Raw genomic sequence first — 57,128 nt, forward strand, 5'->3', positions numbered from 1 at the left:
GTTGACCTTATTTTCAGTTACATCTAAATACGCTTCGTCAATAGATACTGGTTCAATCACATCTGTATAGCGGCGAAAAATTTCACGGATTTCTTGAGAAATTTCACTATATTTCTGATAATTACCTGGCTTAAAAATGGCACTTGGACATAGTTCATACGCCTTTTGAGCACTCATAGCCGAGTGAATACCGTACTGTCGAGCAATATAATTCGCTGTGGTCACCACTCCTTTGCCCCCAGTATCACTTGGATGGCGCGCAATAACTAACGGATGTCCTACTAGCTCTGGATGATCTCGTTCTTCAACTGAAGCAAAAAACGCGTCCATATCTATATGTATAATTTTTCTCGACGTATCTTTTTTTAAGGGAAAACGTAATTCGCTCATCATTTTGATTCGCCTCCTCCCTCCATTATATACGAACGTCCGTTCTTTTTCAAATTGAAACTTCTTTATTTCAACCAGAAAAAGCTGAAAATCCGTGAAGTTATAAACACAGATTTCCAGCTTTTTAATTAAACAACCAATTGTTTTTGTTGATTATAGTAGCCTTTATAGGCAAGATAAGTTGCAATCACTGAACCAATACTTGTTGCTGATAGCAACATAAAAGTCACCATAATCTGATATTTTATCGCATGGACCGGATCAACGCCCGCAAAAATCAAGCCTGACATCATCCCAGGCAAACTAACAATTCCGACAGTTTTGGCAGAATCAATCGTCGGCGCCATCCCGGTTTTCACACTTTGTTGGATGATTGGTAAAGAGGCGAGTTTGATAGTTGCACCTAATGCTAGTTTCTCCATTACCGCTTGCCGTTGGTTTTGAAAAAGAGTATCTAAATTGCGATAGCATAAGCCAATTGCCACCATCGAATTGCTGGCAATCATCCCACTGATAGGAATGATTTGAGAAGGAATAAATTTAATAGAACCAGAAAAAATCAAAATACCAATGGTAATTCCTGTACTACAACCAATCGCAATGAAAGAAATCAAAAAGCCCTTTTGTAATTGCTGACTACGTTTTTTTGCATTAAAGGCTGCGTTGGAAACAATCACCAAAACCATGATGAGCGTTAAAATCAGGTTATTGACTTGAAAAACATATTTTAATAAATAGCCGACTGCGACTAATTGAATGACTGCTCGAATCACACTAATAATAATATCTTTGGTAAAACCTAATTTTTCTTTAGTACTAATAATTAATGCGACCACCACTAGCATGGCTGAAAAAAATAAGGACAAATTATTAACTGCTAAATCCATCTGTCGGCGCCACCTTTCTTGCTACAATACGAATCACTTGCTGTGCTTGCTGAATTTCTTCGGTATCATGCGTGACACGAACCAGCGTGACTCCTTGCTCTTTGTTTAATTGGTTTAACAATTGATTGACAATCTGTTTGCTTTCTTCATCTAATCCCGTTGTAACTTCGTCTAATAATAAAACATCTGGTACAAAAATAATGTTTCGTAGCAAAGCAACCCGTTGTCGCTCACCACCAGAGAGTTCGGCTATTTTCTTTTCAAGATAAGCAGCGGGCAATTTCACTTGTTGGAGTAATGCCACGACTTTTTCCTGATTAAACGCTTCTTGTCTGACGGTAAATGGAAATAACAAATTATCATACACGGTTTCACCAAATAAAGTTGGCTGCTGAAAACAATAAGAAACCTTTTGGCGGTATGTTTCGATTGACATTGTAGTAATTGGCGCTTCTTGATAAAAAATTTCGCCTTCTGTAGGACTTAATAATGAAGATAAAATTTTTAAAAATGTACTTTTCCCGCTACCTGAAGGACCAACAATTGTTGTATTGCTGCCTGTTTCAAATGACAAATCAATATCAGAAAGAATGCTACGACCATTTACTTGATAAGACACGCCTTCTGCTCGCAATAAATTACTCATGTTTCTCTCCTTTTTTAAATGGAATGATATTCTTTATATACTTCTTGTTTTTTTACATTTCTCAATTTGGCCACTTCTTTGATTGCCTCTTTGGAACTCCGTCCCTCTTCCTCCATTAAAACTTGCACATGTTCCTTGAGGGAAATAGCTGGCATTGCTGCTATTGTCTCTTTCTCACCAGTAAATCCGCTAACTAATAAACAACACTCGCCTTTTAGCGTATTTTCTGCTAAATATTCTGTTAGTTCTCCTAAGGTACCACGCAAATACTCTTCATGAAGTTTCGTTAATTCTCGACAAATCACAGCGGGGCGTTCTTGACCATAGACTTCAGCAAACGTTGCGACCGTTTTAGCAATCCGATAGGGGGACTCATAAAAAATCTGTGTCGGCCGCTCTTCTTTTAATGCTGATAACACGTCTTTCTGTTCTTTTTTCTTTCTTGGTAAAAAACCATAAAACGTAAATGGCTGTGGTAAAAGACCCGAGGCAATCAAGGCGGTCATTCCTGCCGTAGGTCCTGGCAAGGCAATCACTGCCAGTTCTTCTTCAAGACATGCTGTAACCAATTCATGACCAGGATCACTAATTGAAGGCATACCTGCATCGCTAACTTGGGCAATCGTTTCACCACTCAGCAATCGTGTAATCAGTTGAGGAATTCGCTCTTTGTAATTATGTTCGTGTAAACTAATTTGTGGTGTTGTAATCTCAAAATGATTTAGCAATTTTTGTGTGTTTCTTGTGTCCTCACTAGCAATCACCGTTGCTTCTTTCAATATGTTTAAACAACGAATACTCATATCTTCTAAATTGCCGATCGGTGTTGGGACAAGATACAATTTTCCTTTTGTTGTTTGCTTATCAAAACTTTTCTGTTTTTGCATAGCGCATCCCTCATTTTCCTTTTTCGTTCTATAAATAGATAAAGGTTTGATTTGACAATCGATTGACTGTCAAACCAAACCTTTCCTTTTTATTTGCAGTGTCCACTAGACTTAACGCGTACGTTCCCCATAAATAACATCAAGACAAAAGGCACATTCTTCATCATTTTCACGTCTTGAACCATATAAAATATTGCAGACATGGAAGCCCTCTTCATAAAGTTTTTCCAAATTCATACGTGATTTTGATAGCTCTTGTTTTTCAGTTTCAGTTGTATTTCCTGCTAACTTATTCAGTTCTTGGAGATGCTCCCGTAAGCGTTGGTTTTCGATTTCCAACGTGGTATTTTTTTCTACCAACTCATGGAGTGCTGCTTTAATTTCTCTTAATTGTGTCACTGAACTGTCTAAATCAGTTTCCAACGAATTTAATCCATCATAGAGCGAACGTTTATCCATTTTGATCACCTTTTTCAGCAGCAACTTTCGCAGTAGCTTCTTTGATTTCTTCGTAATCATAATCCGCTGCGATTTCACGACCATGCAGACGAACTTTGACAATCCGACTTAATAGATTCAACCCGACGACTTTGCCTTTGCCATCTGGTGTTATTACTTCTTTTCCATAATCTGGTAATTCTTTTTTAGCGGCTTCATATTCGTCGTTTTCGTATTTCAAACAACACATTAAGCGGCCACATAATCCCGAAATTTTGACAGGATTTAAAGATAACCCTTGATCTTTAGCCATTTTGATTGAAACTGGCATAAAATCTCCTAGAAATGTTGAGCAACACAGTTGTCTGCCACAAGGGCCAATGCCACCTAATATTTTCGCTTCATCTCGGACACCAATTTGACGTAACTCAATTCGCGTCCGGAAAATAGCCGCTAAGTCTTTGACTAATTCACGAAAATCAATTCGCCCATCTGCCGTAAAGTAAAAAATCATTTTGCTACGATCGAAGGTATATTCTACTCGCACTAATTTCATTTTTAAGTCATGAGCTCGAATTTTTTCATTGGCAATGCTTTTGGCAGCTTCTGCATCAGCCAAATTTTTTTGTTCTTTTTCTAAATCATTGGCTGTTGCTTTATTTAAAATGGGTTTTAGGTCCTCTGGTAAATCGTCTGAATCGACTGTTTTTTTAGGAATAGCAACAGTAGCTAATTGTTTTGACTGTTGAGATTCAACGAGTACTTTCTCATTATAAATATACTCAGATTTTCCAGGAGCAAAATAATAGATATGACCGGCTTCACGGAAGCGAACTCCTACTACTTCTACCATTTTATTCCTCCTAATCTAGTTCAAGTGAACGTCGCTTCAATCGGTTAAGGAACTTGCTGAAACAACTAAGTTCCTACTATATTATGAAACTGAATGCCACTTGGCACTTTTTTCCTTTATGATTTAGGGTGAATCATTTGGATAACTAATTGTTCACAAACATTTTGCCAACTAACATTGGCAGTCCATTTTTGGCGTGCTTTCAAAATTAGCGCCAACCGTTCCGCCTGCTCTTCCGTTACTTTTTTGGCTTGCTGTGTCGCAACACTTTCTTCCAATAATTGACGGTAATAAACCATGAGCAAGTCAAAGCTAAGCGCTTGTTGTTCTTTTTCCTTAAATACTTTGACCATTTTCTTCTGAACGTAGATAAATGCCTGTAAATCATTACTTTTTAGATAATTAAACCATTGCAAAATGATTTCCCTAGCTTCATTAAACCATTCATCTTGAGAGATTTCAACTGCTTTCTCAAAACTATTTGTCAGCTCAGCTAAAAGGGTTGCAGTCTTTTCACCAATCCCCTGTTTGATTAAGCGATCAATTAATGTTTTTTTGACTAATGGTTGAAAATGTAAGGTTTGGCATCGTGATTGAATCGTTGGTAAAATTCGAGAAAGCGAAGTGGTTTCTAAAATAGCTAAAATTTGTCCTTCTGGTTCTTCTAAAAATTTTAAGAGACTATTGGCTGCGCCGGTACTCATTTTATCTGCTTCTTGAATTAAGAAAACTTTTTTAGCAGTCTCAACCCCACTTTTAGAAAACTCCGCTTTTAATTCACGGATTTGGTTCACTTTGATGGTTTGCCCATCTGGCGCAATTCTTAAAACATCTGGATGTTCATTTTCATTAATCCGCACACAATTATGGCATTCGTTACAAGGCTGTTGATTTACTAAATTCGTACAAAAGACATGTTTCGCCATCCATAAGCCAAATTCTTGTTTTCCAGTTCCTGTATCTCCTTCAAAAAGATAAGCATGGGCAAGACGACCATGCTCAAAACTTTTTTGGAGTTGCTTGTACAGCAAAGGTTGCATTTGCTGTAGCTGTTGTGCTTCATTCATCTTAATATTGATGGAATCCTTCAACTGGTAAGACGAAGCAAGTAGCGCCGCCTACTTCAACTTCCACAGGATAAGGAATTTGGCCATCCATTGTGATATCTAAAGTCACAGGTGTTGAAACATATTGTTTTCTTGATTGACATGTTTCTTTAATTAAAGCTAATGTTTCGTCGACACGTTCATCATCAATCCCAATAATAAATGTGCTGTTTCCCGCTTTTAAGAACCCACCTGTTGAGGATAATTTTGTAGCACGAATATTGGCATCAATAAATTCGTTGGCTAATCGGTTACTATCTTTGTCTTGTACAATGGCTAAAATAATCTTCATGGTCTACACCTTCCTATAATTAAAAGTTTTCTGGATAACGTTCAATAATCGCCTGATACGTTGCTTCTACGACAAGTTCTAAACTCATCCGTGCATCAATCTTTTTGATACGTTGTGGATTTTCTTCTGCTAATTTCAAATATTCATGACGAACACGTTGATGAAATTCTAATCCTTCTGAATCTAAGCGATCAATTTGCTGTGTTCGATTTTCTTGAATCCGCCGTAAGCCAGTATCTGAGTCAACGTCTAAATAAATTGTAAAATCTGGTGAGACACCTTCTGTCGCAAACGCATTAATTGAAGCAATGGGGGCAATCCCAATTCTACGCCCAGCGCCTTGGTAGGCTAATGAGCTGTCAACAAAACGATCACATAGGACTAAATGACCTGCTTCCAAAGCTGGCAAGATTTTTTCCACTAAATGTTGACGACGAGCAGCTGCGTAAAGTAAAGCTTCTGTTCGCTCATCCATTCTGTCATTTCTTGGATCTAAAATAACTGTTCGAATCTTTTCGGCAATCGGTATGCCGCCTGGTTCTCTTGTAGTGACAATTTTTCGTTTTGACTCTTTAGCTAATCTTTCAGAAACTTCCTTCAAAACACTGGTTTTACCAGCACCATCTGGACCTTCAAATGTGATAAAAATACCCTGCACGTGCGAAAACTCCAATCAATTTTTACTTGTATCTATTATACTTCATCTTGCTCTATCAGTCTAATTGAAATCCTTATGTCCTATTTAAAGTGATGCATCCGCTGAAAAAAAGAAACTGAAAAAGAAGTACGGAAAAGCTTGAACTGCGACATTTTCTCACAGAAACGACCTACTTCGATTTCAACTTCTTTTTCCAACGATGTTTCTTTTAAATTTCTCGACGCCCTTCGACTGCTTTTAGCAAGGTTATTTCATCTGCATATTCAATATCGCTGCCGACAGACAAGCCGTGTGCCAAACGAGTAACGGTGATTCCAGCTGGTTTAATGAGCCGTGATAAATACATCGCCGTCGCTTCTCCTTCAGTGGTAGCGTTGGTTGCTATAATGACCTCTTTCACTTCATCATCGTGCAATCGTTTGATCAAAGAGGCAATATTAATATCTTCTGGTCCTGTTCCTTCCATCGGTGAAAGCACCCCGTGAAGTACGTGATACAAGCCTTGATATTCACGCATTTTTTCCATTGCCATAACGTCTTTTGGTTCTTCCACTACTAAAATAATACTACGGTCACGATTTTTATCTTGGCAAATTTCACAAGGATCTTCTTCAGTAATATTTCCGCAAATACTACAGAAATGGAGATCTCTCTTGACACTAATTAGCGCTTTTGCAAAAGCATTAGCATCTTCTTCTTTCATATCAATTGTATAAAAAGCAAGCCGTGTCGCTGTTTTTTGACCAATTCCTGGTAATTTCATATAACTTTCAATCAATTTTGCAATCGGTTCTGGATAATTCATGAGGCTTCTACAGTCCTTTCTTAGCAAGGCGTTTCTGTTATTACTGAGCGAGTTACAACAGATTTTGCGTCACTGAATATCTTATCACGCCCTGTCAAAAAAGCAACTGACAATTACTGCTTTCTAATACAAAAACAAGTCGTTAGTTACGAGCACTAAACGACTTGCTTTTGTATTAACCAATCCAGGTTTCGTGTGTATAGGCCATTTCCCAAAAAGCGTATTCCATCTCACTGCTGATAACAAAAGCGGTGATCATAGCTGCTTGTTCTTGTGGTGAACTTTCTTCATATAATTGGTCTAACAGTTGGCGTTCCTCTTGGACGTGTTGGTACGCTTCCTCCCCAGCATAGGTTTCAATCCAACGTTGGTACAGTGGCTCTGGTGAGTGTTGTTTGACTAACTGTGCACCAATTTCTTGATAGAGCCAAGAACAAGGCAACATACTTGCTGCGGCCGTCTTAGGCGTTCCTTCAATAAGTTGGCGATACATATGAGAAACATAGTGATACGCGGTTGGTGCAATCGGTGTCGCTGCAACTTCTTCTTCCGTAATCGCTAGTTCTTCAAAAAAAGTTTCACGAATAGCTAATTCGCCCAACGCGAGATTTTCCGCATTTGTTAAGAGTAATTTTTTCAATCGAGGTTGTTGCGTTTGTGCCGCAATCAAGCGATAAAGTTGACTAAAATGTTTTAAATAGTAATGATCTTGAATTAAATAGTAGCGAAAAATCATTGGACTCAAGGTTCCTTCATGTAACTCTGTGATAAAAGGATGCTGAAAACTCCCTTGCCAAGAAGCTTGAGCTTGTTCTTTGGCTTGTTCTGTAAATGTCATAGGTTTCTCCTTTACGTTAGAAAAATAAACAAATTTGTAAAAATGATGATCAAAATAGCAAGCCCAAGACTGACTTTTGCTGACACAAAATGCTCTTTTCGACTTCTGGTGGCTCCTTCTTCATAGCCATGGGCAGACATTGCTTCCGTATATTTATCTCGCCAAGAAACAGCAACGAGCAGTGTTTTAACATAAAGCATCGGCGACCAAAAATGAAACGTTTTGCCACGGAGTAGGCTTGCTTCTTTTAAATCATTAATTTCTCTTTTCACTTCCGGTAAGGCGTGAACCACCACTAAAATTCCATAAACAAAGTTTGGTGCTAGCCCCTTTTGTTCCAATAACAACAATAATTCTTCAAAATCAACTCCTACAGCAAAAGCTAGTCCTAAACCGGCAAAGGCATACGTTCGACTAAACAAAAGCCAGGCTTGTTGACTACTCGTACCATGCAAATAAATAGACCAAAACGTCCCGATTGCTGGTAAAAGTGGCAAGAAAAATAACCAAAGCAGTAAGCGGGATTTTCGCTGGCCTATTAAAAAAATGATACAACCCATAAAAACCGCCAAATTTGCCAAAATTGACTGAGAAAAAGATAATTCAAAGGTCAAAATAAGAATCAAAGAAGCATAAATTGCTGCATTTGTTTGCTTTATTTGCATGTGGTTCCCTCCTGCCAGATAATCAGTTGTTGCTGCAGCAATTCTATTCGATAATTGCTCACGCCAGAGAGAGGTTCTAGCCGATGCGTGACGATTAGAAAATCTTGTTGCGCACTTTTTTCTTTGATCCATTCAACAAAATAATTGCATGCTCGCTCATCTAATCCAGCAAAAGGTTCATCTAAAAGTAAACAGTCCAAATCTAAGCTCAGCAAACTAATTAATTGCACCATCTTTTTTTGCCCTTCACTTAGTTGAAAAACACTGTGCTCTAGTTTTTCTTTTAAACCTAAAAAAGTTAAGGCTTCCTCTTGTTTTCTTCTTTTTTCTGCTGTCATGTTCTGACCAAACAAAAGCTCTTCTCGTAAAGTCAACGTGACAAACTGACGATTGGCTTGTTGCACCGCTAATGTCATGTGTTGATACAATTTTTTTGAAGCCCGCAAGCGGCGGCCTGCCAAGAACATTTTCCCTTGATATTTTTGTCTCTGAACGATGGCTTTTAATAAGGTGGATTTTCCCGCCCCATTTGGCCCCGTCAACGTGGTAATTCCTTTAAACAAAAGCGCTTCTTTTTCTTCAAGTAGCACTCGTTTTCCCTGAGACAAACGAAAATTTTTCAATTGGAGCATTGGTTGTTTTACCACAGAAGTTGTAAGCTGAAATGTCTGCGGTTTTGTTTTGATAAACGTCAACGGTTGTTTTTCAAACTGGCCGTTTTTCAACGTGACGACTTGGTCCACAACATCAGCGTAATCGTTGAAATCGTGGTCGCACACCAAAATCGTTTTGCCTGCTTGATGGAGTCTTGCTAAAATTTGAATAAATTGTTTTCGAGAGGTTGGATCAATACTTGCAAAAGGTTCATCTAATAAAAGAATATCTGGGTTCATTGCTAGCAGAACTGTCAACGCCGCTTTTTGTTTTTCACCACCAGATAACGTCGCTAATTCTCGTGTGAATAAGGTTTGAGTCTGAACAAGTTGAAGCGCTGTTTGGATTTTTCGGTTCATTTCTTCAGGCGAGATTCCTAAATTTTCTAAAGCAAAAATCAGTTCTCGTTCCAAGGTTTTCATTGTAAATTGTTGACTGGGGTTTTGAAACAGCATGCCAATTTTTTGCGCCTTTTCACGAGTTGATAATTGTCGGCGTTCCATTCCTTCAATCAAAATTTCTCCTTGGTAATCAAGCGGAGCAAATCCGGCAATCAATCGTAAGAGCGTTGATTTTCCACTACCACTATCGCCAATTAATAAGGAAAACGTTCCTTGAGGAATTGCTAAATTTGTCTTTTCAAACAAGGGTTGTTCTCGTGAAAAGGACACAGCTTTTAATTGGATACTATTCATTTTGCCTTCACAGCTAACCCTTGCGCAGACTGATACATTCGTAAAATAACTTTCGTTAAGAAAATACCAAAGAAACAAATAGAAACGAATCGAACGCTAATTAAAGCAATGTTCATCCCTAGACCGTAATTGCCATAACCAAACTTAAAGTATTCATACACATAACTAAAAATAGTCGTCCCAATCGCACTATAAAATAACGTTAGTGTATCGTACCGTTTGTAGCGTGTCACAAAAAAGCCACTTTCACTACCTAGACCTTGAATCACACCAGAAATTAATACACTAGGTCCGAAATACGAACCATAAAGCATTTCTGCCAAAGCGGCTAAAACTTCCGCCAAAACAGCACTTCCCGCTCGTGGAATCAGCATCGCTGCAATTGGTGCCACCATGGTCCACATTCCAAATAAAAGCTCATTGGCAAATGGACTCAGGCCTAATGGTAACAGCGCAGCATTCAATAACGCATAGAGGAACCCTGCCCCCATAAAAACACCGCCAAACAAAAAGGCTAAAAAAGCGAGTAAGACGACTTGTTGCAATGACCATTTTTTCAATAAAAAAACTCCTTTCTCTTAACAAAAAGCAAAAGGAGTGACTTAAATAAACCCTGATAAAAGAAAACACACTCATCCTAGGACAGAATGAGTGCGTGAAAAATCAAAGTAAATCGGCATTTCCCTGCGACAGTACTAACTGCATCAGGTTCAATGGGTATCATCTCAGCCATAACAGCACCCCAAATGTTTTTTATTAAAATGTACTTTTACTATAGCATAGAATAATTATAAAAACTAGTCTTGGCACTTTTTTCTTTCATCAAAAGCTGAAGAAATCAAACAATTTTGTAAGATAACTGTTAGGCAAATAAATGGTTGGTTTTTCTGGACTTTGTTATATTGTTCTTTATGAAAGAGAGGCGTTTATACTATGGGTAAAACATTAACTGGCTTTCACTTGAAAGTCATTGGGGTTATTTCAATGGTCTTTGACCATCTATTGCAATTTTTTAGTTTTTTAGGCGTGCCTGGTTGGTTCGGATGGATTGGACGAATTGCTGCACCTATTTTCTTATTTGAAAGTTCTGAAGGCTTCATTCACACAAGCAATCGGCGAAACTACATGTTCCGGTTATTGTTAGGCTTCTGGATTATGGGGATTCTGAACGGCATTTTAAATGCGTATTTTTCAACAGGTGGCTTAATTATCAATAATATTTTTGGGACGTTATTTTTAGGTACGGTCTACATGCAGTCTATGGACTATTTTAAACAAAAACAAATTGGTAAAGGGCTTCTTTGGTTTATTGTGCCTTTATTAATCAGTGCTCTACCTCTCGTTGTTTTTAGTTCTCCAGACATATTAAGCAACCCTGCTATCTTAATTGGTTTCCAAATTTTCAATCTGATTGTGCCATCACTAATGGTGACAGAAGGTGGGTTTTTATTTGTTCTCTTGGCCGTGGCTTTTTATTTATTCCATGGCAAAAAGTGGTTACAAATTTCAGCAATTGGCGTTGTTGCGTTGATTTCAGCAGCCAGCTATAATTTCCAAGAACTATTCGGGGTGAACCACCAATGGATGATGATTTTAGCAGCGATTCCAATTGTTCTTTATAATGGTGAAAAAGGCCGTGGCATGCGGAATTTCTTTTATATTTTCTATCCAGCTCACATTGCTATTTTTGCAATTATTAGTTTCTTCATGCAACGTTAATTATTTTCTGCTTGACGATTGCCTAAAAACTGTTTACAATGCAACATGTAAACAAATCGTACAGATAACACGCAAGTTGCGTGTCGAGAGAGAGGCGGTTTCTATTCTTATAGAAACTGCTTCTATTTTTTTACGAAAAAATGAAAACTATAGAGGTGATTAAATGGAACAAAAAAACGTACGATTATTCCCTGCCGTTTTAGCGACAGGAATTATGTCTTTTGCTGGCGTATTAATTGAAACAGCAATGAATGTAACCTTTCCGACATTAACAAAGGAATTTGGTGTTTCCACCGGTACCGTGCAGTGGGTGACAACGATTTATTTATTAGTTATTTCTATCATGGTGCCCTTATCCAATTATTTATTAAAAACCTATTCGTTAAGACGCTTATTTATTGTTGCGAATCTTTTCTTTTTGATTGGTTTAGCGATTGATGTCTATTCGCCATCTTTCAGTATCTTGTTATTAGGCCGACTCTTCCAAGGGGCTAGCACTGGGATTGCTTTGCCACTGATGTTTCATATTATTTTGAACTTTACCCCGCTGGAAAAACGAGGAACGATGATGGGGGTAGGCACATTGACCACTTCAATTGCTCCAGCCATTGGTCCAACGTATGGTGGAATCTTAACATCTTCCCTGTCTTGGCACGCCATCTTTTTATTCTTAATTCCTATTTTACTGCTTTCTTTGTTTATGGGCTTATCTGCTATTCCAGAAATACCTGTTAAAAAAACCACCACTCTTGATTTGGTTAGTTTAATTGGTATTGCCCTGTTATTTAGTGGTTTGTTGATGTTTTTAAGTAAAATTGGCACATTGTTTGGCTGGCTTTCACTTCTGGCAGCCGTTATTGGCTTTGTTATTTTTTATAAACGAGCAACGACCGCTGAACAGCCACTAGTACGTTTGACAATTTTAAAAAATCCCGCTTTTGTTTTATTTTTATGTGGCTTTTTAGTTTGTCAATTCTTATTGTTAGGTATTTCCTTTGTCTTACCAAACTTTGTTCAAATCGTCCTTGGAAAAAATGCGTTTGTAGCTGGGCTAGTCATGCTGCCAGGTGCTACAGTTGGGGCCATTTTGGCACCACTTTCTGGACGAGTGTTGGATCAATACGGCGCTAAAAAACCTATATTATTTGGCTTAAGTTTGGCGACAATCGGTTGGCTAGCTTTAACAATTTTACTAGAGATGCCTGTTTTATTAGGATTCGTCGCTGGACATGTTACCTATATGATTGGTCTAGGTTTTGCATACAGTAATATGATGACGACTGGTATGAGCTTGTTAGAGGAGAAAGATTTTGGCGACGGCAATACGTTATTTAATACACTTCAACAATTTTCTGGCGCTATTGCGACGGCCATTGTAGCGACGATTATTAATATCGCTCAAGACCACGCAGATAATTTTGCTCAGGGGACAACGATGGGCTCCCTCATTTCTCTGATTTTCTTGTTAACCTTATTAGTAATTGTTTTAATTGCTTGCTGGAATTATTTCCGCAAAAAAGCTTAAAAAAAAGCAGCTGGTCAGTTCCATAGTAACCAGCTGCTTTTTTTAGTTTTCTAAAGATAGTTGTTTTTTTGTTCTTCTTGCTTCCGAATATAAAGTACGAACAAGACAGCAATTAGTACGATAAAACCACCAAAAATCGGTGTATATGTTACTGATAAATGATCTGTGACCACCCCACCTGTCATTGAGCCAACGGTAATCCCAATATTAAAGGCTGCAATATTAAAAGCTGAGGCCAAAGTGATATCTTTTGGAACATACTTTTCCGCTAATTCTACAACATATAGTTGTAAACCAGGTACATTCATAAAGGCAAATAGACCCAACATCAAACTTGCTAATAAGCCTAGAAGACTGTTATCCATTAAAACAGTAATGAATAAAAAGACTAAGGACAGAATTAATAAGCTAAACATTTTTACTAACGAATCTAAAGGTTTTTTATTTGCCCAGTGACCACCTACTGTATTGCCAATTGCGACCATTACGCCATAAACAACTAAAATAATCACTACCGCGTTGGCTGAAAAGCCTAAATTTTCCAATAACGGTGACAAGTACGTATATGCAGCAAACGTTCCACCATAACCAAAAGCAGTAATTAGAAAAGAGAAAACGAGGGGTTTGTTCGTAAAAATCCGCGTGATTCCTTTTAAGTCAACCTTCCCTGGTATCGGTAAATTTTTGGGAACTAAAAAATAACTAGCAATCAGTCCCACCAAGCCAATACTGGCTATAAAAAGAAAGGACATATGCCAAGCTGTTTGTTGCCCAATAAACGTCCCTAAAGGTACACCAGTCACTGTTGCAACCGTTAAGCCCGTAAACATAATAGCAATGGCGCTGGCACGACGTGATGGCGGCACAACATCTGCGGCGATGACAGTCGAAACAGACATGAAAATGCCATGCGCCAATGCAGAAAGTATCCGCCCTGCCAATAAAATAATAAACGTTGGCGCAAACGCAGCAATTAAATTCCCACTAATGAAAAGAAGCATAATCCCCAGCATTAATGAGCGACGATTCCATTTTCCTGTCAAAATTGTTAATAACGGCGCCCCAATCGTCACACCTAAAGCGTACAAAGAAACAGTCAAACCTGCTTGGGAAAGACTAATATGAAAACTTTTAACAATCATTGGTAATAAACCCACACTAATAAATTCTGTTGAACCGATTGCGAAAGCATTGATAGCTAATGCAAAGAGCGTTAAATTTGGTGAAATTTTCTTTTCCATTCTCTTCCTCCTAAAAAACATTTGAATTTCAACAAAAATTACTATATACTAAGATTGAATTTTTGATAAGTACCTACTTTTTTGTATCATAGGTACCTTTTAGTAACTTTTGTTTATTATCAATCTATTAAGGAGGAATGTTTTTTGGAAACTCGTACATATGCGATTGGTGTCGAAGCAACGATGGATGTTATTGGCGGTAAATGGAAACCAATTATTCTGTGTAATTTACGGCACGGTGCCATGCGCCCCAGCGATTTAAAACGCGGCATTACTGGCATTAGTCAAAAAATGCTGACACAACAATTACGGGAACTCGAAGAAGACAACATTATCGAGCGGAAAGTTTACAACCAAGTTCCACCAAAAGTCGAATATTATTTAAGCGATTATGGTCAAAGCCTCTCTGCTGTCTTAGATAACTTATGTAATTGGGGAGAATCCCACGTGGCTCATTTGCAAGAACAAGGCCAAGAAATTTATTTAAAATGTGAAGATTAGTGAACAAAACGTTTATAAACTATATCAAAAAAGAGCTTTAAGCTATTTAAGAGCCTGGGGAAAAATCTAAAATGATTTTTCCCCAGGCTCTTCTTATGCTTTAATAACTTGAATATCTTGCGTTAATTGGGCCCAATGATTAGTAGGTCCATGACCATGTCCAACAGAAATTGCTTGGCTAATGGCCCCTTGTATAAACTGTTTGCCAATCACAATCGCCGCTTCTAACGGCGTACCTTTTGCTAATTCGGCTGCGATACACGCTGAAAAAGTATCTCCTGTTCCATGAGTATTTTTCGTTACAATTCGTGGTGCACTTAGCCAAAAGCTCGAACCGTCTTCCATTAACACATAATCAGCCGCTTGTTGATTTGTGCTATGTCCGCCTTTCATAATAATATTTTTTGTGCCCAATTGCTGTAATTTTTTTGCTGCGGTCTGCATTTCTTGTTCTGTCTTGATGGTCGTCTCTAGTAAAACTTCCGCTTCTGGTAAATTAGGTGTCACGACCGTTGCTAATGGCAACAGTTGCTCTTTAATTGTTTGAACTGCCTCGGCTTCTAACAAATGATGTCCACCTTTAGCCACCATTACAGGATCGACAATCAACGGACCAAAATCAACTTTCTGCAAATTGCGAACAACAGCTTCGACACGCTCACTATCTGCTAACATCCCCGTTTTCGCTGCCCCAATTTTAAAATCAGCCGCCAGTGATTGGAATTGTTCATCAATAAATGAACTAGGAATCGGTAAGCTATCTTGCACGCCATACGTATTTTGTGCCGTCAATGCAATGACAATATTTAAACCAAATGCCTGCCGCGCTTGAAATGTTTTTAAATCTGCTTGCATGCCAGCTCCCCCACCAGAATCAGAACCAGCAATCGTGACTACTTGTGGGGTCAAATTATATTCGGTCATTTTCTCGCCTCCAACATTCGCTCCGTTACACGCATCAACCCTTGAACTTTCTCGGCTATCTGTTCAGCCAGCATAATTTCACTGACCAGTGAAACACCAGCCACTCCCGTTCCCATAAGTTGTTCTATATTTTCTTCTTTGATCCCACCAATCGCCACAACAGGAATCGTGACTGCTGCAGCAATTTCAGAAAGTGTCTGCAAAGAAGTTAACGGACTGTCCTTAGTCGTTGTGGGGAAAATTGCGCCCACGCCTAAATAATCGGCGCCCTCGTTTTCCGCTTCAACTCCTCGTGCCACCGTTTTGGCTGAAACACCTACGATTTTTGTGGACCCAACCAGTTTTCGCACAAGAGCAACCGGTAATTCATCATCCCCTATATGCACACCTGCCGCATCCACTGCCAAGCAAATATCGACACGATCATTAATAATCAACGGAATCTGATACGCATCTGTTACCGCTTTAACTTTCACTGCTAATTCGTAAAAGCGCCGTGTTGACACTTCCTTTTCGCGCAGTTGGACCAATGTCACTCCACTGCGACAAGCAGTTTCAATTCGTTTTAAAAATTCAGTATCACTAAAATCATACCGTCCTGTCACCAAATAAACTTTCAATTGCTCTCTCATAGCACTCGTCCTTTCACCGCCTCAAACCAATCCTTCTCCTTCATTAAAAGAGATAACTGATTTAACGTATTTTGGCGAAAATCGGCCAGCCCTTGGCTCTTAGTCTTGGCTTTTTCTCCGCAAAGATTAAAATAGCTCACTGCGGCTACTGCCGCAGTCATTGGCGCGTTGCCTTCACCTAATAAAGCGGCAACTAATGCGCCGACTAAATCGCCCGTGCCAGTGAAACAATCCAACTCAGGAACACCATTTTGTAAGACAATCACTTGCTCTTGGCTAACCAAGACATCTTGAATCCCTGTTGCTAAAAATACCGTCTGGGGAAACTTTTGCGTTTGTTGACGTAAAGCCTGAATCAGTTCCTCAATTGCTTCTTCACTTTGATCCAAAGGGCTGCCATCCACTCCTCGGCCATGACTCACCAACTGGCAAAAAGTCCGCATTTCTGAAAGATTCCCTTTCACAACGGTTGGCTGATTGTGCACCAGCTTTTCCCCGACTTCATTTCGAATATCACTGGCGCCATAACCGACTAAATCGACTACGGTCGGTTTATTCACTTGCCGAGCATAATCACTAGCTGCTAACAAGCTTTGCTCTCGTTCTTGTGATAAATGGCCTAAATTCAAAACCAAAGCACTGGTTTGCTGAAACAACTGCGGAAATTCCCGGGGATCATCTGCCATAATGGGCTTAGCATCAATATAAAGTAATGCATTCGCCATAGACTCACACGTAATTTCATTCGTAATGCACTGAATTAATGGTGCCGTTGTCAGTGGAAAAATCGTTTCAAACTTAACGCTTGTTTTCATAAAAGTACCCTCCCAAAAATAATTCCTGTGTTTGTTTAAATACCCGAGTTTCTTTCAGTTTTACTAAGACAAGCCAAGCAATCACTGAACCAATCAGTGTGGCACCAATAAATCGTGGTGTATAAATGAACCAATAAAAATTCTGCTTACTGCCAGTAAACCAAACCATTACAGGATAGGACAATAACGAGCCAATGATGCCTGTACCAAAAATTTCTCCTAGCATCGACCAGCCTAATTTTTGTCCCCATTGATAAAATAAACCAGCAAAAAACGCGCCAAAGACGGCACCTGTTAACGCTAATGGCGGAATACCTAAGAACGTCATACGGATTAAGCCGCAGACAAGTGCCATGAGCGTTCCGTAAAGAGGACCTAATAAAACTCCGGCAATAATGTTCATGACACTGGACATAGGGGCCATTCCCTCAATTCGCATTAACGGCGATAATACGACGTCCATCGCAATCATTAAAGCTAGTAACGTAACTCTGTGGATTCGATTTTTTTCCACGTAAAAAAACTCCTTTCTGCGAGAAGCAAAAGGAGGCGCGACTGAAAAAGACAGAAAAACCCAACCACAAATAAACGTAGTTGGGTGCAATAATCGGTCAAAATTTCAAGACATTTCCCTGCGCCAGTCCTAACTGTTTCAGGTTCCATGGGTATAATCTCAGCTAATAGCACCCCAAATGTTTCTCTTCAATTGGCTTTAGTATAGCATAGTTTTTTGGAAGCGACTACTAAAATTGCCAAAGAGTTTTCCCACAAAAACAGAAAAAACGTCATGCCCAAAAAGTTCGATTTTTTTGGCATGACGTTTTTCATACTTTCGTTTGTCTTATTTTTTAGAATCCTGGCATTCCTTTGGTATATTTGCCTAAAGTCGCTTCAGTTTCTTTTTCAATTTTTACTAACGCATCGTTGACAGCCATAATGACTAAATCTTGTAACATCTCAACGTCTTCAGGATCAACCACGTCTTCTTTAATGGTCAAATCTTTCATTGTGCGATCACCAGTAAAGGTCGCTGTCACAAGTTGATTGGTGGCTTCGCCGATAAATTCTTTTTCATTTAGCGCTTCTTGCGCTTTGGCCATTTCTTTTTGCATTTTTTGTACTTGTTTCATCATGCCTTGCATGTTGCCCATTCCTCGCATCATAATTCCTCTACTCCTTCGTATTAATCATCTAGTACTTCGACAAGCTCTTCACCAAACATAGCGATTGCTTCATCTACTACTGGATTTTCTTGTGAATGTTCATTTGTTACAGGCGGTTCGTCCGCTAGACGAGCCATTTCATTTTCAGGTTCAGAATGATTCAAACTGCCCTGATTTTGGTTAATAAAACTTTGTCTTAGTTTTGGCCAGCTTTCTCTAGTAATGCAGACCATCTCTGGTGTATAGTCCATCAAACGGCTTAAATTATTATTGAAAGCTAACTGCATCTCTTCATCGTCTGTTGCACGAGCACAAACAATCTCATAGTCAAATGCCACCACGATGCCCTTAGGACTCGCTGCGACAGGTTCACTAGCTTTGAGCATCGCTCGTTGAGTCACAGATAATGTTTGCAGTAAGTCTTCCCAGACATTTTTTACATTCATTAAATGTGTTCTAGTCGCTTCGTTTAGGACTTGATATACGCGTTCTGTGGGTACGCGGAACGAACTTTTTGACGCTTGTGGTCGTGCTTGTTGACGTGGCGCATCTGCTTCTTTAGCAGCTACACCGTGTTTCTTTAATTCAGCCAGTTCTTTCTTCAGTTGCCCGATTTGATTTTGTAAATCTGCTAATTCTGGGTTTCCCTCTGCACTACCATCTTGATTAGCTGTTTCTGGCGTGTTGTGTTTATTGGGTTGCACCGTTTTAGCTAATTTGACAGTGGCTACTTCCAGATAGATATTCGCATTGTTGGTAAAGCGGATCTCATTTTGTGTGTCACTTAAAATTTGGATTAGTTGGTAGATTTTTTCAGCAGGTGTTTGTGTAGCTAGTTCCTTAAATGCTTCTGTCAAAGTTCCTGCTTTTTCTGCTAATAACTTCGGTGCTTGCTGATACATCAGCAAATCTCGACAATATAATAACAAATCTTCTAAGAAACGGCGCGCTTCTTTGCCTTCGCCTAAAATACTTTCCAAGCCTTCTAATGCTCGTTCAACATCACCGGCGACACAACACTGAATATAATGATCCATCATTTCATAGGTTAGGCTGCCTGTCACTTGCATTGCATCTTCCAGTGTTACTTTTTCATCACTAAAGGAAATCGTTTGATCCAAGATACTCAAGGCATCTCGCATCCCACCTTCCGCAGCACGCCCAATCACATAAAGGGCTTGTTCCTCATAATCGAGAGCCATTTCCTGCATGATATGGGCCATATGATCGACGATATCTTGCGTACTAATTCGCTTAAAATCAAAGCGTTGCGTCCGTGAGATAATCGTTAACGGAATCTTGTGTGGTTCAGTCGTTGCTAAGATAAAAATAACATTTTGTGGCGGTTCTTCCAAAGTTTTTAAAAGTGCATTGAACGCGCCTGTTGATAGCATATGAACTTCATCAATAATATAAACTTTGTACTCGGCTTGTGTCGGTGCATACTTTGCTTTATCACGAATATCACGGATTTCTTCCACGCCATTATTACTCGCCGCATCAATTTCAATGACATCATTTAAACGACCTTCCGTAATGGCTACACAGGTTTCACAAACATTACAAGGTTCACCATCTTGACTATGTTTACAGTTAATCGCTTTAGCGAAAATTTTTGCGGCACTGGTTTTACCTGTACCACGAGGGCCAGTAAATAAATAGGCATGAGATGTTTTCTTTTGCACTATCGCATTTTTCAGTGTCTGAGTAATTGCTTTTTGTCCTACTACGTCATCGAAACGTTGTGAACGCCAGACCCGATAAAGTGCTTGATAAGCCATTTTTTACCCTCCCTTATTTTTCATTCTTATCTATTATACGTGATTTTTAGTCATTCGGCATCTTTTTTCTTTTAATGAGTCACTGGCGCAACCATTGCTAAAAAAGCCGCTTTTCCTTCACTTGTTTCTGCAAACGCACTGGCTTCTTTTAGTCGCTGTTGATACGCTGAAGCGACAGTTTCAAGCGCCTGCGTTTTCTGATTGCTCCAAGTCGTTAAACCTTGGACTTCCGCTAACGTTAACGAAGGCTTTGCTTGAGGTCGACTAAAAATTAAGTCCATGACATATAAAAGTTCTTTTCGTCGGGCAACGATTTGTATCTCATCCGTGGGCAGTTTCAGAATTTGCCATTGCTCAAAAATATCATTTGCGGCTTGGGCAACTTCTGACGCATTCGGTCCCTCTAGGCGAAATGTCGCAACTGGCCAATTCACCATTCCTGCGTTGATTAAAGGATAGTTAGCTAACTCAACATATTCTGAAATGCTCGCTTCGGCTAATGGAAATTGTTGCAAACCCGTTTGATAATAGACATGCTCATTTTGTTCAAAGTCAGCATCAATCCCAGCAAAATAATGAGGAAAGACCTCAACAATTTTCAACAATTGCTGAAAAGTCTTAATTGAACGTTTCGCTGACTGATGTTTTTCAAACGCAATCACACCTTGTTGCTGATATTGTGCCTGTTTTACAAAGGAAAACCCCCAGCTTTCGCCATCTAAGTTCATTCGAATCACTCGATGGTTCGTAGTCGCAGGAAATTGCTGACTTCCCTGGTAGCCTTCTGTTGCCATGCACCATTCACAGCGGGGATAGCTTTGTGCAGAGAGCGTTGCTTTTGGCGCCTCACTGTGGACCTTATTTGCTAAAAAATCACCATAGACTGTTGAAAAAACAACAGGTTCTTCCTGTTCAATGACCGTACCGTTTTTTTGACAAAGTTGGTAAAAGTACTCGGTAGCCTCTTGTGGCTCTTTGGCATAATGTTGTGCAAAAAAAGCATTAACCACAGAAGGTGGCGGTGTCAACAAATCCATCAATTGCACCATGAACTGTTCTTTTTGTTGCTCTGTTTTTACAAGTTGGTTGGCACTCGCAATTTGACACAATTGTTCCGCCAAATCAGCGGCGGGTGTTGCCACAGGCCGTATGTCTACTTCGCCTAATTCTTGTTCACCAATCATTGATAATAAACGGTTCTGAAGATATAAGCGATCCAACTCCATCCAACCACCTGCTTGAATAGCAAGTGTGGTAAAATCGGCAATCATTTGACTCGTGGTCATCGATTCATTCCTCCTATTACTTTTCTTGATATCCATGTGGATGAGCTTGGTGCCATTGCCAAGCGGTGGCGATAATGTCCTTGACCTCAGTTACTTCTGGTTGCCAGCCTAAAACTCGTTTGGCTTTTTCACTAGAAGCAATTAACGTACTAGGATCCCCTGCTCGGCGTGGCGCGATTGTCGCAGGGATTTCTTGACCTGTCACTTCGCGAGCAGCATCTAACATTTCTTTAACAGAATAGCCGTTGTTGCTACCCAGGTTAAAGACGTCACTTTCGCCGCCATTTTTCAAGTATTCTAAAGCCAAAATATGTGCTGCAATCAAGTCTTCAATATAAACATAATCTCGAATGCACGTGCCATCTGGTGTATCATAATCATCCCCAAAAATACTTAGCTCTGCTCGTTGGCCTAATGCCACTTGTAAAATAATTGGCACAATATGCGTTTCTGGCGTGTGATCCTCACCAATTGAGGCATCTTTTTTTGCTCCTGCAACATTAAAATAACGCAAAGCAACATATTTCATTCCATAAGCGTTGTCGCACCATTTCATGATTTTTTCCATCATTAATTTACTTTCCCCATACGGGTTTTTAGGATTCGTTGGGGTTTCTTCTGTAATAGGCATTGCTTTTGGTTCGCCATAAGTGGCCGCTGTGGAAGAAAAAACAATATGTTTCACTCCGAATTCTTGCATGACTTCCAAGGCAATTTGAGTGCCGTGAACATTGTTATTGAAATACATTAACGGTTTCTCCACGGATTCTCCTACTAAAGAATTGGCCGCAAAGTGCAACACCCCTTCAATTGATTCTTTTTCAAAGACACTACGTAAAAAAGCTTTATCACGAATATCGCCTTCATAGAAAGTCGCTTGTTCATGAACTGCTGAACGATGCCCTGTTAATAAATTATCAACAACCACAACGGTATAGCCTTTTGAAATTAATTGATCGACGGCATGTGAGCCGATGTAGCCTGCGCCACCTAATACTAAAATAGACATAAATACGCTCCCTTTTCTCTCTAATTTCTTTTTCTATTGTACCATTAAATAAGGTTTACTTCTGAATTATTTCATTTTGTAAACAGGATTTAATTTGGCCATTTCTCCTTATTCATTTTTCCTATAAAAATACAGAAAAGACTTGGTAAATTTTAACAAATCTCTAAATTAGTCGTAGAGTTTATGAAAAATCATTGTAACTATTGGATTTTTTTGCTTTTTTCCGTCATAATAGAAACAAATACAATTTGAAAGAAGGAATGAACGATGAAAAAATTTGTATCAGGTATGTTAGTCGGTACTGCTATCACAGTTGCTGCTTTAGCCAGTGTGGCTACAACTATTAAAAAAACAGTCATTGATCCAATTGAAGAAAAAGAAGATATGATTGAAGAAAACCGTAAAAAAGCGATGCGTAAACGTATTGCACGTTAAAAAATAGCTGTGACGTTGAGATAAAAAATCTAACGCCAAGAAATCAACAGGAGCGCTTCTGGCTCTGTTGATTCTCTTAAGCATAACAAGTGGTCATCCATCGCTTTGATGGATGACCACTTGTTATGCTTTCTTTTTTACCAAAGGAGCTGACTATTTTTCTTAACTATTAAAAATAGTAGCAGCAATCCGATCCATATCGCGCATATTCCAAGGATCCACACCAGGACGAGCTGCAGCGGCTGTTAACCAATGAATCCCTTCTGTTGGAATACCACAACTAAAAAGGCCTGTCGCCACCTGTCCATCTTTTGTGATGACTTGATTCGTGGCAGGCACAATCAAGAGTGCACCTGTTTTGACTATTTGACCATCGGCTAATGCTAGTTGATGGAGCGTAGCTAGCTTATCGGCTAATAACTGCCTTGTTAAAGGATTCAAACTTTTTTCATTATTGACTTTGGGAATGCGTGCTTCAATTAAAAAGTGACTATTATACCGATTTTCCGGAAACAAATTAGCATAAGTAATAAATTGACCCGCTTTCATTTCGACACGCATTTCTGGCCCCAGAATCGTGACTAATCCCAGTTCAACTAACGCCTGTAGCTCTTCTGTTCTTTCAACAGAAGGTCCCACCGACAAAAAGGTATTCAACGGGGTAAACCAGTGCCACAACCACTTCTGACTCTCGTCATTCGTTAATAACCCTTCATCCAAAACAAAGCGAATCTGATCTCTTAAATCTTTTAAACTGTCTAAAGCAGTGGTCAAAGGACCGCTAAGATTGCCTTTCTCTGCTTCTTGAATATCCCATTTTAAATACTCTAGTAAAAACGAACGAAAACTTTCATGAGTGGTTTTCTTTGTTTCAGGATGTTCTAACGCTTGCCAATCAAACCAATCTTGTTTTTCAAAGTGGGCTAAGCTTTCCGGCGCTCCCTTGGTTTGAATAAACAGCTGTTGAAAGGCCTCTTTAGAAAGATGCGGATATTTTTCTTCGATTAAGCAGGTGTAATACACATATTCCACTTCTTTTTTTAAATACCCAAAAAACTCTGCGCCTGTAACCTGTCCTTTTTTACGACATTCAGCTAAATACGTTTCGGTTAAAAAAACAGGCTGATAGGTTTCCCCGTAACCTTTTTGATTAATCCCTCGAGGATGAGAAGGAAAACCGCGACCAGAACCAGCAATAATAATAGGCTCTCTTCCAGAAGGTTCATAACGTAAGCGGCCATTTTGACGATAAAAAACACCCCCGCGGCCAATCGTCAAGGCAGATAAATAGTCAAAAAATGCCAAACCTAAGCCTTTTAACACAACGGGTTGTTTTGCAGGTATATTGGCAAGTGCCAATAAAGCATCCGCCGCATTTTTAGGAGAAGAATAAAACAAACGATGCTCCTTGGCGTAGTCCGCCAGCTCTTGTTCAACAGTCGTTAATTCATTTTCTTGGTGACCCAAAGCTAAAATTACTTTGTCTGCCGTAAACTCAATGGATTGAGTATACACATAATAGTTATCCTCTCCTGCCCGCACAGCAGTTACTGGCTCTTTAAAAAACGTCAGCGATGTTTGTTCGTTACACCGCGTGGCTAAATACGTATAAAACCATTTTTGGTACATGCCATAAAAAGCCCTCGAGCAGTGATCATTCGGTCCAAGGCGATGACATTCTTTCAACAACTCAAGATAATTATAGGGTTGTTGCTGTTGAATGTACTGCGCAGCTTCTGTTTGGGTCCATTCATAGAGAGTGGGGCCCTTGACAATTGGTCCTTCGCCACTAAAAGATTCATCTGTAAATAAAGTGACTTGACTAATCACGGTGTTCATTAATAAATAATTAGGTTGCTCTGCTCGCCAAATTTTCCCACCTGGACCGTATGGATCAAACAACGTGAGCTGAACATTTATTTCCGTTTTACGAGCCCATTCAATGACTCGTTCTGCAGCTGATAAGCCTCTGGGTCCAGCACCTACAATTGCAATTTTCATCCAATCACCTACTCTATTTTTCTAATAATTCTTTTAAGACAACCGCTTGATTATGCACTGTATCTTTCGCCCCATAGACCAGCGTGACTACTGGCTGATTTTTTACAATCGTCTGTAACTGCTTAAACGCTGTGGCAGTTGGCTCATGTTTCAATTCTTCTTGGTATTTTTGTTTAAACTCGGGATATTTATTTGCTTCATGATTAAACCATTTCCGTAGCTCTGTACTTGGGGCCACTTCTTTGAGCCATTCATCTAACTTTTCAGATTCCTTGGATTTTCCTCGTGGCCAAATACGGTCAACTAAAACACGGTAGCCATCTTGCTCTGTCGGTGCTTCATATGCTCGCTTGATTTGAATCATCTGCCTTCACCTCTTCTCTTTATTGTAGCTCAAAAAGTGAGGACTGACAAAAAGCAACATCTCTATTAAGCTTTCCTATACAAAAAGAGTTGGTCTCAATGAAGACCAACTCTTTTTGTTATTAACTATTTCTCTTTTTCACTTTCCCAGTCCAGCCATCATAGCCGCCTTTTAAAATATAAATATCAGTATAGCCATTTTTGCGTAATAAATTAGCTGCTCGGATACTTAAAGCTTTCTTCTGATCATAAAGATAAACAGGTTGATCCTTACGAAGAGAACCAATTGTTGTTTTTAACATGCTGTATGGCATGCTGCGCGCCCCTAAAATATGCCCAGCATCAAATGTATCTTTCTCACGAACGTCAATCACTTGTGCTTTACGCATTGTTTCTTTAAATTCTTCTTCCGTCAGCATTTTTGCTGAACGTTTCACCATAATTTTCAAATATAATTCATTGAATACCATCGCTAGTACAATAACTAGCAAAATGCCATTGATTACCCATAAAATACTCATTCTAAAAAGCCCTCTCTATTTCTCTTTTGAAAATTGTAATGCTAGTGAAGCGGCACCAATGACGCCGGCCTCATTACCTAGCTCTGCTAATTTGATTTTTGTACTATTTCGAACTTGTGGGAAAGTAAATTCTTGGAAATATTTTTCGACACGACTACGTAAAAATTCTCCTGCTGCAGAAACACCTCCACCGATAACCACGCTATCTGGATTTAACGTGTTACCTAAGTTTCCTGTGGCTAAGCCTAAATAGAAACAAACACGATCCACAACCATTAAAGCAAAATGATCGCCTTTTTCAGCAAATTCAAAAACATCTTTACTCGAAACATCTTGTCCATCATCAATCGCTTGTTTCAGTTCAGAGTCACCTGCAAATTCTTCTGATAAATGACGTGCAACACGAACGACACCAGTGGCACTAGAAACAGTTTCTAAACAGCCACGTTTCCCACAGGTACAGTCAAAGCCGTTAGGATCAACCGTCACATGCCCAACTTCACCAGCACAGCCAGCAACACCGTGGAGCAATTCTCCCGCTGCAACAATGCCTCCGCCGACACCTGTTCCTAAAGTAATAAAAATCACGTCGGGATTGTTTTCCCCCGCGCCTTTCCAACGCTCACCTAAAGCGGCAACATTGGCATCATTATCTAAGGCAAACGGAATTCCTAAAGCAGATTCGATTTGTTCTTTGACAGGCTGTACAGTCGTCCAGTTTAAATTATAGGCACCTACAACAGTTCCTTTTTCAATGTCGACACTTCCTGGTGTTCCCATACCAATTCCCACAAAATCTTCTTTTTTCATATTATAAAGATCTATACGGTGACGAATACTTTCAATAATTGATGGCACAATATGCTTGCCATCTTCTAAAATATTCGTTTCAATACTCCATTTTTGTTGAACAACGCCATCGGTTGTTAAAATAGCAAATTTGATGGTCGTTCCACCTAAATCAATCCCAATAATCTTCTTATCCATTTAGTCGATTCCTTTCTGCTTCCCTCTAGATTCTTCTATTCGATGCTCTCTTTGCAAAATATGCCGGGCCTGTAAATACGTATCTCGGTCTACCAATTGACCTTCATACAATTTTTTTAATTCAATCATCATTAACTCAATATCATAAATCCGTGCACCGACATAAATATACATCCCAAACTGTTTAAAAAGTTGTTGTACATCATATAACGTTTCCATACGAAAACACTTCCTTATTATACAGGTAAACCGTATTTTTTAAAACCCAATAACAGACAAATTACGACAAGAAAAATAAAAATTAACGTGGCCATAATTCGCTCGTGCTTATTAAATGCTTCTTCACGATTTGGAACAGCAAAAGCCGTCGCGACTAATAGTCCACCAATTAGACCGCCAACATGACCCATCATATCTACAGAGCTACTAAACAAGTTAAATAACAAATTAATCACAATAAACATTGAATAGCGTTGCACCATATACATAATCGCTGGATTGTCTCTAAAATGGCGTCCTAAAATAACAAATGCGCCGAACAAACCAAAAAGCGCTGTACTAGCGCCCGCTGAGACACTGTTGGGTGTCCCAAAGGCAAAACTGGCGATATTTCCAGCAATCCCACTCAATAAATAAATTCCCAAATAGCGCCAATGCCCATAAATTGCCTCAACCTGTGCGCCGATATAATAAAGAGTAACCATATTCAAAATAATATGCATAAACCCAATGTGAAGAAACATTGGCGTGATAAACCGCCAGTATTCATGATTTTGAGCTACCAGTGGACGAACCATTGCCCCCCAATTAACTAAGTTTAAAATATTTTCTGATCCTCCAGTTAATTCCAATCCAAGGAAAACAATGATTGAAATACCTAAAAGGGCATACGTAATGAACGGCTGATTTTTTAGCCGTTTCAATTTCATTTCTGTTTGATAATTCATTCCATTCCTCCTATTGTATAAATAATTGTTCGATTGGCTGATCAAACGCTTCTGGTTGCCATTGCTCATGGAGTTGTTCACTAAAAACTAAACTACATGAATGGCCCGAAAAATGTTCCAAATAACGATCATAAAAACCACCGCCGAAGCCTATTCGATAGCCAGCACGATTGAAAACAATCCCTGGCACAATCAATAAATCAATTGCTGTAGCTGTTATTTCTGCCGCTGTTAACGGAGGTTCTTCCACGCCAAATGCACTGGTGTCATAAACCGTCTCTGGAAAGACTTGATAAAAGTGCATTTTGCCTCCTTTAAATGTTCGCGGCACCGCCACTTGCTTGCCCTCTTGCATGGCCCGTTCGAAAATTGGCTGTGTTGATAATTCTAGCGGTAACGACCGAATCATTCCGATTGTTTGTGCTTGTTGCCATTGCTGACTAGCAAACAACTGTTCATAGAGACTTGATTCTTTATGTTGTTTAATTTCTGGATGTTGTTTTAGCCATTCCAGGGCAGTTAAGCCCACTTTTCTCAACTTATTTTTCTCCATGTACACCTTCAACCCCTTTTCTGTTAAGTTTATAGAAAGTGTTCTTAAAAAACAAGCTGATTCCCCTTTTCTCTTTGAAAAATCCCGTTATTTTTCTAACGTTTTTGACGCTTCTTTAAAAAAGTCAACAACCAAATCCATTGTTTCTCCTTTCACTAAATGCCGCTCACCGATTTCCGTTATAAATTGCGTATTTCTCGCATACGTTTTCCCAGACACTAATTGTTCAAAATCAGCCATGTCTTCATAGGGAATTTTTTCATCTTCCGTTCCATGCCAAAACAGCATCGGTCGTTCTTGTAGTCTTTCTGGCGTTTGTGATAAATCGTATTGATGTACCCAACTTAGCAACAGTGGCAAGTCTTTAGGTACAAAAATAGCAAATTCTTTCGCCCGTTGAATCACTCGCTGAATATAGCGCGCCGGATAGGGTGTTCCCATTAAGCAAGCGGCAGCTTGAATCTCAGGATGTTGGGTCATAAGAGCGCTGGTAGTAATACCGCCCATGGATACACCACCCACGCCAATCCAATTTTCTTTAATCAACCCTAATTTATGAAAATGATGGATAATTACTGGAAATTCAATCAAATTATATTGAATGCTACTCCAAAATGTAATCGATGGAATCGTGGAAATAGGTCCTGTTTTTCTTTCTCCATGGTTCATGGCATCTGGTAAAATGACCCGAAACCCCTCGTGTGCTAATTTTCTTGCTTGTGTTAAAGATAATTCTTTAGCTGATTGCCAACCATGATAGTAAACAATTAAAGGTAATGCTTCGTTTTTTTGCTCTTCTGTTGTCACTTCTAATGCTGGAATTTTTGCTATGTAGCGATGTCTAATACTGATTTTCATTCATGATTCCTCCATTATAAAATATCTTCTCTTATTTTACCGTTTTTTGATAAAACCTGCTCTTTATATGATTTATCAAAAAATCACAAAATATGCGAATTCGCATTTTCCTATTTTATTACTTTCCGTTATAATCATTTTATTAAATACAAAGGGGTGTTTTTATGGTTAAAATTGAGGAAAAAGGCAAAGTAACATTTGGACAAGCTTTTAAAGATTATTTTCGTGGATATGTTGATTTTAAAGGTCGGACCACACGTGCTGGTTATTGGTGGATGACATTGGTATTAAGCATTTTAGCACTTATTTTTTATATTGCCATTGTCGGCAAAGCTGTGTCAGCAATTTTAGCAGCTGAATATTTTGAAACCTATGATTTTGGAAACTTATTACCGTTAATGCTTTTTGCACTTGTTTTATGGTTAGCTTTATTATTACCAACGTGGGCAATGTGTGTACGTCGTTATCGTGATGCTGGGATGACAGGTTGGGGCGTGCTTGTTTTATATCTACTTTCTATTGCCTGTAGCTATACACAAGTTTTCTCTGTTATGTCAACACTGAAATATGATGTTCAAACAGATACTGTGATAACAGGTGGCAGTCCCGTCTTCTTATTTTTCACTCTTGTGATTAGTCTGTTTTTCTTCTTACTAACAGTCTTACCGACAGATAAACTAACAACAACTAGCCAAAATAGCGTCTTACGCTTCTTCTTCCGTTACAAAGAAGTGAAGTAAGGAAAAGTTTTAAGCCTTTCTTTTAAAAGAAGGGCTTTTTTCTTATTTTAAAATCTTTATGATAAAATAAGAACTAGTCTAGCTAAAAAATGGAAGGAGAAAATATGGCTACTTTTAAACGGATTCTGAATCTAGAAAATTATATTTTTACTTTTTTTATTTTATTTGTCTTTTACGGCGCAATTAACTCTCCCTATTCTCTGGTAAAAATTCTTTGGGAAAAGCCTAAGCACTTGCTTGTTTTACTTCCTCTATTAATTATTCTATTGTTGATTATTTATAAAAACAAAAAATTTCTTTACACTAAGATTCAAGCGCTCTGGCACTTAATAAAAACCCATGATCGTGTGGTTATTATTGGTAGTTTGATCAGTTTATTTTTACTGCAACTTTTACTCCTGACGCAGATTACTGTGCCGATTGGCTGGGATGTTTTTGACAACTTTCATAGTATTACCACTGAAAATAGGGATTATTCAAAAATCGTACTTTCTTTAAACCCCAATAACGAATTTTTCTTTTTCATGATGTATTACCTGAATAAATTTTTGCGTTTCATTGATGTAACAGGGAGCTGGAGCAATACTTGGTTTAGTTGGCAAGTGGTTAATTGCTTGTTTATTAATAGCAGTTTATTTCTCTTTTATCATGCCTCTAAACGTGTCTTTAATCCATTAACGGCCTTCGTTGCTTACAGTTTATTTTTTCTTTCTTTCGGATTGTCTCCATGGTTACTCACGCCTTATACAGATACGGCCGTCTTATTGTTCATCAACCTAGTCTTTTTTGCATATAGCCTTTTTGAGCAAGTTTCCCCTCCCTTCGTAAAATATTGTTTATTACTGTTTATTGGAATTGGCCTAGCTTGGTGTTTTTTAATGAAGCCTTCGTCTATTATCTTTTTTATTGCATTTAGTTGTATCAAAGTGCTGCAACTTCTTTTAGTAAATCGGAACAAACAGTCTATCGTAAAATTAACCGTGGTTGCTCTCTTTTTACTGACTGGTTTCGCCAGCGCATATTATAGTTTTCAATTTTTTGTGGAAAAACAAACGATTACGGAAATCGATAAAGAACAAGCCAAACCTTGGACACTTTTTGTAATGATGGGTTTGACTGGAACTGGCGGTTACAATGATGCAGATACACAAGCAGTAAATCAGTTGCCTACACAAGAAGCCAAAAAAGCTTATACCATAAAAATGATTCAAGACCGTTTAAAAAATAAAGGATTCTTCGGTTATCTCCGTTTTCTGGCTCAAAAAAATCGTCATAATACTGCCAATGGTGATTTTGACTGGGGTTGGGATGGCGGTGATTTAATCCCAGAAACACCTTCTAAAAATCGTTGGCAAGAACACTTGCGGTCACTGTATTATCCGCAAAATCAAAAAAGTAACTATCTACGAATTTATATGCATTTTTTCTATTTACTCACATTACTAGGTCTATTGTTCAGTATCCCTCTAAAAGATTCAAAAAATAACTACGCGATTTTAAAATTAGCTTTCATTGGAGCTATTCTGTATTTATTGCTCTTTGAAGGCGGCCGCTCTCGCTATTTAATCCAGTTTATGCCGTTTTGGTACTTGTTATCAGCGAGTGGTTGGCTGGGGTTGAGAGAGATTCGAAGATACAAAAAAATAGTAAAATAGAAAAGAGGATTGAGTTAAAAATGAAAAAAAGTTTACTGGGGTTGATTGTTTTTTTATCCTTACTGACCCTCACTTCTTGCAGAAATAAAGTGACCACAAAAGAGCTAATGGCAAACGAGTGGGCCGTAAACTCCAACGTTGATGAAGTAGTAATGATTGTATCATTCAGCGAAGATACCGCTACTTTCAAAATCAATACAGATGAACACACATCAACTGCAAAAAATGAGTTGGAAAAAGCAGGTGAAGAATTAGGTAAACAAATTGCAAATAAAATAGAATACAAAGTCAAATACCATCTAAAAAACAATCAAATTCGTTGGGAAAATGAAGGAAAAGAAGTAGCTTACAAGATAAAAAAAGAAAAGCAAAATCTACTTTTCACTCCTACTAAGACAAACAATTCTGATAACCAAACAAAACTAGTTTTGAAACCTTACACAAAGAAAAGTATTGATTCTTCCACTCAAAAAGATAAAACGGAAGAAACCAGCTCTAATTATCAAAACGTCTCATCTGAAACAAACCAATCTACCTCTTCATCTACTACTAAAGAACCGCTACCACAAGTTAGCTTAGCTGATTTTATAGGCGGGTGGGGTATTCCTCAAAGTGATAACTTATTTTTTATAAATGCTGACGGAACACTCACTAGCATAACTCAATCGAATGTTCCTCTTCAAAATGTAAGTTTTTCTGTGGATGAGAATGGTAATCAAACAATGACGTTTCTTTTGAATAATACGCCCCGAACAGTAACGAAAAATAATGATGGTACTTTAACTGTTAATGGACAAATATACACTTATCTAGGTAATATTACGTTGGAACAATTAATTGAAAGAAATAATCAAACTCAACAAGTTTTTGAACAATCTGAACAGCAACCACCACAAAACTCTGATTCTAGTGAACAAATACAAAATTCTAAATCAGACCAACCTATATACGATACGGTACGAAGTGGTGAAGGTGGGCGACAGTTAGCCGAAAGAAATGGTTTAACCTTAGAAGAATTATTAGCGTTAAATCCAGGCATTGAAACTTCTGTTTTTTATCCTGGTCAGTCATTACGAATTAAATAGAAATTTAGGTATACTAATAGATAATAGTCTATGAAAGTAGAACTGGACCATCTACAATTTACTTTGGGATACCAGTTGATGGCAATAGTTTTGACGAAGTGGAACTAGACCTTGTACCTACTGGCTCAGCAAAAATTGCGACATTTGATATAGCAGTTGGGCATTGATTAACAGCATGCATATAATTTGATAATATGGAATATAAACAAAAATGTCTAAGGAGCCTAACATTCTTTCAAGAAAGAATGTTAGGCTCCTTTTATTCAGACAATTTCAGCCACTCTTTGCGATTGCAATAGGACATAGTTTTTACAAAGACAAAATGATAAAGCAAACCGTAAGCTAGCCCCAACATATTTAACAAAATTCTTAAGTAAAGACTTGTTTCTAGCCCAAATATCATAGAAGCTGCCATGATAGCACCAACACAATTAAAAATCGTTTTACTTTTATAAGATGTGCATAAGCCTAAACAAAGTCCTCCTAAAATACCAAGTAGGTTCGTTGGTATATAAAATAACAAGATAGCCGATACTAGAGAACCAATAACGACCCCTATTATTCGTTCTTTTGCTCGTTCAGACAATTTAAACGTATCATACCCAGAAAATAATGACGAACTAGCAAATGTTGCCCACATAAAGCGGTCAATCTGAAGGTGCGTTCCTATAAAAAGTAATAAGCTAATGCCTAAAGCGTAATAACCAAACCAAATATTTCTTTGATTAAAAAAACCATTTTCTGTAACCATCTGTATAAAAGTAATCTCTTGATCCAATTTTTTATGTTTCACATGATAAACAAAAGCTAAAAGTAGATAAGCAAACACTAATACAAAGAAAGTTTGTTCTAATTGCTGAAACGATTGATAGTGAACCGTGCCAACTAAATATAAGTAGGAGAACGTATACAAGCCAGGATTACCCATTTTAGGGTTTTTACCAGTTAAGAAAAACAATGCCAGCAAGCAGATAAAATGAAGACCCCATTGTAAAAATGATACAGAAATCAGTGAAATTAGTGGACTAACACCTAGAATTGTTAACACGATTCCTAAACTAAGCAAGGCCTGTTTTTCCCTGTAGCCATATGAGACGAAACGGATACTCAACAGCAAACAAAATAATACAATTGAAAAAGGCGCTACAGCTTTTCCAAAGAAAAAAGTAATCGTCGACACCCATAAAATCGCAAACGAAACTAATAAAATATCTCTTATTAACAAGGCGCGCCAAAAATATCTCCGCTGTTTTTTAGTGTCCGCTTGATGAATTTTTTGTTTTAAAATAAATGGATCTAACTGCAATAATTGATAAAAAGTCACCTAAAATCATCTCCTAAAAATCGACTCTTCTCAATTCATTATTCCAACTTTTCCTTCTATGAAATCAGAAGAAAAGTAGTTGTGACGAACATTTTACTACAACTTTTTTTCTGAATCAATACATGCTTTATTTCTTAATTCAATACCTCTCCCGATACGATTTGCTTACTTCATAAAAAATAAGCCTAGAAAAAATCAAAACGATTAATTCTAGACTCAAAATTAAATAACTGTTGAACAAAAGCTAGCGCTTTTTTACATACGTATATTTTTATACAAATATAGCTAAAAAATATTTTTTATACCAAAAAAATATTGATAATAAACATAGAGTATGATTTAATTATAATATAATAAAAAGGAGGTTTTTTTATGAAAAAAAAGTTTAAAGTTGTTGTTGTTATTGGTTTGTTGTATGCTAGCTTATCATCTTTTGCTTCTAACGTTAATGCAGTTGCTATCGGTGGAACAGAAAACTTCAAGGTTAATGAAATCGATAATAAAAAAGCGTTAGAGTTTGTTGAAAATACTAGTGACTTAAAAAGTTCTCCCGTACCTATTAAAAATTTGACTACTCAACAGCCCGTCTCATCATCTACTATTTTATTACGAGCTACTAAAAAGTTATATACCTCACAAGATAATAGGCAATATCCAGCAATGTTTCGTATCAATTACCTTGCCCCTGTAGGATTTAACTGGCACGAAAATGGTATACCTGCAGCTGCAGTAACTATTACTTCCAATCATAAGTATCTTTATTTTGTTAATGTTCAGGATACAGGTATAGGAGGTTATGGAACTGGAGGCTATTATTGGCGTTATTTCAAAACCAGCAATAAATACTATTGGTTGTCCGCTTGGAATTACAACCATTTAGTTTACGGTTAAAAATATCCATAGATAGAATAGGTCGAATCAATAATTTAAAACTTACCAAACAAAGTTGGACCAATAGTCTAACCTTGTTTGGTTGTTGATGCTTCTTTTTACTATGTTAATTTTCAAAAAAACTACATCAATAACTAAATTAGCAATTACTGATAACAAAAAAACAACCTAGAATCCTTGTTGGATAAGGATTCTAGGCTCTATCTAACTAAATTATTTAGTTTCACGGTGTAAAGTAACTTTTCTTTCACGTGGGCAATATTTTTGTTTTTCTAAACGATCAGGATTGTTACGTTTATTTTTATTTGTTAAGTAGTTACGTTCTTTACAAGAAGTACACTCTAAAGTGATGTTTACGCGCATGTTTTCCCCTCCTACTAATAATTGATCTTTCCAAGAGATTTCTTAGACTTAAATATCATACCATTTTTTTTGTCATTTGACTACCCTTTTGGGCAAATTTGTAAAGTAGAACTACTTTACAAATTTTATTTTTTGTACATCTCCATATACGCTTCTAAAACTTCTTTGGCAATCGTTTGGTTTGGTTTGGAAGCTTCATCATTTAAGTGTGGTAAAACAACACTAATTGCAATTTCAGGATTTTCGTACGGCGCATAAGCCACCAAGTTACTATTAACCGTTGTGTGAACAATTCCGTTAGCATCCTTTGCTTGCGTTTCGGCGGTCCCTGTTTTAGCAGCAATCGAAAACTTGTCTGATTTTAAACCCGGTGCCGTAGTAAATTTACTAGTTCCATTTACTACATTATAGAAACCTTGTTGAAGAATTCCTATCTGGTCTTCAGAAATATTCACCTTATTCAAAACTTTTGGTTCAATTTCTTTTAAAATTTTTCCTAAAGCTCCATTTTCATCATTGCCATAGATTCCTTCTACTACATGGGGTTGCACGCGGATGCCATTATTTGCGACAGTGGAAACGTACTGTGCTAATTGTAACGCGCTATAGGTATCATATTGTCCAAAAGATAGATCAAGAAGATTACCGCCTTGTGGCGCAGATGACGAATCCTTAAAGTCCTTGTTTTGAATTCCTGTTGTTTCTCCTGGTATATCAATTCCAGTTTTCGTTCCCATACCATATTCTGCAAAAGCTTTTCTTAATTCTTTAAAGACAGTGTCATCTCCTACTTCATAAGGGAAAATCATATTGGGATAATAATTCACACCCATCATTTTAAAGACTAATTTCATCATATAGGCATTCGAAGAATATTCTAACGCTTGTTCCGCAGTTAGTTGCATGGTTGTTCCGCCAGAAGCATTCCACCAAGAAGCTTTTGGATTACTACCTGCTAGTAAAATAGCTTCATCTGTTAAAACGTCATTGCCTTTAATGACGCCTGTTTCATAACCAGCTGTTAAAGTACCTGCTTTGACAACTGATCCAGGAACTTCAGAATTCAAAATAGGTGCTAAAGGATTAGGAGTAACTTCTCCAGTTGCTAAATCATGATGAAATCCGGACATCGCTAAAATAGCTCCTGTTTGAGGGTTCATAGCAACAACATACGCATTTTCTGAGTATGGTCCAATGGTTTTGACTATTTGTGAATAGTTTCGTTGTAAAATTTCATCAACTTTGTTTTGAAAATTTGAATCAATCGTTAATTTTAAGTTGGAGCCTTTTTCCCCTTTGGAAATTGGGGTTTGTGAAACAATCTTTCCGTTATTGTCTAAAACGACTTCTGATTTTGCTTTTTTACCTTGTAGAACGTCTTCATATTGTTTTTCTAAATAACTAGTTCCAACACGGTCATTTCGTGCATAGCCTTTTTTCAAATATTCATCGACTTCTTCGGCTGGCAATCCTTGTTTTTCAGTTGAAACGGTGCCCAACAGGCTACGTAATGCGCCACTTTGAGAATAATCACGCGTCCAATCAGTCCCTGTTGAAACACCAGATATTTCCGCTGTGTGTTCACCAATTGTCGCAATTTCACCTTCTGTTACCCCTTCATTCTTGATGAAGACCGTGTTCATTTGTGACGCTGCATTCATTCGTTTAAAAATCGTCACTGCTTGTAAGGTTCGGTCATCAAACGCAATTTCTTCAGGGGTGACTTTTTCAACGGCTTTGGCATATAATGTGCCTTCGTCCGTAATTTTGTTGCCTTTTTCATCTTCTTTATCTTGATCGGTTAAACGGGCTTGGGCTGCTTTTAAATTTTCAGGATTCGCTAACCAATAATCTTTTTTATCACGGTCCGTTAAGTTTGGATCAACTGGAACGTTAATAAGTTCGTTGACTTTATTCGCAATCGGTAAAATATCTTTTCCTTCAATATTTTTTCCTCGTGTGTAAGTGATTGCTAAATTGGCTTTGTTAGAAACCAAGACTTTTCCTTGTGAATCATAAATTTGTCCTCGAGGGGATGGTGTGGTGATTTGTAGTGAAGAATTGGCAGTAATTTTTTTGTTAAACTCTTCTCCTTCAACAATCTGTAAATACCCTAAACGGACAATTAATGAAACAAATAAAGTAAATATCACAAAAAATAATAAGTTCAATCGAAAAGGAATATGTGGCTTTCTACCTCGTTGACTCTTTGCTGCGGCATCTGTTTTTTTTATTTTATCTATAAATGAGTTTTTCTTCATACCTCTAGTCCCTTCACTAAAAAGTTTCGCATTCTCATTGTAACAAAAAATAGTCAAAAAATCAGGATTATTCCCAGCTCTAAGGAAATATTTAATTATTTTGTTGTTGAAAAAAGTCAAAAGGACTTCTGAATTCAGAAGTCCTTTTGACTTTTTCTCTTTTTTTAACGGCTGTAATTGTGAACTTCAGCAGCCATGCTGTCAATGAAAATTGATAAATCTTCGACAGACGTTTCTTTGCTTCCATAACGACGGACGTTCACCGTTGCGTCTTCCATTTCTTTGTCCCCGACCACTAATTGATAAGGTACTTTTTGTGTTTGAGAGGCCCGAATTTTGTAGCCCATTTTTTCGTTACGATCATCGACTTCAACACGTAAGCCTTGTGCTTGTAAACGTTCTTTGATTTCATAAGCATATTCAGAATGCGCTTCTACAGAAACTGGGATAATAGTTGCTTGAATTGGTGCTAACCAAGTAGGGAAAGCGCCTTTGTAAACTTCTGTTAAGTAAGCCACAAATCGTTCCATTGTTGAGACAATACCACGGTGGATAACAACTGGGCGATGTGTATTTTCACCATCTTCGCCAACATAAGTTAAGTCAAAACGTTCTGGTAATAAGAAGTCTAATTGGATGGTTGATAATGTTTCTTCCATTCCTAAAGCTGTTTTTACTTGAACATCTAACTTCGGACCGTAAAAGGCAGCTTCGCCTTCTGCTTCAAAGTAATCTAATTCTAATTCATCCATGGCAGCTTTTAACATCGCTTGCGCTTTTTCCCACATCGCATCATCATCAAAATATTTGTCTGTATTATTTGGATCACGATAGCTTAAGCGGAAACGATAATCCGTAATGTTAAAGTCAGCATAGACTGCCACCATTAACTCCAAAGTACGTTTAAATTCGTCTTTAATTTGGTCAGGACGAACAAAAGTATGGCCATCGTTTAAAGTCATTTCACGAACACGTTGTAACCCTGATAATGCACCAGATTTTTCATAGCGGTGCATCATCCCTAATTCAGCGATTCGAATTGGCAATTCGCGGTAACTATGAATGTCATTTTTATAAACCATCATATGGTGTGGACAATTCATTGGACGTAATACCAGCATTTCGCCATCGCCCATATCCATTGGTGGGAACATATCTTCATGGTAATGATCCCAGTGACCAGATGTTTTATATAATTCCACATCTGCCATAATTGGTGTATACACATGTTGGTAACCTAAGCTAATTTCTTTGTCCACAATATAACGTTCAATTGTACGACGAATGGTTGCGCCTTTTGGTAACCAGAAAGGTAACCCTGAACCAACTTCTTGTGAAACCATAAATAAATCTAATTCTTTTCCTAATTTACGGTGGTCACGTTCTTTGGCTTCCTCGCGCATTTTGATAAATTCTTTTAAATCTTTTTTATCGAAAAAGGCAGTGCCATAAATTCGTTGCATCATGTGATTGTCAGAGTTTCCGCGCCAATAAGCACCAGCTACTGAAAGTAATTTAAAGACTTGAATCCGTCCTGTTGAAGGGACGTGAACACCACGACATAAATCAACAAAATCGCCTTGATCATAGACAGTGATGATTTCATCTTCTGGTAAATCTGTAATTAATTCAACTTTGTAAGGATCATCAGCAAATAATTCTAACGCTTCTGCACGTGAGATTTCTTTACGAACGATTGGGTTATTTTCCTTCACAATTTTCATCATTTCGGCTTCAATTGCAGGTAAATCTTCCGCTGTCACAGGGGATTCCCCATTATCTGTATCATAGTAGAACCCAGAATCAATCGCAGGACCTACGCCAAATTTAATGTTAGGGAAAAGACGACGTAAGGCATTAGCCATTAAATGAGCTGATGAATGACGTAAAATTCCTAAAGCATCTTTATGATCAGGTGTCACGATTTCAAGCGAACCATCTTCTACGATAGGACGATCTAAATCGATTAAAACACCATTGAATTTACCAGCTAAAGCTTTTTTGGCTAAACTGTTGCTAATACTTTTAGCAACATCAAATGTTGTAACCCCAGAATCAAACGGTTTAACAGCGCCATCTGGAAAAGTAATGTGAATAGACATAATAAAATTCTCTCCTTTTAATTTTTTTGATTTGAAGCGTTTCATTGTGTTCCTGTTTTTCACAATGAAACGAAACAGCCACCTGTTCCCCTTGTTAAAAAACAAAAAGTCCTAGTATTCTAACGAATACTAGGACGAAAATATCGTGGTTCCACCTAATTTTGAACACAAATAATCAGTGTTCCTCTAGCGTGTTAACGGTGCGACCGCCTTTGTTTCAACAAAGGTTTCGAAAGTGGTCATCCCTTGTGCCAATCTGGAAAATTTTCAGCCAAGATTTTCCTCTCTAATAGATCGCGGGCAAGTTCAGTTGTCTTTCTCATCAATCATTTATGCACTTATTTAACCACTTATTTTCAGAAAAAGCAAGTGATTCAACAGAAATTCTCTGAAAACTTATTTTTTCCATTCGCCGCCTTGTGCATAGCGGTCTTTTTTCAATTCATTGACAATCACATGGATATTCTCTTTTGGTGCACCAGCGTTTTTTGACACAGCTTCTGTAATATCTTTGACCATATTAGTTAACTGTTCTTCTGTGCGGCCTTCAATTAATTCTACATGTACAAATGGCATCTTCGTTCCCCCAATTTAAATTGCTTGTTCTGTTTGTATCATAGAGCGGGTTATGGACGCTTGTCAATAAAAAATTGGAGACGTCAGTCGTTACGGTTGACGTCTCCAATTTTTATTTTTCAGATACATAGTTGGACCAAAGTGCGGTCTTGCCTAATATCTCTTTTTATACTTCTTCGCCGTAATCTACAGGTTTATCAAATTCACCTGGTGCATCATCATAGATATGTCCGTAAATAATTACCGGCATTCCGTCATAGGATACATCAAAGATTTTTGAAACTTCTGTTCCTGGCGTATTGATACAGCCATTACTACCAGCATCGGTTTTAAAGGCTTCTTTATCGCCATACTTATCCAATTTATGGTCAGAGTCATGAATCCCAATTTGTGTGACAACGCCCCCTTGACTTAATAACGGCATCCAATATTTTACTGGCACACTGTATCGAGAACCATCGAGCATTTGACCTTCTAAATTCACATCGGTTGTCCGATATAAAATTGTATGGAATCCTGGTACTGTTGCAGTTCCTTTGTTATATCTGCCAGTAATGACATCTGTGGTGACTATTTTTTTGCCATCAATGAAACAATACATTTTTTGATCTTTTAAATCAATTTCAATGTAATTATTGGCAATTTTACTATTTTCTTTGGTATCGCCAACCAACGGAGCAGTGATTGCATTCGTTTGTTCTTGGCTATTCAGCGCGTTTACTAGTAGTTCTTGCGTTTTGGCCCCATCAATCGACCAGCCATAACTTCCGTTGTTTTTAAAACGACGTGTCGTACCGTGAACATCTGTAAATAAAACTGGTTGATTAGCAGAACCATATGTTGTTTCTAATTGTGTCACCCAAGTAGTTAGTTTTTCTTTGTTGATTGTGCCATCATCATTCAGCACGTTTTGAATTTGTGTTTTATCAAAGGCTACTTTTTCACCATTAATATCAACTGTAATTGTTTTATTTAACTTGTTATTGAGCGTTGTCAATGTTGCCTTTAACGTTTGATCCTCTTTTGTAATTTCAGGGGCTTTATAAAAATCTTTGGCATTGTATTGATAGTTGCCTTTTCCCGCTTCAACATCCGCAATAATCTGCTGATTTAAGCGCTGTGTGTCCACTACTGTGCCTTGTTCTTCGGGAACAATTTCAAAAGTGCCATTGCCTCGACGGATACTCGCATTTTTGCTTGGTTTCCCCTCTGGAAAACTTAAAGTCGCTAATTTAGCTTCTAGTTCTTTTTTGAATGCCTCATTTAACGGTAGCTTCACCTTGCTACTGTGTAAATGGTCTTTTAAAAATTTTTGATCCAATTGGTATTTTTTAGGAAGTTGAATTTTTTCTTCTTTTGTCCCCGTTTGAACCACAACTTCTTCGGTTTGATTAACTTGCGCTAATTTTTCTTCTGCAGCATTTACATTTAACCAGCCTACAGAAACTCCATTTACTTTTGTAGTTGGTAAAAAGTGACTTTGAAAATAAACATAGCTGCCCCCAGCAACCAGAGCTAGTCCAACCAAAGAAGTAATAATTACTTTCTTTTTATTATTTTTTCCTGATTTTTGACGACGTGTATTACGCATTTGCATTTCTTCTTTTTTCATTTGTTCATCCTTTATATCAATAATTTTAGGTTTATTTTTTAGAGTCTAGGCAACAAACAACTGCGGTGATCTACAATCAAAAAAGGGTCCCTTTCTCTCGCAGATTAATTTTTTCAATTATACACTATTTTTACGTTGTTTTCAGCTTATTTTCCTTGTAAATCCTTTAATCTTAAAGAATTTGTATACTCTGTGACTTTTTTTGCTTCTTGTAAATGATACGTAAACTGGGCCATTTTAGCAAAATCCTGAGCGACGACGTCAAAAAAGGCTTGTGTCTTTATTAAGCTGTTCCAACAAGCTTCTTTACTAGAAAAATCCAGCAACGATGCTAATTGATCCATCGTGTCAGGAGTGACATAATTTTTCAGATACTTAAATTGTTTCCCAACAGAAATTGGCTCCGGTTCCTGCCAAGCCGCTTGCCAAGAAAGCAAGCGCAACAGTTCCTGCTGACAATATTCATAGAGATGTGTGACAGCGTAAAATAGTTCATTCCGACAAAGCCCCTTAACTACATACGTACTAACCCACCAAAATTCATTGCAACAATCGTTAAATTGCTGCTGATTCGGAACTGTTACTGTATAATTTTTGTCAGATGCTACAGGTAAAGGCGGCAAACTTTCATCTTTGTCTAACAAGATAATTGCTAAAGAATCTCCTTCATGCCAATTATCTTTTTCTGCGAGAGGACACAACGTTAAATCGATACGTTGGCCATCTTCAAATAACATTAAAAATGTTTCCCGCGTCTTCGGTTCTGTGGGAAATAAGGTCATTTCCTTGGGACGTTGCATAATTAATGGTTGACCAAATTTTGCTGTCCACGTTGCTGTTTCAAAAAACTCAGCACATGGTTCTACAATATAAACAATATCGAAATCTTGAAAACTATCTTTTGGCGCTTTCACATTCGTGCGAGAACCCACCATTCCCACGGCTCGAATGTGTTCTTCTTGTTTTGCTACATCCATAATAAGTTGAAACATTTCTTCTTCTGTACGCATTCACTCGCTCCCTCTCTTCAAAAGTTTCTATTAAAACATAGATTTTTTTATAAGTCTTTTGTTTTCTATCGCTTTTTCTATGGTACTTCGTATACACTAACATTACAAGGAGGGATGTTTCATGCATTGGTTAAAAATAACAAGTTTATCCATTGTCAGTTTTGGCTTTTGTATTCTTTTGATTTTAGGTCTACTTATTTTTACTGGCAAAAATACGCAACCCACCGATAAACCAGATGCTATTTTAATTTTAGGGGCCCGTGTTTTAGGAACGTCTAAAGAAACCGCACTGCCCAGCCGTGTTTTGCAAGCTCGGTTAGATGTGGCTATCCCCTATATTAAACAACACCCCGAGACACCCGTTATTGTTAGCGGAGGGCAAGGAGCAGATGAGCCGGCTACGGAAGCCGCGGTTATGAAACAATACTTGCTAAATAAAGGTGTTCCAGAAAAACAGATTCTCTTAGAAAATCGTGCCACACGCACCAAAGAAAATATTGTCAATTCACAAAAACTCCTTTCTTTTAAACGGCTAGTGATTGTTACTAGTGACTTTCACATGTACCGCTCGCAACTTTTAGCCAAGCGAGTAGGCATCTCAAATGTTTCAGGCATCACTGCGGCTTCTTCTTTTCCAAAAGATATCAAAAATTTTGGCCGAGAGCTGCTTTCTTTAGGCTATGCCTTACTCTTTGATTGGTAAAAGAGCGTCCTTCGCAAGACCATTTTGCGAAGGACGCTTTTATATTCTGTGGATTTGCTCACTTTTGTTCTCTTCTTCTTGTGTTTAAATTATAAAAATGATAACATATCTTTGTTAGCGCTTACAAACAATATTTATTTTATAGGAGGAGAAAGTTATGGGGCATCAATTGAGCACTCATTTTTTTAACAAGAAAACAGGGATTATTTCAACTTTTTTAAGTTTGATACTTTTAGTCGGTGGGTTACTGTTTGCACTACCTGCATTTGAAGTACAAGCAGCATCAACTGTTACACCTAAAACAGTCATGTATGTAGAAGTAAATAACCACGATTTTAACAATGTGGGAAAATATACTTTAGCTGGAACCAATCAACCTGCTTTTGATATGGGGATTATTTTTGCAGCCAATATTAATTATGATACGGTCAATAAAAAACCTTACTTATATCTAAATGAACGGGTCCAGCAAACTTTAAACGAAGCTGAAACACAAATTCGTCCAGTTCAAGCACGCGGCACTAAAGTCCTATTGTCTATTTTAGGCAACCATGAAGGCGCTGGCTTTGCTAACTTCCCAACTTACGAAAGTGCGGATGCCTTTGCAGCTCAATTAGAACAAGTCGTTAATACGTATCATTTAGATGGTATTGATTTTGATGATGAGTATGCTGAATACGGAAAAAATGGGACGCCTCAACCAAATAATTCTTCGTTCATTTGGTTACTTCAAGCCTTAAGAAATCGCTTAGGTAATGATAAATTAATTACTTTTTATAATATCGGACCAGCGGCTGCGAACTCTTCAGCTAATCCTCAAATGAGTTCTTTAATTGATTATGCTTGGAATCCTTATTATAGTACTTGGAATCCACCACAAATTGCGGGGATGCCTGCTTCTCGTTTAGGTGCTTCTGCCGTTGAAGTTGGTGTCAATCAAAATCTAGCTGCGCAATATGCTAAACGTACAAAAGCGGAGCAATATGGTATTTATCTAATGTATAACCTCCCAGGAAAAGATTCATCTGCATATATCTCGGCGGCGACACAAGAACTTTATGGTCGAAAAACGAACTATTCACCAACTGTTCCAACACCTTAATTATTATCTCGGGTCTACAAGCGCCAACATGTAATGAGTTAAAGAGGTCGGGACAGAAGCGTTTAACTCCGAGAAATAAGAAGGAATTTCCGAAAATTGTTCTATAATTTTTGGAGAATTTCGGCTTATTTCCGAAGGAGTTGCTTCTGTTCCCGCCGTTTATCAATTTTTAAGCCTGGGACAAAAATCCAAAGTGATTTTTGTCCCAGGCTCTTTTGGTATCTTGAGCGAATCGTTTTACACAAAAAAAGACCCGCCCTTTGGGTAAGGACGGGAAAGGAGTTAAAAATGAAAAAGTGTTTTGTGTTGTTAAGGTTGTTTGTTGATATGCTTATATCTTACAAACTAAATGTGAAGATTTTGTGATCATTCCATTCTTATTTTGCTACTTTTATAGGAATTAAATAGATTGCCACGAGACTATCTTTAGTTGCCTCGTGCATCCGTTATTCTGACTGCTCCTTGTGGTGATACTCTGTAAAAACCGACAGTTCCTGTCCCTCCATTTGCAACCATCTGTTTCGATTGGGCTCTAAAAAAGAAGTCATTTCCATTCATACCCAAAAATCCAAGGTTCGTATCATTATTTTCTGCATCAGTCAGTGTCTTTCTAATATATGTCTCTGCTTTTTCTTGTGTATCGATGATTTTTGCCTCTTCATTTTGGTCTTGATTTTCCTCTTCAGAAGAACGATAGTAATACTCTTCCGCAGGATAATTTCCACTATCTTGAGTGATTAACAATCGCGGTTTCGTCTTATCCGATTGGTCGCCGTTAGGATTTTCAACACCAATTTTATATAATAATAACGCAGCACCAGTAGGCCCCCACCTAATACTTAAGCTTGTAATTGGTCGCGACTCATCAGTAGGTGAATCCTTCGTAATCATTCCTCCGGTATTTGTACTACCATCAGGATGAATGATCAAACTCTCTCCTTTACCATTTTTCCATGTTCCAACTAAAGTAGTAAAATCGCCAGCATTAATCGCTGTAGTATCTAAATCAGCTACAGTTAGCTGACTATTGTTTTCATCAGCTGTCGGCTCTTCATTTTTCACTGATTCGTTAGACTCGACACTGCTGCTCGCTTGTTCGTTTGTCTTATCAATTGTTTCACTCGTTTTTTCATTCGTCTCTTCAACTTTAGAGGATGCCTCAGTTGAAGCGGTTACTTTCTTTTCTTTTGGTTCCCGACAAGCAGTTAATGATAAAACCGCTAGCCCGACAAAAAACGCTAGCATTCCCTTTTTCACGCCTATTCACCCCGTTCAATGATCTATCTTACTAGACTATTGTACTATTAATTCAACTGTTTAGACAAATATTTATGGAACAGACAAAAGTTAATCCTGTCATTGAATGCTTTGTGTCACACGGACCTATCAATCAACTTTCTTTTTTCTATGTATTATATGAAAAAAAGAGCGTGGGACAAAAATCACTTTGGATTTTTGCTCCACGCTCAAAAACTAATAAACGGCGGGAACAGAAGCAACACTACGCGTTGCTCCGATCTCAACAACTTCTAAGAGCTAAAGCGCTAAGAGTTGAAGGTCCTTCGGAAATAAGCCGAAATTGTTGAGAATCACGAAGAACGTAGTGATTCGATGATGAACAATACCTACTTGGTCTCCAAAAATTAAAGAACAATTTTCGGAAATTCCTTCTTATTTCTCGGAGTTAAACACTTCTGTCCCGACCTCTTTCTAAATCTTCAAATAAACGAACAAATGGATTATTCAGGTAAATCTACATTATGATGGACTTTTTGAACATCTTCTAAATCTTCTAAAACGTCTAACATTTTTTCAAAGTTCGCTAAATCGTCGCCTTCTAATGTTACTTCGTTTTGTGGAACCATTTCTAACTCAGTAACCGTGAATTCTTCAATGCCTTTTTCTTTTAACGCTTCTTGTGCATGGTGGAAATCTTCTGGTTCTGTGTAAACGATAATTTGACCGTCTTCTTCAACAACATCGCGAACATCAATGTCTTTTTCCATTAAGTATTCTAAAATTTCATCCGCATCGTCACCAGCAAAGCCAATGATACCTGTATTATCAAACATGTAGGAAACAGCACCGCTGACACCCATGTTTCCGCCGTTTTTACCAAATGCGGCCCGCACATCTGCTGCTGTTCGGTTCACGTTGTTTGTTAAAGCATCAACAATGACCATTGAACCATTTGGCCCAAATCCTTCATAGCGTAATTCAGAATATTGTTCATCTGCTGAACCTTTTGCTTTTTCAATAGCGCGATCAATAATATGTTTTGGTACATTGTATGTTTTGGCGCGTTCGATTACAAACCGTAATTTTTGGTTTGCATGAGGATCAGGGTCTCCTGACTTCGCTGCTACGTAAATTTCAATCCCGAATTTTGCATAAACACGGCTATTGTTTGCGTCTTTGGCAGCTTTTTTCTCTTTAATATTTGCCCATTTACGGCCCATATTCTCACTTCGCTTTCTCTGATTTGTTGTTAGTATCTTATCCCTTGTTTATTATACTGGGGAAACTGATTTTTGTTAAGTATTTTTTAGGTATCTGGCGAAAATCGTAAGGGAAACCGACCAAAATTTTGTTCTTTTAAAGAAGAATCTCCCATCTGATATAGTTGATTGGCGCGAATATCTAACGAAAGCATAGCGCGGTTTTCTTTAGATACTTTGGAAATTACCGGCAATTGAATTTGTGCTTTGGTTTCTTTTAGATAAGCTTGTCCCTTTGGCGTAAATCCTAGCACATGGAGATAGCTGTCTTGCCAAACAGTTTCAACTTCTTCTTTGGTCATATTTAACAATATATAGGTTGCTAATCGTTGCAATCTTGTCCAAGTATAACGCTTCGTTTTCATACGTTCCATTAATTCGTGAAAAGAACCTGCTGCTTGAATTTGATCTTTTAGTCGATATTCAAGTCCTTCCGTCATTTGGTAAATGGCTTGTAACTCTTCTAACGAGGATTGAACAATTTTATACTTTAGGAAGGGCCAATAGTTTTCCCATGAAATCATTGCTTGTGTTTGTAAATGTTGTGCGGTTATAGAAGGCACCGTTGGCAGCACTTGCGTTATTTCTTGTTGAAAAACACTTTGCCTAATCGCCGTGGCGCTAGCAACTTTCCCAGAAATCGTTGCATCATGAAAGCCCGCTTGTTTTCTAGCAATTGGGTAGAGCGTCATCGGGGTTGGATACGTAGCATTCTCTTTTGCATAACTCATCCCCAAAATATGATTAGGCGAAGAAAAATCGAACCTGCTTTCAGGATATACTTGACGAAAAACAGCAGTCATTTTTTGTGGATAACTCAATTGTTTGTCTGTCAATGCGTGGAACGTTTGATCAATTAAGGATTGATTTTCTTGGACAAACTGGCCGAAAGCCGCATAATCAATTGCGCTTGTACTATCTGTTCCAAAACATAAGCTCTCACATTGCAACGCCTGCAATAACTTTATGCCGCCTTTGGCAAAGTAATCCGCAGACTGTACCGACCAAGCTGTTGGCAATTCAATGACTAAATCCACACCATTTTGCAAAGCTTCTTCTGCTCTGGACCACTTATCTAGTAAGGCTGGTTCTCCTCTTTGTAAAAAATTCCCACTCATTATAGCAATCACTACTTCAGCTCCGCTTTGTTGGCGAGCTTGTTGGGCATGATAGCGATGTCCATTATGAAAGGGATTATATTCCACGATAATGCCACAGGCTTTCACTCTAGCCACCTCCGTTATAAAAAAATGGACTTATCAGCAAAGAGACAAACGTTTTTAAGCGCTGTCCCAAGCTCATAAGCCAAATCTTATTAATCTCTTTGACAAACAAAGAACCAGCGTTCACTTGTTTCAGTTGGTGCTTCATCTGTAAAGTCTGCATAAACTTTGACGTTCATGAAACCAGCACTTTCTAACATTCGTAAATAGTTATCTAACGAATAGGTTCGTTCTTGATGCAATTCATCATACCGAACAAAGTGCTCATCTGTTTCCTGTTCTTTCACAAAAAATGTTAAGAAATGTTCGATGCTGTGTTCTTTTTCACCAGCGTAACTATCCCATAGAAAAGCAAATTCTTCTGTTTGATAATGATAGCTATATTCTGGAAAAACTGAATCAATTTTGTAAGTAGAATGAACATCAAAAATGAACGTTCCTTCCTCTTCTAACGCTTGATAAACTTCATCGAACACTTGTTGTACTTCTTGGCGATTAGCCATATAGCACAGTGAATCAGAAAAACAAGTGATGGCTTGGTATTGTCCCACTTCAGATAAATCTAGCATATTTCCCTGAACAAATTGAACTGGCACTTCTTCTTCAAAGGCCCGTTCACTAGCAATCATCAACATTTCTTCTGATAAGTCTAAGGCTGTCACATCGTAACCACTTTTCGCGAAATCAACTGCTAAAGCGCCTGTACCACAAGCCATTTCAAGAATTTGTTGGGTTCCTTGTGGGAGATGACGATTGGAAAAATCCAACCATTTTTGGTATAGGCTTTCGTCCATCACTTCGTCATAGACGAAAGCAAATGTTTCATAGGCCATTTTAGTCGACCCAAGCGCTTAGATCAACCATTGGGGCATCTGACCATAATTTTTCTAAGTTGTAAAAGGCACGTTCTGAAGATTGGAATACATGGACAATAACATCGCCTAAATCGATTAAAATCCATTTTCCGCCTTCTTTACCTTCCACACGCTTGACTTCTACTTGATTTTTGGCTTCTTGTTCGTTAATTTCATCAACAATCGCATTGATTTGACGTTCACTATTGGCTTGGCAAATTAAAAAATAATCTGCTAATAATGAAATCTCTCTTACGTCTAATGCGACAATTTCTTCTGCTCGTTTTGAATCTGCTGCTTTGACAGCAATTTCTAAAATTTTCTGGCTATCTATGATAGTTCCCTCCTAGTAATTCTTTCTTCTTTTATTTTTGATTAACGACCCATTGATTGTAGGTCTCTAACGTTTTTGGATAAATTTTATGTTCTTGTTCAATCAAATGTAACAAGGTATGTTTCGTTTCATAAGCAACCGCTGCATCTAAGTCAACAAGAGCAATTTCACGGGCTTCTTTCACACCTGGAAAATCACGTCCTGGTTCAATGTAATCTGCGACATAAATAATTTTATCTAGCAAGCTCATCTTAGCAGCCCCAGTTGTATGCACACGAATTGCCTGCAAGATTTCTTCGTCATCAATGGCTAATTCCCGTTGAACAATATCCGCCCCAACTAAGCCATGCCAAATTTCATTGCCATAGTTTAATAAAGCCAAATCAAAACCATCTCGGCGAATAATCAACTCGAATTCATCGTTTGGACGTTCTTTGGCGTAATCATGCGTCAAAGCAGCAATACTTGCTTTGGCTTCATCGGCACCATATTTCGCTGCCAAGGCCACAGCTGTTTCCTCGACTCCTAACACATGGCGAAAGCGACGTTCACTCATTTGCATTTGAACTTTTTGCATTAATAATTCACGTTGTGCAGCATCATAATTTGTTATCCAGCTCATCTTGATACAGTCCCTTCTCTTGAATATAGTTTATCACATTCTCTGGAAGAAGATAGCGTGTTGAGCAACCACTTTTGACTTTTTGTCTAATCAAAGTGGAACTAATCGCCATCTGCGGAACATCGACCCAAATAATTGGATAGGTAGATTCCGTTGGATAATTAGGACGCCGAATGCCGACAAATTGAACTAAATGGAGTAAGTCATCAATCCGATGCCATTTGGGCAAGTATTCCACCATATCTCCACCAATTATAAAATAATAATCAGTATCTGGATTGACTTCTTTTAAAGCTTTCATCGTATCATATGTGTAACTTTTGCCTTTGCGAATTAATTCAATTGGCTCAATATCTAAGCAGGGATTATCAGCCACTGCTAGTTCTAACATCGCTAACCGATGTTCACTGCTAATTGTTTTCTTTTCGTCTACATGTGGTGGTAAGTACGTAGGCATTAAGTAAACTTTGTCCAAACCTAGTTGATTTTGAACTTGATCGGCCATGACAAGATGTGCTAAATGAACGGGATTAAAATTACCACCTAACAAGCCGACTTGCTTTCTTGTTTGAAAACGTAACGGTTCCTCTTGCAAGAGAACGTCCGCTCCTTGACGCGCTTGTCTTTTTTCTCCCATTGTTCATCCCTCCAATATTAAATCTCTTTGACTGCTGCTGAAATTTTTTGATATTTTTCTTTACTTGATGGCTTGAATAAGACCAACACGCGACCAATAATTTGTACCACATCGCAATGAATGGCTGCTGTTAGTTCTTCTGCAACCTCTTCTGCTACTTCATCTGTATTTTGTAATAACGTAATTTTAATCAGTTCACGTTTTTCCAACGCTTCATCAATTTGTGTAATCATTGCGTCATTCAAACCACCTTTGCCTACTTGAAAAATAGGTTGTAAATGGTGTGCCTGACTACGTAAATAACGTTTTTGTTTTCCTCTAAGTTTCAAATTGTTTGCCTTCTCTCTAAAATTTAAATTAATGCTTTTCTACGTAAAACATCGACACCTTTAGGCGCCCAACCAGCGACTACACCAGGTTCTGTGACAGTAATCCAACCTAGACCAGCAAACACAATATCCGTTTTTTCTTTCACGGAAAATTCAAAGCGCACTAATTCAGGAAACTCAGCGACTTCATCGGCACGTGGAGGCTGCAATAAGCCACCAACATGTTTTTCATAAAAAGCATCGGCGGTTGCTGTTTTTGTTCGGTGTAAATTTAAGTCATTGGAAACGTAGGCAATGAAGGAACTTTTAGCACCTTGGACATAATCAAAGCGAGCCAAGCCACCTAAAAACAAGGTTTGTTCAGCATTTAATTGGTAAACTTTCGGTTTGATTTCTTTTTGCGGTGCAATAATTTTCAAGTCTTTTTTACCTAGATAATGTGCCATTTGATGACGGTGAATAATTCCGGGCGTATCGATTAAGAAGTGGCCATCGTCTAATGGAATTTCAATTTTATCTAGCGTTGTTCCAGGAAATTGTGATGTCGTAATCACATCTTGAACACCCACTGTTTGTTGAATGATTTGATTGATTAATGTTGATTTTCCAACATTGGTCACACCTACGACATAAACGTCTCGGCCTTCACGATATTTTTCGATTGTATCTAATAACTCTTGCATTTCTTGTGGTTTCTTGCCACTTGTTAGTAAAACATCAACAGGGCGTAATCCTGCTTCATGGGCCCGTTCTCTCATCCATTGAACCATTTTAGTTTTTTTTAATGATTTAGGCAAAATATCCACTTTATTACCAACTAACAACACAGGATTATCTCCGATAAAACGATGTAGTCCTGGAATAAGAGAGCCATTAAAGTCAAAAATATCCACTACGTTCACAATCAGTGCATCTTCTGTTCCTAAACCATTCAATAAACGTAAAAAGTCATCATCTGTTAATTGGACATCTTGAATGTCATTATAATGTCTTAAGCGAAAACAACGTTGGCAATAAACTTCCCCTGTTTCCATTCCTTTTTCGAAAGCTGTTTTTGGTGTATAGCCTAATTCATGAGGATTTTCCGTTTGGATAATCGCACCACAGCCAATACAATGAATTGCCTCTGTCATTCTAATCCGCCTCTCCATGTCATTTCTGGATGTTTTTTTGATAAGTATTTCATAATTTTCCGTTCAAAGAACCGATTGATTCTAGTATTCCAGCCATCTGTATCGACAATCGGTTGAACTAAAACATTGCGTATACCCGCTGCGTTAGCTCCCCGAATATCTGTCATAATCTGATCGCCGACCATTAACATTTCAGATGGCTTCAAGCCTAATTTTTTTTCTGCTAATTTGAAGCCACGTGCGGTTGGTTTCAAGGCACGTGCTACATAATCTAAGTCAAACTTTTCAACAACGCGTTTAATCCGGCTGTCTTTGTTGTTTGAAACAACGAGGACAGTAATTCCTGCATTTTTCATTTCTAATAACCAAGTTTTTAATTCTTCTGTTCCATCGGGATTATTCCAAGCAATTAACGTATTATCTAAGTCAGTTAGTACTGCCTTAATCCCCAGTTTTTTTAATTGTGCGGGGGTAATTTTATAAATCGCATCAATCATCCATGTCGGTTTATATTTTGAAAACATCGTGACTCCTCTCACTGACACTATGTAGTTTCTTCGATTTTAAGAGACTGAAACATAACTAAACAATTATGCTTCAGTCTCTACCTATTGTATTATACTGCATTTTACTGAAAATTTCTATAAAGGACGGTCGTTCCTTGTAAAAGAACAAGTAAAATAAAAGAAAAAATAAAAAAAGCCACCCATCAACCCCTGAAAAGTTCGTTGATGAGTAGTAACTTCTAATATTTGCGAAAACGTTGGTATCTTTTTTCTAGTAACGTTTCCGTATCTAATTTAGCTAATTCAGTTAATTTTGAAATGAACGCTTTTTGTAACATGCGATTAATTTTTGCTTGTTCCAGAGGCTGACCGTTCATAACTTCCGGAATTACTTTATCTACAATAGCTAATTCCTTCAGCTCTGTCGCTGTGATTTTCATCAATTCTGCTGCTTCTTTCGCACGACTGCCATCTTTCCACAAAATAGAGGCGAAACCTTCTGGCGAAAGAACCGCATAAATCGTGTGTTCCAACATCCAAACTTCATCTGCGACTGCTAAAGCTAAAGCACCGCCACTACCGCCCTCACCAATGATGACTGAAATGATTGGCACTTTCAAATCAGACATCTCTAACAGGTTTTGCGCAATGGCTTCCCCTTCTCCCCTCTCTTCGGCACCAATTCCACAATAGGCACCAGCAGTGTTCACAAAGGTAATGACTGGGCGATTAAATTTTTCCGCTTGTTTCATTAAACGTAACGCTTTGCGATACCCTTCAGGATTAGGTGAACCAAAATTACGTTCAATATTTTCTGGTAGATTTCGGCCTTTTTGGATACCTATCACCGTAACTGGTTTCCCTTGCAAAGTAGCAACACCACCGACTACAGCTAAATCATCGGCAAAGTAACGATCCCCATGAAATTCTAAAAAGTCCTCAAAAATGGCTTCTATATATTCTAAAGTTGTCAAACGATCTTGGTCTCTTGCCAAGGTAACAACATCATTGGCTGTTTTCTTTTCCATGTTAGCGCCACCCTTCCAAAGAATGTAAACGTAACAAGTCGCTCAATCGTTGACGCAAAAGATTTCTTGGCACAATCTGATCTACAAAACCATGTTCTAAAAGAAACTCGGCCTTTTGAAAATCATCTGGCAACTCTTGACGAATCGTTTGTTCAATTACACGGCGGCCAGCAAAACCGATTAAACTCTGAGGCTCTGCCAAAATAATATCGCCATCCATCGCAAAACTTGCTGTAACACCGCCAGTCGTTGGATCAGTCAATACCGTAAGATACAGCAAGCCTGCTTTGTTATGCCGTTGCAAAGCGGCCGAAATTTTCGCCATTTGCATCAATGAAAAAATTCCTTCTTGCATACGGGCACCACCAGATGCAGTGAAAATCACTACTGGTAAATGCTTTTCTGTCGCCCGCTCAAACAAGCGTGTGATTTTTTCACCAACAATCGTTCCCATACTGCCCATGATAAAATTAGCGTCCATGATTCCAATTGCAACAGCTTGTCCTTCAATTGTTGCTTCTCCCGTTAAGACAGCTTCATCTAGCCCAGTTTTTTCTTGCATTTTTTCAATTTTTTCAAGATAACCAGGAAAATTTAGTGGATCTTTTGTCACTAATTCACTGTCCCAATTGTGGAAACTTTTTTCATCAACGGTTATCGCTAATCGTTCCCATGCACCAATCCGAAAACTATAGCCACAATGCGGACAGATTTTTTCTGCACCCATTTCTTTTGTATACAGTGTTCGCTTACAAGAAGGGCATTTTGCCCACATATTATCTGGAACAGAAGGCTTCTTTGATGCATCATTTGCATCAGCACGATTTGGATTAATGCGAATGTAATTTTTCTTTTTAAATAATGCCATTTGCTTACTCCTCGTATTTTAGCGGCAAGAGCACAGCTCTTGCGGCGTTCTTTCTTTAATGATTGCTTTCTGGCTCCCAATTTGGTAGAAATGTTTCTTGTAAAAAGCTTGTGTCATAGTCACCTGTCAAAACATTGTCATGTGTAATTAAATCTAATTGGAATTCGGCATTCGTAATAATACCTTCTGTTACAATTTCATTTAAAGCCCTTTGCATTTTCATCAAGGCATCAAAACGATTTTCACCATGTACGATGACTTTTGCAATCATTGAATCATAATAAGGCGGAATTGAATACCCTGAATACATAGCGCTGTCTACACGCAAGCCCATTCCACCACTAGGCAACAAGAGATTTTGAATTTTACCTGGTGAAGGAGCAAAATTAAAGGCAGGATTTTCAGCGTTAATTCGGCACTCAATCGCATGCCCAGTCATGGTAACATCCTCTTGGGTATAGCCTAAAGGTTCACCTGAAGCAATTTCTAATTGTGCTTTGACTAAATCAATCCCTGTTACCATTTCCGTAACTGGATGTTCGACTTGGATGCGGGTATTCATTTCCATGAAATAAAAGTCGCCAGCTGGATCCATCAAAAATTCAATGGTTCCGGCATTTTCATAATGCACAGCTTGTGCCGCTCGAACGGCCGTTTCGCCTAACATCTGACGCTTTTCTTCAGAAATAGCAATCGATGGTGATTCTTCTAACACTTTTTGATTATTTCTTTGTAGTGAGCAATCACGTTCTCCTAAGTGAATCACATGCCCATATTGATCACCTAAAATTTGCACTTCGATATGACGTGCTGGATAAATAATTTTTTCTAAATACATATCATCATTACCAAATGCGGCTTTGGCTTCTTGCTGCGCTGAAGTAAAGTGTTTCGGTAACTCTTCTTTTGAAAGAACTTTTCGGATTCCTTTTCCGCCACCACCAGCAGCTGCCTTTAACATCACTGGGTAACCAATTTCTTCAGCAATCGTCAACGCTTCTTCGACAGAATCAATGACGCCATCACTCCCAGGAATAACAGGTACCTTGGCTTTTTGCATCAGTTGACGTGCGTTTATTTTATTGCCCATTGCATCAATCGTTTCTGCTTTAGGACCGATAAAAGTAATGTTACATTCTTCGCACATTGAAGCAAATTGACTATTTTCAGATAAGAAACCAAACCCTGGATGAATCGCTTCAGCATTGGTAACAATCGCTGCACTTAAAACAGCTTGAACATTTAAATAAGAATCAGTTGCTTTCGCCGGTCCAATACAAATGGCTTCATCTGCTAACTGTGTGTGTAACGCTTCTTGATCCGCTTCAGAGTAAACAGCAACTGTTTGAATGCCTAATTCGCGACAGGCACGAATAATACGAACAGCGATTTCTCCGCGGTTTGCGATTAATACTTTCGAAAACATTTTTCACCTATCCAATCATAAAGGTTAATTCAGCCTCGGCAACTTTTTTTCCATTAACTTTTGCCACACCTTTACCCATTCCAGCAGAAGCGCGGACTTTTAAAAGTTCAACCTCTAAAATTAATGTGTCGCCTGGTGTTACCTTTTGTCTAAATTTTGCTTTATCTAATCCACCAAAGTATGCCGTTTTCCCTTTGAATTCAGGCATTGAAAGTAATGCCACGGCGCCTGCTTGAGCCAACGATTCAATAATTAAAACTCCTGGCAAAACAGGATTCCCAGGAAAATGACCTTGAAAAACTTGCTCATTAACCGTTACATTCTTTTTCGCTACAACGCGTTCCCCGGGAATGACTTCTTCAACACTATCTAATAATAAAAAGGGATAGCGATGTGGTAAAATTTCTTGAATTTCTGTAATTGTTAATTTCATGTTTTATTCTCCTTTAGCAACTCGGAATAGCGGCTGACCAAATTCAACCACATCTTCATTGTTGACTAACACTTCCGTAATCACACCGTCAACTGTCGCCGTAATTTCATTCATTAATTTCATCGCTTCAACGATACACACAACGTCACCCGTTTTAACAGTGTCTCCTACTTTGACAAAGTTCTCTTTATCTGGTGCTGGTTGTAAATAAACGATTCCTACAATAGGTGACGTAATTTCTTCTGTCTTTTCATTGGTTGTCGGTGTATTAGTTGGCGTTTCTTCAACGACAGAAACTGTTTCAACAGGCACTGACACACCACTAGCGGCTACTGGTGTTTCTTGTGGTTGCGCCACTGGTTCTACGGCACTTCGCCCAGAAACTGTATTTTTATTCATATATAATTCAAACGAGCCTTCTCGTAAATCAAATTCGGTTAAAGTTGATTGATCAAATTGTGTTAATAGTGCTTTTACTTCTTCTAACTGCATGTTAATCCTCCCAGCGTTTTAAGCAAATAACTGCATTGTGGCCACCAAAGCCTAGCGAGTTACTTAAAGCATAATCAAATTTATGCTCTTTGCTTTCGTTTAAAACAACGTTCACCGTAATTGCTTCATCTTGATTTTCCACATTAATGGTTGGCGGAATAAATTGATGTTGTAAAGCATTTAGGGTAGCAATTCCTTCAATTCCACCAGCGGCGCCTAAGAGATGTCCCGTCATACTCTTTGTAC

General features: G+C 38.1%; 64 protein-coding genes and 2 riboswitches (2 of these 66 only partly in view). Of the genes, 10 read left to right on the forward strand and 54 right to left on the reverse strand.

From position 1 onward, the window contains the following. The 14 genes from dinB to IGM04_RS10880 form a co-directional block, all read right to left on the reverse strand. A protein-coding gene (gene dinB, locus IGM04_RS10815) for a DNA polymerase IV (RefSeq protein ID WP_306297584.1) crosses the window boundary here: on the reverse strand, positions 1-390 show its 5' end (the start). It extends 726 nt beyond the left edge of the window; the window shows 390 of its 1,116 coding nt (coding positions 1-390); its start codon is at positions 388-390; its stop codon lies off the left edge, out of view. A 128-nt stretch (positions 391-518) separates the two neighbouring features. Next, entirely contained in the window at positions 519-1,277 is a 759-nt protein-coding gene (locus IGM04_RS10820; RefSeq protein WP_002356377.1) for an ABC transporter permease, read from the reverse strand. Beyond that, complete coding sequence (locus IGM04_RS10825; RefSeq protein WP_086317992.1) at positions 1,261-1,923, reverse strand: ABC transporter ATP-binding protein; 663 nt, start codon at positions 1,921-1,923, stop codon at positions 1,261-1,263. The genes IGM04_RS10820 and IGM04_RS10825 overlap by 17 nt, the downstream gene beginning before the upstream one ends. Before the next feature lie 14 nt (positions 1,924-1,937). Further along, positions 1,938-2,810 (reverse strand): 16S rRNA (cytidine(1402)-2'-O)-methyltransferase, encoded by an 873-nt coding sequence (gene rsmI / locus IGM04_RS10830; protein WP_002356373.1) that lies wholly within the window; start codon positions 2,808-2,810, stop codon positions 1,938-1,940. 111 nt (positions 2,811-2,921) lie between these two features. Continuing rightward, complete coding sequence (locus IGM04_RS10835; protein WP_002356372.1) at positions 2,922-3,269, reverse strand: DNA replication initiation control protein YabA; 348 nt, start codon at positions 3,267-3,269, stop codon at positions 2,922-2,924. Then, the gene (locus IGM04_RS10840; RefSeq protein ID WP_002356371.1) at positions 3,262-4,101 is read right to left on the reverse strand and encodes a PSP1 domain-containing protein; all 840 of its coding nucleotides are present in this window, start codon (positions 4,099-4,101) and stop codon (positions 3,262-3,264) included. The genes IGM04_RS10835 and IGM04_RS10840 overlap by 8 nt, the downstream gene beginning before the upstream one ends. 116 nt (positions 4,102-4,217) lie before the next feature. Beyond that, a complete protein-coding gene (gene holB, locus IGM04_RS10845; protein WP_002384059.1) occupies positions 4,218-5,168 on the reverse strand; it encodes a DNA polymerase III subunit delta' in 951 nt (316 codons plus the stop codon). 1 nt (position 5,169) lies between these two features. Beyond that, entirely contained in the window at positions 5,170-5,499 is a 330-nt protein-coding gene (locus tag IGM04_RS10850; protein WP_002356367.1) for a cyclic-di-AMP receptor, read from the reverse strand. A gap of 19 nt (positions 5,500-5,518) precedes the next feature. After that, the gene (tmk, locus tag IGM04_RS10855) at positions 5,519-6,157 is read right to left on the reverse strand and encodes a dTMP kinase (protein ID WP_002356366.1); all 639 of its coding nucleotides are present in this window, start codon (positions 6,155-6,157) and stop codon (positions 5,519-5,521) included. Between the two features lie 208 nt (positions 6,158-6,365). Further along, positions 6,366-6,962 (reverse strand): recombination mediator RecR, encoded by a 597-nt coding sequence (gene recR, locus IGM04_RS10860; RefSeq protein WP_002356363.1) that lies wholly within the window; start codon positions 6,960-6,962, stop codon positions 6,366-6,368. 175 nt (positions 6,963-7,137) lie between these two features. Beyond that, positions 7,138-7,800: a thiaminase II gene (gene tenA / locus IGM04_RS10865; RefSeq protein WP_002372337.1), complete on the reverse strand. Its 663-nt coding sequence runs from the start codon at positions 7,798-7,800 to the stop codon at positions 7,138-7,140. A gap of 11 nt (positions 7,801-7,811) precedes the next feature. Further along, positions 7,812-8,465, reverse strand: coding sequence for a CbiQ family ECF transporter T component (locus IGM04_RS10870; RefSeq protein ID WP_002359432.1), 654 nt, complete (start codon positions 8,463-8,465; stop codon positions 7,812-7,814). Then, a complete protein-coding gene (locus tag IGM04_RS10875; protein ID WP_002379779.1) occupies positions 8,456-9,814 on the reverse strand; it encodes an ABC transporter ATP-binding protein in 1,359 nt (452 codons plus the stop codon). Before IGM04_RS10875 ends, IGM04_RS10870 begins: the two co-directional genes overlap by 10 nt. Further along, positions 9,811-10,374 (reverse strand): ECF transporter S component, encoded by a 564-nt coding sequence (locus IGM04_RS10880; RefSeq protein ID WP_002359429.1) that lies wholly within the window; start codon positions 10,372-10,374, stop codon positions 9,811-9,813. The genes IGM04_RS10875 and IGM04_RS10880 overlap by 4 nt, the downstream gene beginning before the upstream one ends. Before the next feature lie 104 nt (positions 10,375-10,478). Then, positions 10,479-10,569: riboswitch (TPP riboswitch) on the reverse strand. 178 nt (positions 10,570-10,747) lie between these two features. Here IGM04_RS10880 and IGM04_RS10885 point away from each other — a divergent pair. Both IGM04_RS10885 and IGM04_RS10890 read left to right on the forward strand, forming a co-directional pair. Further along, on the forward strand, positions 10,748-11,533 hold the full coding sequence (locus IGM04_RS10885) for a TraX family protein (protein WP_086317991.1): 786 nt from the start codon (positions 10,748-10,750) through the stop codon (positions 11,531-11,533). 163 nt (positions 11,534-11,696) lie between these two features. Beyond that, entirely contained in the window at positions 11,697-13,058 is a 1,362-nt protein-coding gene (locus IGM04_RS10890; protein WP_002382490.1) for an MFS transporter, read from the forward strand. A gap of 50 nt (positions 13,059-13,108) precedes the next feature. On the opposite strand, the gene IGM04_RS10895 is transcribed toward IGM04_RS10890, so the two are convergent. After that, complete coding sequence (locus IGM04_RS10895; protein WP_086317990.1) at positions 13,109-14,299, reverse strand: MFS transporter; 1,191 nt, start codon at positions 14,297-14,299, stop codon at positions 13,109-13,111. Between the two features lie 144 nt (positions 14,300-14,443). Here IGM04_RS10895 and IGM04_RS10900 point away from each other — a divergent pair, with 144 nt between their 5' ends. Beyond that, the gene (locus tag IGM04_RS10900) at positions 14,444-14,800 is read left to right on the forward strand and encodes a winged helix-turn-helix transcriptional regulator (RefSeq protein WP_002356348.1); all 357 of its coding nucleotides are present in this window, start codon (positions 14,444-14,446) and stop codon (positions 14,798-14,800) included. A gap of 93 nt (positions 14,801-14,893) precedes the next feature. Here the strand turns inward: IGM04_RS10900 and thiD are convergent, their stop codons facing one another. The 8 genes from thiD to galE form a co-directional block, all read right to left on the reverse strand. Then, a complete protein-coding gene (gene thiD / locus IGM04_RS10905) occupies positions 14,894-15,724 on the reverse strand; it encodes a bifunctional hydroxymethylpyrimidine kinase/phosphomethylpyrimidine kinase (protein ID WP_002367225.1) in 831 nt (276 codons plus the stop codon). Next, positions 15,721-16,356 (reverse strand): thiamine phosphate synthase, encoded by a 636-nt coding sequence (gene thiE, locus IGM04_RS10910; protein WP_016616051.1) that lies wholly within the window; start codon positions 16,354-16,356, stop codon positions 15,721-15,723. Before thiE ends, thiD begins: the two co-directional genes overlap by 4 nt. Further along, positions 16,353-17,171 (reverse strand): hydroxyethylthiazole kinase, encoded by an 819-nt coding sequence (locus IGM04_RS10915; protein WP_002397896.1) that lies wholly within the window; start codon positions 17,169-17,171, stop codon positions 16,353-16,355. Before IGM04_RS10915 ends, thiE begins: the two co-directional genes overlap by 4 nt. After that, positions 17,155-17,643, reverse strand: a complete 489-nt coding sequence (gene thiW, locus IGM04_RS10920) for an energy coupling factor transporter S component ThiW (protein WP_002356342.1) — start codon at positions 17,641-17,643, stop codon at positions 17,155-17,157. Before thiW ends, IGM04_RS10915 begins: the two co-directional genes overlap by 17 nt. Positions 17,644-17,783: 140 nt before the next feature. After that, a riboswitch (TPP riboswitch) is annotated at positions 17,784-17,872 on the reverse strand. Between the two features lie 147 nt (positions 17,873-18,019). After that, positions 18,020-18,334, reverse strand: a complete 315-nt coding sequence (locus tag IGM04_RS10925; RefSeq protein ID WP_002385681.1) for a YbaB/EbfC family nucleoid-associated protein — start codon at positions 18,332-18,334, stop codon at positions 18,020-18,022. A 20-nt stretch (positions 18,335-18,354) separates the two neighbouring features. Continuing rightward, entirely contained in the window at positions 18,355-20,115 is a 1,761-nt protein-coding gene (gene dnaX, locus IGM04_RS10930) for a DNA polymerase III subunit gamma/tau (protein WP_002384047.1), read from the reverse strand. 71 nt (positions 20,116-20,186) lie between these two features. Continuing rightward, positions 20,187-21,437 (reverse strand): UDP-glucose--hexose-1-phosphate uridylyltransferase, encoded by a 1,251-nt coding sequence (locus tag IGM04_RS10935; RefSeq protein ID WP_179189144.1) that lies wholly within the window; start codon positions 21,435-21,437, stop codon positions 20,187-20,189. After that, entirely contained in the window at positions 21,418-22,410 is a 993-nt protein-coding gene (gene galE, locus IGM04_RS10940) for a UDP-glucose 4-epimerase GalE (protein ID WP_010824854.1), read from the reverse strand. The genes IGM04_RS10935 and galE overlap by 20 nt, the downstream gene beginning before the upstream one ends. 267 nt (positions 22,411-22,677) lie before the next feature. On the opposite strand from galE, the gene IGM04_RS10945 reads away from it, so the two are divergent. After that, positions 22,678-22,845: a DUF3042 family protein gene (locus IGM04_RS10945; protein ID WP_086317988.1), complete on the forward strand. Its 168-nt coding sequence runs from the start codon at positions 22,678-22,680 to the stop codon at positions 22,843-22,845. Positions 22,846-23,007: 162 nt separating this feature from the next. Here the strand turns inward: IGM04_RS10945 and IGM04_RS10950 are convergent, their stop codons facing one another. The 8 genes from IGM04_RS10950 to IGM04_RS10985 form a co-directional block, all read right to left on the reverse strand. Then, positions 23,008-24,846, reverse strand: a complete 1,839-nt coding sequence (locus tag IGM04_RS10950) for an FAD/NAD(P)-binding protein (RefSeq protein ID WP_086317987.1) — start codon at positions 24,844-24,846, stop codon at positions 23,008-23,010. A 13-nt stretch (positions 24,847-24,859) separates the two neighbouring features. Beyond that, on the reverse strand, positions 24,860-25,210 hold the full coding sequence (locus tag IGM04_RS10955; protein WP_002359411.1) for a DUF488 domain-containing protein: 351 nt from the start codon (positions 25,208-25,210) through the stop codon (positions 24,860-24,862). A gap of 121 nt (positions 25,211-25,331) precedes the next feature. Then, complete coding sequence (locus IGM04_RS10960; RefSeq protein ID WP_002356334.1) at positions 25,332-25,730, reverse strand: rhodanese-like domain-containing protein; 399 nt, start codon at positions 25,728-25,730, stop codon at positions 25,332-25,334. Between the two features lie 15 nt (positions 25,731-25,745). Then, positions 25,746-26,717, reverse strand: a complete 972-nt coding sequence (locus IGM04_RS10965) for an ROK family glucokinase (protein WP_002356333.1) — start codon at positions 26,715-26,717, stop codon at positions 25,746-25,748. Next, complete coding sequence (locus tag IGM04_RS10970; RefSeq protein WP_002356332.1) at positions 26,718-26,936, reverse strand: YqgQ family protein; 219 nt, start codon at positions 26,934-26,936, stop codon at positions 26,718-26,720. A gap of 17 nt (positions 26,937-26,953) precedes the next feature. Beyond that, a complete protein-coding gene (locus tag IGM04_RS10975; RefSeq protein ID WP_002362481.1) occupies positions 26,954-27,664 on the reverse strand; it encodes a rhomboid family intramembrane serine protease in 711 nt (236 codons plus the stop codon). 10 nt (positions 27,665-27,674) lie between these two features. Next, a complete protein-coding gene (locus tag IGM04_RS10980) occupies positions 27,675-28,217 on the reverse strand; it encodes a 5-formyltetrahydrofolate cyclo-ligase (protein WP_002394065.1) in 543 nt (180 codons plus the stop codon). 87 nt (positions 28,218-28,304) lie between these two features. After that, positions 28,305-29,075 carry an alpha/beta fold hydrolase gene (locus IGM04_RS10985; protein ID WP_002356329.1) on the reverse strand — a complete coding sequence of 257 codons (771 nt, stop codon included), beginning with the start codon at positions 29,073-29,075 and terminating at the stop codon, positions 28,305-28,307. 164 nt (positions 29,076-29,239) lie between these two features. Here IGM04_RS10985 and IGM04_RS10990 point away from each other — a divergent pair, with 164 nt between their 5' ends. From IGM04_RS10990 to IGM04_RS11000, 3 genes are all read left to right on the forward strand, one after another. After that, a complete protein-coding gene (locus IGM04_RS10990; protein ID WP_002356327.1) occupies positions 29,240-29,815 on the forward strand; it encodes a DUF805 domain-containing protein in 576 nt (191 codons plus the stop codon). A gap of 89 nt (positions 29,816-29,904) precedes the next feature. Next, on the forward strand, positions 29,905-31,470 hold the full coding sequence (locus tag IGM04_RS10995; RefSeq protein WP_179189143.1) for a hypothetical protein: 1,566 nt from the start codon (positions 29,905-29,907) through the stop codon (positions 31,468-31,470). A gap of 353 nt (positions 31,471-31,823) precedes the next feature. After that, positions 31,824-32,555: a DUF4950 domain-containing protein gene (locus IGM04_RS11000; protein WP_410497184.1), complete on the forward strand. Its 732-nt coding sequence runs from the start codon at positions 31,824-31,826 to the stop codon at positions 32,553-32,555. 259 nt (positions 32,556-32,814) lie between these two features. On the opposite strand, the gene IGM04_RS11005 is transcribed toward IGM04_RS11000, so the two are convergent. Beyond that, positions 32,815-33,879: an FUSC family protein gene (locus tag IGM04_RS11005; protein WP_002362350.1), complete on the reverse strand. Its 1,065-nt coding sequence runs from the start codon at positions 33,877-33,879 to the stop codon at positions 32,815-32,817. A 372-nt stretch (positions 33,880-34,251) separates the two neighbouring features. Here IGM04_RS11005 and IGM04_RS11010 point away from each other — a divergent pair, with 372 nt between their 5' ends. Then, positions 34,252-34,770: a hypothetical protein gene (locus tag IGM04_RS11010; RefSeq protein WP_086317985.1), complete on the forward strand. Its 519-nt coding sequence runs from the start codon at positions 34,252-34,254 to the stop codon at positions 34,768-34,770. Positions 34,771-34,983: 213 nt separating this feature from the next. On the opposite strand, the gene rpmG is transcribed toward IGM04_RS11010, so the two are convergent. The 6 genes from rpmG to IGM04_RS11040 all read right to left on the reverse strand — a co-directional run bounded on the left by rpmG (position 34,984) and on the right by IGM04_RS11040 (position 42,694). After that, entirely contained in the window at positions 34,984-35,133 is a 150-nt protein-coding gene (gene rpmG, locus IGM04_RS11015; RefSeq protein ID WP_002356321.1) for a 50S ribosomal protein L33, read from the reverse strand. A 125-nt stretch (positions 35,134-35,258) separates the two neighbouring features. Continuing rightward, entirely contained in the window at positions 35,259-37,394 is a 2,136-nt protein-coding gene (locus IGM04_RS11020) for a peptidoglycan D,D-transpeptidase FtsI family protein (protein ID WP_086317984.1), read from the reverse strand. A gap of 164 nt (positions 37,395-37,558) precedes the next feature. Beyond that, positions 37,559-39,496: a threonine--tRNA ligase gene (gene thrS / locus IGM04_RS11025; RefSeq protein ID WP_086318101.1), complete on the reverse strand. Its 1,938-nt coding sequence runs from the start codon at positions 39,494-39,496 to the stop codon at positions 37,559-37,561. 396 nt (positions 39,497-39,892) lie between these two features. Further along, positions 39,893-40,072: a 2-hydroxymuconate tautomerase gene (locus IGM04_RS11030; protein ID WP_002356318.1), complete on the reverse strand. Its 180-nt coding sequence runs from the start codon at positions 40,070-40,072 to the stop codon at positions 39,893-39,895. Between the two features lie 166 nt (positions 40,073-40,238). After that, entirely contained in the window at positions 40,239-41,684 is a 1,446-nt protein-coding gene (locus IGM04_RS11035; RefSeq protein ID WP_002370561.1) for a L,D-transpeptidase family protein, read from the reverse strand. A gap of 146 nt (positions 41,685-41,830) precedes the next feature. Further along, positions 41,831-42,694: an aminoglycoside 6-adenylyltransferase gene (locus IGM04_RS11040; protein WP_010830658.1), complete on the reverse strand. Its 864-nt coding sequence runs from the start codon at positions 42,692-42,694 to the stop codon at positions 41,831-41,833. Positions 42,695-42,815: 121 nt separating this feature from the next. Here IGM04_RS11040 and IGM04_RS11045 point away from each other — a divergent pair, with 121 nt between their 5' ends. Together IGM04_RS11045 and IGM04_RS11050 are read left to right on the forward strand one after the other, a co-directional pair. Further along, on the forward strand, positions 42,816-43,397 hold the full coding sequence (locus IGM04_RS11045; protein WP_086317983.1) for a YdcF family protein: 582 nt from the start codon (positions 42,816-42,818) through the stop codon (positions 43,395-43,397). A 157-nt stretch (positions 43,398-43,554) separates the two neighbouring features. After that, complete coding sequence (locus tag IGM04_RS11050; RefSeq protein ID WP_002382461.1) at positions 43,555-44,499, forward strand: endo-beta-N-acetylglucosaminidase; 945 nt, start codon at positions 43,555-43,557, stop codon at positions 44,497-44,499. 426 nt (positions 44,500-44,925) lie between these two features. Here IGM04_RS11050 and IGM04_RS11055 read toward each other — a convergent pair whose 3' ends face one another. The 16 genes from IGM04_RS11055 to fabF form a co-directional block, all read right to left on the reverse strand. Beyond that, positions 44,926-45,756 (reverse strand): DUF6287 domain-containing protein, encoded by an 831-nt coding sequence (locus tag IGM04_RS11055; protein ID WP_002380848.1) that lies wholly within the window; start codon positions 45,754-45,756, stop codon positions 44,926-44,928. 482 nt (positions 45,757-46,238) lie between these two features. Next, positions 46,239-46,958: a YebC/PmpR family DNA-binding transcriptional regulator gene (locus IGM04_RS11060; protein ID WP_002356305.1), complete on the reverse strand. Its 720-nt coding sequence runs from the start codon at positions 46,956-46,958 to the stop codon at positions 46,239-46,241. Between the two features lie 86 nt (positions 46,959-47,044). Further along, on the reverse strand, positions 47,045-48,232 hold the full coding sequence (locus IGM04_RS11065; RefSeq protein WP_179189141.1) for a nucleotidyltransferase: 1,188 nt from the start codon (positions 48,230-48,232) through the stop codon (positions 47,045-47,047). A gap of 80 nt (positions 48,233-48,312) precedes the next feature. Further along, entirely contained in the window at positions 48,313-49,053 is a 741-nt protein-coding gene (locus tag IGM04_RS11070; RefSeq protein WP_002356302.1) for a class I SAM-dependent DNA methyltransferase, read from the reverse strand. Position 49,054: 1 nt separating this feature from the next. Further along, on the reverse strand, positions 49,055-49,393 hold the full coding sequence (rsfS, locus tag IGM04_RS11075; protein WP_033072556.1) for a ribosome silencing factor: 339 nt from the start codon (positions 49,391-49,393) through the stop codon (positions 49,055-49,057). A gap of 46 nt (positions 49,394-49,439) precedes the next feature. Then, entirely contained in the window at positions 49,440-50,030 is a 591-nt protein-coding gene (gene yqeK / locus IGM04_RS11080; RefSeq protein WP_002356300.1) for a bis(5'-nucleosyl)-tetraphosphatase (symmetrical) YqeK, read from the reverse strand. Then, entirely contained in the window at positions 50,008-50,667 is a 660-nt protein-coding gene (locus IGM04_RS11085) for a nicotinate-nucleotide adenylyltransferase (RefSeq protein ID WP_002362461.1), read from the reverse strand. The genes yqeK and IGM04_RS11085 overlap by 23 nt, the downstream gene beginning before the upstream one ends. Positions 50,668-50,684: 17 nt before the next feature. Further along, entirely contained in the window at positions 50,685-50,996 is a 312-nt protein-coding gene (gene yhbY, locus IGM04_RS11090) for a ribosome assembly RNA-binding protein YhbY (protein WP_002356298.1), read from the reverse strand. 23 nt (positions 50,997-51,019) lie between these two features. Beyond that, a complete protein-coding gene (gene yqeH / locus IGM04_RS11095; protein ID WP_002410954.1) occupies positions 51,020-52,129 on the reverse strand; it encodes a ribosome biogenesis GTPase YqeH in 1,110 nt (369 codons plus the stop codon). Further along, complete coding sequence (locus tag IGM04_RS11100) at positions 52,126-52,653, reverse strand: YqeG family HAD IIIA-type phosphatase (RefSeq protein ID WP_002356296.1); 528 nt, start codon at positions 52,651-52,653, stop codon at positions 52,126-52,128. Before IGM04_RS11100 ends, yqeH begins: the two co-directional genes overlap by 4 nt. 221 nt (positions 52,654-52,874) lie before the next feature. Continuing rightward, entirely contained in the window at positions 52,875-53,663 is a 789-nt protein-coding gene (locus tag IGM04_RS11105) for an acetyl-CoA carboxylase carboxyl transferase subunit alpha (protein WP_002356295.1), read from the reverse strand. A 1-nt stretch (position 53,664) separates the two neighbouring features. After that, a complete protein-coding gene (accD, locus tag IGM04_RS11110; RefSeq protein WP_002356293.1) occupies positions 53,665-54,531 on the reverse strand; it encodes an acetyl-CoA carboxylase, carboxyltransferase subunit beta in 867 nt (288 codons plus the stop codon). A gap of 55 nt (positions 54,532-54,586) precedes the next feature. Beyond that, positions 54,587-55,957: an acetyl-CoA carboxylase biotin carboxylase subunit gene (locus IGM04_RS11115; RefSeq protein ID WP_002400784.1), complete on the reverse strand. Its 1,371-nt coding sequence runs from the start codon at positions 55,955-55,957 to the stop codon at positions 54,587-54,589. 7 nt (positions 55,958-55,964) lie between these two features. Further along, positions 55,965-56,390 carry a 3-hydroxyacyl-ACP dehydratase FabZ gene (gene fabZ, locus IGM04_RS11120; RefSeq protein ID WP_002356286.1) on the reverse strand — a complete coding sequence of 142 codons (426 nt, stop codon included), beginning with the start codon at positions 56,388-56,390 and terminating at the stop codon, positions 55,965-55,967. Positions 56,391-56,393: 3 nt separating this feature from the next. Further along, positions 56,394-56,882, reverse strand: a complete 489-nt coding sequence (gene accB, locus IGM04_RS11125; RefSeq protein WP_002362458.1) for an acetyl-CoA carboxylase biotin carboxyl carrier protein — start codon at positions 56,880-56,882, stop codon at positions 56,394-56,396. A 1-nt stretch (position 56,883) separates the two neighbouring features. Then, a protein-coding gene (gene fabF / locus IGM04_RS11130; protein WP_002356284.1) for a beta-ketoacyl-ACP synthase II crosses the window boundary here: on the reverse strand, positions 56,884-57,128 show its 3' portion. 991 nt of this gene lie beyond the right edge of the window; only the last 245 of its 1,236 coding nucleotides appear in the window; the start codon falls outside the window, past its right edge; it ends in the stop codon at positions 56,884-56,886.

Origin of the sequence: Enterococcus sp. DIV2385, assembly GCF_051711925.1 — a bacterium.
In the GTDB taxonomy this organism is placed as follows: domain Bacteria; phylum Bacillota; class Bacilli; order Lactobacillales; family Enterococcaceae; genus Enterococcus; species Enterococcus faecalis.

Bases quoted from the DNA above. Each gene is read 5' to 3' on its own strand.
- IGM04_RS10890 (WP_002382490.1), top strand. From the start codon at position 11,697: ATGGAACAAAAAAACGTACGATTATTCCCTGCCGTTTTAGCGACAGGA.
- IGM04_RS10835 (WP_002356372.1), bottom strand. From the start codon at position 3,269: ATGGATAAACGTTCGCTCTATGATGGATTAAATTCGTTGGAAACTGAT.
- IGM04_RS10975 (WP_002362481.1), bottom strand. From the start codon at position 27,664: ATGAATTATCAAACAGAAATGAAATTGAAACGGCTAAAAAATCAGCCG.
- IGM04_RS11010 (WP_086317985.1), top strand. From the start codon at position 34,252: ATGAAAAAAAAGTTTAAAGTTGTTGTTGTTATTGGTTTGTTGTATGCT.
- IGM04_RS10825 (WP_086317992.1), bottom strand. From the start codon at position 1,923: ATGAGTAATTTATTGCGAGCAGAAGGCGTGTCTTATCAAGTAAATGGT.
- yqeH (WP_002410954.1), bottom strand. From the start codon at position 52,129: ATGACAGAGGCAATTCATTGTATTGGCTGTGGTGCGATTATCCAAACG.
- IGM04_RS11115 (WP_002400784.1), bottom strand. From the start codon at position 55,957: ATGTTTTCGAAAGTATTAATCGCAAACCGCGGAGAAATCGCTGTTCGT.
- IGM04_RS11050 (WP_002382461.1), top strand. From the start codon at position 43,555: ATGGGGCATCAATTGAGCACTCATTTTTTTAACAAGAAAACAGGGATT.
- IGM04_RS10985 (WP_002356329.1), bottom strand. From the start codon at position 29,075: ATGAAAATCAGTATTAGACATCGCTACATAGCAAAAATTCCAGCATTA.
- tenA (WP_002372337.1), bottom strand. From the start codon at position 7,800: ATGACATTTACAGAACAAGCCAAAGAACAAGCTCAAGCTTCTTGGCAA.
- IGM04_RS10840 (WP_002356371.1), bottom strand. From the start codon at position 4,101: ATGGTAGAAGTAGTAGGAGTTCGCTTCCGTGAAGCCGGTCATATCTAT.
- IGM04_RS11020 (WP_086317984.1), bottom strand. From the start codon at position 37,394: ATGAAGAAAAACTCATTTATAGATAAAATAAAAAAAACAGATGCCGCA.
- IGM04_RS11060 (WP_002356305.1), bottom strand. From the start codon at position 46,958: ATGGGCCGTAAATGGGCAAATATTAAAGAGAAAAAAGCTGCCAAAGAC.
- IGM04_RS11070 (WP_002356302.1), bottom strand. From the start codon at position 49,053: ATGGCCTATGAAACATTTGCTTTCGTCTATGACGAAGTGATGGACGAA.
- galE (WP_010824854.1), bottom strand. From the start codon at position 22,410: ATGTCTATTTTAGTATTAGGTGGCGCAGGCTACATCGGCTCACATGCC.
- IGM04_RS11105 (WP_002356295.1), bottom strand. From the start codon at position 53,663: ATGGAAAAGAAAACAGCCAATGATGTTGTTACCTTGGCAAGAGACCAA.
- accB (WP_002362458.1), bottom strand. From the start codon at position 56,882: ATGCAGTTAGAAGAAGTAAAAGCACTATTAACACAATTTGATCAATCA.
- IGM04_RS11045 (WP_086317983.1), top strand. From the start codon at position 42,816: ATGCATTGGTTAAAAATAACAAGTTTATCCATTGTCAGTTTTGGCTTT.
- accD (WP_002356293.1), bottom strand. From the start codon at position 54,531: ATGGCATTATTTAAAAAGAAAAATTACATTCGCATTAATCCAAATCGT.
- holB (WP_002384059.1), bottom strand. From the start codon at position 5,168: ATGAATGAAGCACAACAGCTACAGCAAATGCAACCTTTGCTGTACAAG.
- IGM04_RS10915 (WP_002397896.1), bottom strand. From the start codon at position 17,171: ATGAAAACAAGCGTTAAGTTTGAAACGATTTTTCCACTGACAACGGCA.
- IGM04_RS10955 (WP_002359411.1), bottom strand. From the start codon at position 25,210: ATGATTCAAATCAAGCGAGCATATGAAGCACCGACAGAGCAAGATGGC.
- IGM04_RS10970 (WP_002356332.1), bottom strand. From the start codon at position 26,936: ATGGAAACGTTATATGATGTACAACAACTTTTTAAACAGTTTGGGATG.
- IGM04_RS10995 (WP_179189143.1), top strand. From the start codon at position 29,905: ATGGAAGGAGAAAATATGGCTACTTTTAAACGGATTCTGAATCTAGAA.
- IGM04_RS11040 (WP_010830658.1), bottom strand. From the start codon at position 42,694: ATGCGTACAGAAGAAGAAATGTTTCAACTTATTATGGATGTAGCAAAA.
- recR (WP_002356363.1), bottom strand. From the start codon at position 6,962: ATGAATTATCCAGAACCGATTGCAAAATTGATTGAAAGTTATATGAAA.
- IGM04_RS10885 (WP_086317991.1), top strand. From the start codon at position 10,748: ATGGGTAAAACATTAACTGGCTTTCACTTGAAAGTCATTGGGGTTATT.
- thrS (WP_086318101.1), bottom strand. From the start codon at position 39,496: ATGTCTATTCACATTACTTTTCCAGATGGCGCTGTTAAACCGTTTGAT.
- fabZ (WP_002356286.1), bottom strand. From the start codon at position 56,390: ATGAAATTAACAATTACAGAAATTCAAGAAATTTTACCACATCGCTAT.
- thiW (WP_002356342.1), bottom strand. From the start codon at position 17,643: ATGATTGCGATGGACGTCGTATTATCGCCGTTAATGCGAATTGAGGGA.
- IGM04_RS10895 (WP_086317990.1), bottom strand. From the start codon at position 14,299: ATGGAAAAGAAAATTTCACCAAATTTAACGCTCTTTGCATTAGCTATC.
- IGM04_RS10990 (WP_002356327.1), top strand. From the start codon at position 29,240: ATGGTTAAAATTGAGGAAAAAGGCAAAGTAACATTTGGACAAGCTTTT.
- IGM04_RS11035 (WP_002370561.1), bottom strand. From the start codon at position 41,684: ATGAAAAAAGAAGAAATGCAAATGCGTAATACACGTCGTCAAAAATCA.
- IGM04_RS10925 (WP_002385681.1), bottom strand. From the start codon at position 18,334: ATGATGCGAGGAATGGGCAACATGCAAGGCATGATGAAACAAGTACAA.
- rsmI (WP_002356373.1), bottom strand. From the start codon at position 2,810: ATGCAAAAACAGAAAAGTTTTGATAAGCAAACAACAAAAGGAAAATTG.
- IGM04_RS10950 (WP_086317987.1), bottom strand. From the start codon at position 24,846: ATGAAAATTGCAATTGTAGGTGCTGGACCCAGAGGCTTATCAGCTGCA.
- IGM04_RS10850 (WP_002356367.1), bottom strand. From the start codon at position 5,499: ATGAAGATTATTTTAGCCATTGTACAAGACAAAGATAGTAACCGATTA.
- IGM04_RS11085 (WP_002362461.1), bottom strand. From the start codon at position 50,667: ATGGGAGAAAAAAGACAAGCGCGTCAAGGAGCGGACGTTCTCTTGCAA.
- dnaX (WP_002384047.1), bottom strand. From the start codon at position 20,115: ATGGCTTATCAAGCACTTTATCGGGTCTGGCGTTCACAACGTTTCGAT.
- thiD (WP_002367225.1), bottom strand. From the start codon at position 15,724: ATGACCGAATATAATTTGACCCCACAAGTAGTCACGATTGCTGGTTCT.
- IGM04_RS10945 (WP_086317988.1), top strand. From the start codon at position 22,678: ATGAAAAAATTTGTATCAGGTATGTTAGTCGGTACTGCTATCACAGTT.
- IGM04_RS10960 (WP_002356334.1), bottom strand. From the start codon at position 25,730: ATGAGTATTTTATGGGTAATCAATGGCATTTTGCTAGTTATTGTACTA.
- IGM04_RS10820 (WP_002356377.1), bottom strand. From the start codon at position 1,277: ATGGATTTAGCAGTTAATAATTTGTCCTTATTTTTTTCAGCCATGCTA.
- IGM04_RS11100 (WP_002356296.1), bottom strand. From the start codon at position 52,653: ATGTTTTCAAAATATAAACCGACATGGATGATTGATGCGATTTATAAA.
- yqeK (WP_002356300.1), bottom strand. From the start codon at position 50,030: ATGAGCTGGATAACAAATTATGATGCTGCACAACGTGAATTATTAATG.
- IGM04_RS10935 (WP_179189144.1), bottom strand. From the start codon at position 21,437: ATGGATATCAAGAAAAGTAATAGGAGGAATGAATCGATGACCACGAGT.
- IGM04_RS11030 (WP_002356318.1), bottom strand. From the start codon at position 40,072: ATGCCATTTGTACATGTAGAATTAATTGAAGGCCGCACAGAAGAACAG.
- IGM04_RS10870 (WP_002359432.1), bottom strand. From the start codon at position 8,465: ATGCAAATAAAGCAAACAAATGCAGCAATTTATGCTTCTTTGATTCTT.
- IGM04_RS10875 (WP_002379779.1), bottom strand. From the start codon at position 9,814: ATGAATAGTATCCAATTAAAAGCTGTGTCCTTTTCACGAGAACAACCC.
- IGM04_RS10965 (WP_002356333.1), bottom strand. From the start codon at position 26,717: ATGGATAAGAAGATTATTGGGATTGATTTAGGTGGAACGACCATCAAA.
- IGM04_RS10980 (WP_002394065.1), bottom strand. From the start codon at position 28,217: ATGGAGAAAAATAAGTTGAGAAAAGTGGGCTTAACTGCCCTGGAATGG.
- rpmG (WP_002356321.1), bottom strand. From the start codon at position 35,133: ATGCGCGTAAACATCACTTTAGAGTGTACTTCTTGTAAAGAACGTAAC.
- thiE (WP_016616051.1), bottom strand. From the start codon at position 16,356: ATGAGAGAGCAATTGAAAGTTTATTTGGTGACAGGACGGTATGATTTT.